General features: G+C 60.9%; 52 protein-coding genes (1 of these 52 running past the window's edge). 13 read left to right on the top strand and 39 right to left on the bottom strand.

The features are described from left to right. The 5 genes in view from leuS to IV109_RS07295 are tightly spaced (at most 43 nt apart) and all read right to left on the bottom strand, a layout consistent with a single transcriptional unit that may run on beyond the window. Positions 1-472: the beginning of a leucine--tRNA ligase gene (leuS, locus tag IV109_RS07315; RefSeq protein ID WP_296694433.1), read on the bottom strand. 2,195 nt of this gene lie to the left of the window's left edge; the window shows 472 of its 2,667 coding nt (coding positions 1-472); the start codon lies at positions 470-472; its stop codon lies beyond the left edge, outside the window. A 43-nt stretch (positions 473-515) separates the two neighbouring features. Further along, positions 516-956, bottom strand: coding sequence for a biopolymer transporter ExbD (locus tag IV109_RS07310; protein WP_296694432.1), 441 nt, complete (start codon positions 954-956; stop codon positions 516-518). A gap of 17 nt (positions 957-973) precedes the next feature. Then, complete coding sequence (locus IV109_RS07305) at positions 974-1,627, bottom strand: MotA/TolQ/ExbB proton channel family protein (RefSeq protein ID WP_296694430.1); 654 nt, start codon at positions 1,625-1,627, stop codon at positions 974-976. Next, positions 1,624-2,439, bottom strand: coding sequence for a 4-hydroxy-tetrahydrodipicolinate reductase (gene dapB, locus IV109_RS07300; protein ID WP_296694426.1), 816 nt, complete (start codon positions 2,437-2,439; stop codon positions 1,624-1,626). Before dapB ends, IV109_RS07305 begins: the two co-directional genes overlap by 4 nt. Positions 2,440-2,454: 15 nt before the next feature. Then, a complete protein-coding gene (locus IV109_RS07295; RefSeq protein ID WP_296694424.1) occupies positions 2,455-2,997 on the bottom strand; it encodes an outer membrane protein assembly factor BamE in 543 nt (180 codons plus the stop codon). A gap of 87 nt (positions 2,998-3,084) precedes the next feature. Here IV109_RS07295 and fur point away from each other — a divergent pair, with 87 nt between their 5' ends. Next, a complete protein-coding gene (fur, locus tag IV109_RS07290) occupies positions 3,085-3,531 on the top strand; it encodes a ferric iron uptake transcriptional regulator (protein ID WP_296694421.1) in 447 nt (148 codons plus the stop codon). A gap of 41 nt (positions 3,532-3,572) precedes the next feature. Here fur and hprK read toward each other — a convergent pair whose 3' ends face one another. From hprK to raiA, 3 genes are all read right to left on the bottom strand, one after another. After that, complete coding sequence (hprK, locus tag IV109_RS07285) at positions 3,573-4,520, bottom strand: HPr(Ser) kinase/phosphatase (RefSeq protein WP_296694419.1); 948 nt, start codon at positions 4,518-4,520, stop codon at positions 3,573-3,575. Positions 4,521-4,554: 34 nt separating this feature from the next. Continuing rightward, on the bottom strand, positions 4,555-5,022 hold the full coding sequence (locus IV109_RS07280) for a PTS sugar transporter subunit IIA (protein WP_296694416.1): 468 nt from the start codon (positions 5,020-5,022) through the stop codon (positions 4,555-4,557). A 94-nt stretch (positions 5,023-5,116) separates the two neighbouring features. After that, complete coding sequence (raiA, locus tag IV109_RS07275) at positions 5,117-5,446, bottom strand: ribosome-associated translation inhibitor RaiA (RefSeq protein ID WP_296694415.1); 330 nt, start codon at positions 5,444-5,446, stop codon at positions 5,117-5,119. Between the two features lie 363 nt (positions 5,447-5,809). Here raiA and corA point away from each other — a divergent pair, with 363 nt between their 5' ends. Then, positions 5,810-6,796, top strand: coding sequence for a magnesium/cobalt transporter CorA (gene corA, locus IV109_RS07270; protein ID WP_296694414.1), 987 nt, complete (start codon positions 5,810-5,812; stop codon positions 6,794-6,796). Positions 6,797-6,812: 16 nt separating this feature from the next. Here the strand turns inward: corA and IV109_RS07265 are convergent, their stop codons facing one another. The 4 genes from IV109_RS07265 to IV109_RS07250 all read right to left on the bottom strand — a co-directional run bounded on the left by IV109_RS07265 (position 6,813) and on the right by IV109_RS07250 (position 12,462). Next, positions 6,813-7,598 carry a 5'-methylthioadenosine/adenosylhomocysteine nucleosidase gene (locus IV109_RS07265; protein ID WP_296694412.1) on the bottom strand — a complete coding sequence of 262 codons (786 nt, stop codon included), beginning with the start codon at positions 7,596-7,598 and terminating at the stop codon, positions 6,813-6,815. Beyond that, positions 7,599-9,272, bottom strand: coding sequence for a long-chain-fatty-acid--CoA ligase (locus IV109_RS07260; RefSeq protein ID WP_296694411.1), 1,674 nt, complete (start codon positions 9,270-9,272; stop codon positions 7,599-7,601). A gap of 133 nt (positions 9,273-9,405) precedes the next feature. Continuing rightward, entirely contained in the window at positions 9,406-10,824 is a 1,419-nt protein-coding gene (pntB, locus tag IV109_RS07255) for a Re/Si-specific NAD(P)(+) transhydrogenase subunit beta (RefSeq protein ID WP_296694409.1), read from the bottom strand. Positions 10,825-10,842: 18 nt separating this feature from the next. Next, complete coding sequence (locus IV109_RS07250; protein ID WP_296694495.1) at positions 10,843-12,462, bottom strand: Re/Si-specific NAD(P)(+) transhydrogenase subunit alpha; 1,620 nt, start codon at positions 12,460-12,462, stop codon at positions 10,843-10,845. Between the two features lie 163 nt (positions 12,463-12,625). On the opposite strand from IV109_RS07250, the gene IV109_RS07245 reads away from it, so the two are divergent. Both IV109_RS07245 and mnmA read left to right on the top strand, forming a co-directional pair. Then, a complete protein-coding gene (locus IV109_RS07245; protein WP_296694407.1) occupies positions 12,626-13,135 on the top strand; it encodes an NUDIX hydrolase in 510 nt (169 codons plus the stop codon). Between the two features lie 10 nt (positions 13,136-13,145). Beyond that, positions 13,146-14,258: a tRNA 2-thiouridine(34) synthase MnmA gene (gene mnmA / locus IV109_RS07240; protein ID WP_296694405.1), complete on the top strand. Its 1,113-nt coding sequence runs from the start codon at positions 13,146-13,148 to the stop codon at positions 14,256-14,258. Here the strand turns inward: mnmA and IV109_RS07235 are convergent. The 9 genes from IV109_RS07235 to IV109_RS07195 all read right to left on the bottom strand — a co-directional run bounded on the left by IV109_RS07235 (position 14,255) and on the right by IV109_RS07195 (position 24,102). Further along, complete coding sequence (locus tag IV109_RS07235; protein ID WP_296694403.1) at positions 14,255-14,545, bottom strand: metal-sensing transcriptional repressor; 291 nt, start codon at positions 14,543-14,545, stop codon at positions 14,255-14,257. The genes mnmA and IV109_RS07235 overlap by 4 nt on opposite strands. Further along, entirely contained in the window at positions 14,542-15,702 is a 1,161-nt protein-coding gene (locus IV109_RS07230) for an FAD-dependent oxidoreductase (protein ID WP_296694400.1), read from the bottom strand. The genes IV109_RS07235 and IV109_RS07230 overlap by 4 nt, the downstream gene beginning before the upstream one ends. Positions 15,703-15,740: 38 nt before the next feature. After that, positions 15,741-16,187 carry an OsmC family protein gene (locus IV109_RS07225; RefSeq protein WP_296694399.1) on the bottom strand — a complete coding sequence of 149 codons (447 nt, stop codon included), beginning with the start codon at positions 16,185-16,187 and terminating at the stop codon, positions 15,741-15,743. A 45-nt stretch (positions 16,188-16,232) separates the two neighbouring features. Further along, on the bottom strand, positions 16,233-16,457 hold the full coding sequence (locus tag IV109_RS07220) for a DUF2892 domain-containing protein (RefSeq protein WP_296694398.1): 225 nt from the start codon (positions 16,455-16,457) through the stop codon (positions 16,233-16,235). Between the two features lie 52 nt (positions 16,458-16,509). Beyond that, positions 16,510-17,796 carry an FAD-dependent oxidoreductase gene (locus IV109_RS07215; protein WP_296694397.1) on the bottom strand — a complete coding sequence of 429 codons (1,287 nt, stop codon included), beginning with the start codon at positions 17,794-17,796 and terminating at the stop codon, positions 16,510-16,512. A gap of 12 nt (positions 17,797-17,808) precedes the next feature. Continuing rightward, a complete protein-coding gene (locus IV109_RS07210; RefSeq protein WP_296694394.1) occupies positions 17,809-21,147 on the bottom strand; it encodes an efflux RND transporter permease subunit in 3,339 nt (1,112 codons plus the stop codon). A 1-nt stretch (position 21,148) separates the two neighbouring features. Then, entirely contained in the window at positions 21,149-22,255 is a 1,107-nt protein-coding gene (locus tag IV109_RS07205; protein ID WP_296694393.1) for an efflux RND transporter periplasmic adaptor subunit, read from the bottom strand. 122 nt (positions 22,256-22,377) lie between these two features. Beyond that, positions 22,378-22,878, bottom strand: a complete 501-nt coding sequence (gene ssb, locus IV109_RS07200) for a single-stranded DNA-binding protein (protein WP_296694390.1) — start codon at positions 22,876-22,878, stop codon at positions 22,378-22,380. A 27-nt stretch (positions 22,879-22,905) separates the two neighbouring features. Continuing rightward, on the bottom strand, positions 22,906-24,102 hold the full coding sequence (locus IV109_RS07195) for an MFS transporter (protein WP_296694494.1): 1,197 nt from the start codon (positions 24,100-24,102) through the stop codon (positions 22,906-22,908). Between the two features lie 202 nt (positions 24,103-24,304). Between IV109_RS07195 and uvrA the strand changes: the two genes are divergently transcribed. Continuing rightward, entirely contained in the window at positions 24,305-27,328 is a 3,024-nt protein-coding gene (gene uvrA, locus IV109_RS07190) for an excinuclease ABC subunit UvrA (RefSeq protein WP_296694387.1), read from the top strand. Positions 27,329-27,361: 33 nt separating this feature from the next. Continuing rightward, positions 27,362-28,222, top strand: a complete 861-nt coding sequence (locus tag IV109_RS07185) for an ion transporter (protein WP_296694385.1) — start codon at positions 27,362-27,364, stop codon at positions 28,220-28,222. Here IV109_RS07185 and IV109_RS07180 read toward each other — a convergent pair. The 6 genes from IV109_RS07180 to pyrF form a co-directional block, all read right to left on the bottom strand. After that, the gene (locus tag IV109_RS07180) at positions 28,219-32,001 is read right to left on the bottom strand and encodes an EAL domain-containing protein (protein WP_296694383.1); all 3,783 of its coding nucleotides are present in this window, start codon (positions 31,999-32,001) and stop codon (positions 28,219-28,221) included. The genes IV109_RS07185 and IV109_RS07180 overlap by 4 nt on opposite strands. Before the next feature lie 121 nt (positions 32,002-32,122). After that, positions 32,123-33,019: an EamA family transporter gene (locus tag IV109_RS07175; RefSeq protein WP_296694380.1), complete on the bottom strand. Its 897-nt coding sequence runs from the start codon at positions 33,017-33,019 to the stop codon at positions 32,123-32,125. 18 nt (positions 33,020-33,037) lie between these two features. Next, positions 33,038-33,709 carry a TetR family transcriptional regulator gene (locus tag IV109_RS07170; protein ID WP_296694378.1) on the bottom strand — a complete coding sequence of 224 codons (672 nt, stop codon included), beginning with the start codon at positions 33,707-33,709 and terminating at the stop codon, positions 33,038-33,040. Then, entirely contained in the window at positions 33,706-35,973 is a 2,268-nt protein-coding gene (locus tag IV109_RS07165) for a molybdopterin cofactor-binding domain-containing protein (protein WP_296694377.1), read from the bottom strand. Before IV109_RS07165 ends, IV109_RS07170 begins: the two co-directional genes overlap by 4 nt. Further along, complete coding sequence (locus IV109_RS07160) at positions 35,970-36,422, bottom strand: (2Fe-2S)-binding protein (protein ID WP_296694375.1); 453 nt, start codon at positions 36,420-36,422, stop codon at positions 35,970-35,972. The genes IV109_RS07165 and IV109_RS07160 overlap by 4 nt, the downstream gene beginning before the upstream one ends. A 420-nt stretch (positions 36,423-36,842) precedes the next feature. After that, positions 36,843-37,688 (bottom strand): orotidine-5'-phosphate decarboxylase, encoded by an 846-nt coding sequence (gene pyrF, locus IV109_RS07155; RefSeq protein WP_296694373.1) that lies wholly within the window; start codon positions 37,686-37,688, stop codon positions 36,843-36,845. A gap of 48 nt (positions 37,689-37,736) precedes the next feature. On the opposite strand from pyrF, the gene IV109_RS07150 reads away from it, so the two are divergent. Next, positions 37,737-38,618 carry a DMT family transporter gene (locus IV109_RS07150; protein WP_296694371.1) on the top strand — a complete coding sequence of 294 codons (882 nt, stop codon included), beginning with the start codon at positions 37,737-37,739 and terminating at the stop codon, positions 38,616-38,618. Positions 38,619-38,633: 15 nt separating this feature from the next. Here the strand turns inward: IV109_RS07150 and IV109_RS07145 are convergent, their stop codons facing one another. Genes IV109_RS07145 through IV109_RS07130 form a run of 4 tightly spaced genes read right to left on the bottom strand, consistent with a single transcriptional unit; the run spans position 38,634 to position 41,691 of the window. After that, positions 38,634-39,476, bottom strand: coding sequence for a uracil-DNA glycosylase (locus IV109_RS07145; RefSeq protein ID WP_296694369.1), 843 nt, complete (start codon positions 39,474-39,476; stop codon positions 38,634-38,636). An 18-nt stretch (positions 39,477-39,494) separates the two neighbouring features. Beyond that, positions 39,495-39,962: a ribosomal protein S18-alanine N-acetyltransferase gene (gene rimI, locus IV109_RS07140; protein WP_296694367.1), complete on the bottom strand. Its 468-nt coding sequence runs from the start codon at positions 39,960-39,962 to the stop codon at positions 39,495-39,497. Further along, positions 39,959-40,672, bottom strand: coding sequence for a tRNA (adenosine(37)-N6)-threonylcarbamoyltransferase complex dimerization subunit type 1 TsaB (tsaB, locus tag IV109_RS07135; RefSeq protein ID WP_296694365.1), 714 nt, complete (start codon positions 40,670-40,672; stop codon positions 39,959-39,961). The genes rimI and tsaB overlap by 4 nt, the downstream gene beginning before the upstream one ends. Then, complete coding sequence (locus IV109_RS07130; protein ID WP_296694363.1) at positions 40,669-41,691, bottom strand: DMT family transporter; 1,023 nt, start codon at positions 41,689-41,691, stop codon at positions 40,669-40,671. Before IV109_RS07130 ends, tsaB begins: the two co-directional genes overlap by 4 nt. A 45-nt stretch (positions 41,692-41,736) precedes the next feature. On the opposite strand from IV109_RS07130, the gene dacB reads away from it, so the two are divergent. Both dacB and IV109_RS07120 read left to right on the top strand, forming a co-directional pair. Further along, on the top strand, positions 41,737-43,176 hold the full coding sequence (gene dacB / locus IV109_RS07125) for a D-alanyl-D-alanine carboxypeptidase/D-alanyl-D-alanine-endopeptidase (RefSeq protein WP_296694361.1): 1,440 nt from the start codon (positions 41,737-41,739) through the stop codon (positions 43,174-43,176). Between the two features lie 24 nt (positions 43,177-43,200). Then, positions 43,201-43,455 carry a SemiSWEET transporter gene (locus IV109_RS07120; protein WP_296694359.1) on the top strand — a complete coding sequence of 85 codons (255 nt, stop codon included), beginning with the start codon at positions 43,201-43,203 and terminating at the stop codon, positions 43,453-43,455. Positions 43,456-43,577: 122 nt separating this feature from the next. Here the strand turns inward: IV109_RS07120 and IV109_RS07115 are convergent, their stop codons facing one another. Further along, a complete protein-coding gene (locus IV109_RS07115; RefSeq protein ID WP_296694356.1) occupies positions 43,578-44,183 on the bottom strand; it encodes a trimeric intracellular cation channel family protein in 606 nt (201 codons plus the stop codon). 419 nt (positions 44,184-44,602) lie between these two features. On the opposite strand from IV109_RS07115, the gene IV109_RS07110 reads away from it, so the two are divergent. Then, complete coding sequence (locus IV109_RS07110; protein ID WP_296694355.1) at positions 44,603-44,995, top strand: universal stress protein; 393 nt, start codon at positions 44,603-44,605, stop codon at positions 44,993-44,995. Between the two features lie 52 nt (positions 44,996-45,047). On the opposite strand, the gene IV109_RS07105 is transcribed toward IV109_RS07110, so the two are convergent. From IV109_RS07105 to purE, 3 genes are read right to left on the bottom strand one after another with little or no spacing between them, the layout of a single operon-like run. Continuing rightward, positions 45,048-46,082, bottom strand: coding sequence for an L-threonylcarbamoyladenylate synthase (locus IV109_RS07105; RefSeq protein ID WP_296694491.1), 1,035 nt, complete (start codon positions 46,080-46,082; stop codon positions 45,048-45,050). A 14-nt stretch (positions 46,083-46,096) separates the two neighbouring features. Continuing rightward, the gene (locus tag IV109_RS07100; RefSeq protein WP_296694353.1) at positions 46,097-47,275 is read right to left on the bottom strand and encodes a 5-(carboxyamino)imidazole ribonucleotide synthase; all 1,179 of its coding nucleotides are present in this window, start codon (positions 47,273-47,275) and stop codon (positions 46,097-46,099) included. Beyond that, complete coding sequence (purE, locus tag IV109_RS07095; RefSeq protein ID WP_296694350.1) at positions 47,272-47,766, bottom strand: 5-(carboxyamino)imidazole ribonucleotide mutase; 495 nt, start codon at positions 47,764-47,766, stop codon at positions 47,272-47,274. The genes IV109_RS07100 and purE overlap by 4 nt, the downstream gene beginning before the upstream one ends. A 38-nt stretch (positions 47,767-47,804) precedes the next feature. Between purE and trxA the strand changes: the two genes are divergently transcribed. Further along, positions 47,805-48,713 carry a thioredoxin gene (gene trxA / locus IV109_RS07090; protein ID WP_296694348.1) on the top strand — a complete coding sequence of 303 codons (909 nt, stop codon included), beginning with the start codon at positions 47,805-47,807 and terminating at the stop codon, positions 48,711-48,713. Positions 48,714-48,802: 89 nt separating this feature from the next. Here trxA and IV109_RS07085 read toward each other — a convergent pair whose 3' ends face one another. Beyond that, a complete protein-coding gene (locus IV109_RS07085) occupies positions 48,803-50,326 on the bottom strand; it encodes a CoA-acylating methylmalonate-semialdehyde dehydrogenase (RefSeq protein WP_296694346.1) in 1,524 nt (507 codons plus the stop codon). Positions 50,327-50,450: 124 nt separating this feature from the next. On the opposite strand from IV109_RS07085, the gene IV109_RS07080 reads away from it, so the two are divergent. After that, the gene (locus IV109_RS07080) at positions 50,451-51,410 is read left to right on the top strand and encodes a LysR family transcriptional regulator (RefSeq protein WP_296694343.1); all 960 of its coding nucleotides are present in this window, start codon (positions 50,451-50,453) and stop codon (positions 51,408-51,410) included. Here the strand turns inward: IV109_RS07080 and IV109_RS07075 are convergent. The 3 genes from IV109_RS07075 to pyk all read right to left on the bottom strand — a co-directional run bounded on the left by IV109_RS07075 (position 51,407) and on the right by pyk (position 55,093). Continuing rightward, entirely contained in the window at positions 51,407-52,324 is a 918-nt protein-coding gene (locus tag IV109_RS07075; RefSeq protein WP_296694341.1) for a phosphoribosylaminoimidazolesuccinocarboxamide synthase, read from the bottom strand. The two genes, IV109_RS07080 and IV109_RS07075, sit on opposite strands and share 4 nt — an antisense overlap. A gap of 85 nt (positions 52,325-52,409) precedes the next feature. Then, on the bottom strand, positions 52,410-53,474 hold the full coding sequence (gene fba, locus IV109_RS07070; RefSeq protein WP_296694338.1) for a class II fructose-bisphosphate aldolase: 1,065 nt from the start codon (positions 53,472-53,474) through the stop codon (positions 52,410-52,412). A 185-nt stretch (positions 53,475-53,659) separates the two neighbouring features. Further along, positions 53,660-55,093 carry a pyruvate kinase gene (gene pyk / locus IV109_RS07065; protein ID WP_296694335.1) on the bottom strand — a complete coding sequence of 478 codons (1,434 nt, stop codon included), beginning with the start codon at positions 55,091-55,093 and terminating at the stop codon, positions 53,660-53,662. Between the two features lie 146 nt (positions 55,094-55,239). On the opposite strand from pyk, the gene IV109_RS07060 reads away from it, so the two are divergent. Further along, on the top strand, positions 55,240-57,671 hold a 2,432-nt coding region (locus IV109_RS07060), incomplete at its 3' end, for a CHASE domain-containing protein (protein WP_296694333.1).

Genomic DNA, 57,671 nt, shown 5'->3' with positions numbered 1-57,671 from the left:
AGTTGACAACCTGGGTCTTGCGGTAGGCAATGCCTTTTTCCAGCATTTTCAAAAACAGCCACTGATTCCACTTGTAGTAGCTGGGATCGCAGGTTGCCACTTCGCGCGACCAGTCGATGGCCAGTCCCATCGCCTGCATCTGCTTCTTCATGTAGGCGATGTTCTCGTAGGTCCATTTTGCCGGGGGCACGCCGTTCTTGAGTGCCGCATTCTCCGCTGGCAAACCAAAGGCGTCCCAACCCATGGGCATAAGCACGTTGTAGCCATTCATGCGCAAATAGCGCGTGAGCATGTCGTTGATCGTGTAATTGCGCACGTGCCCCATGTGCAGCTTGCCACTGGGGTAGGGCAGCATGGAACAGGCGTAGAACTTCTTCTTGGACGCGTCTTCGATCACGCGGTAGGCGTCTGCAGCCGTCCAGTGGCTGTGCGCGGCTTTTTCGACATCGAGGTGGTTGTATTTGTCTTGCATTTGGATTCACTCAGGCGATCAGGAAGATCGCAATCACCCGATTTTAGGGTTTGGCCTGGGGCATCACGCCGGGATTCGCATCCGCAACAAAACCGATGCGGTTCAAACCGGCTTTTTGTGCGGTCCCCATGACCTCCACGATTCGTCCGTAGGGGACAGCGGCATCGGCACGCAACTGCACCTCGGTCTGGGGGTTGTCTTTGGCAGTCTGCTCCAGTTGCCGGGCCAGCGCAAGCAGCTCTAACGGTTTGTCATTGAGATAGACCTGACCGGACTTGTCCACCACCACGGTCACAAACTTCGGCGCCTCACCGGGTTGGGCTGCGGCGGTCTTGGGCAAGTCGAGCTTGATGGAGCTTGCCAGCAAGGGGGCCGTGATGATGAAGATGACGACCAGCACCAGCATCACATCCACCAGTGGCGTCATGTTGATCTCGCTCATGGGTTGAGGACCCTGGGTGCGTTCGAGACGGCCAAAAGACATCCAATGCCCCGGTCAAGTCATGCAGGACGGACGGACTGGCCAGCCGCCAGTTCACGGAGGTCACGCGCAAACCCCTCCAGCTCAGCCTCAATACGGCCAATGGAGCGACCCAGCACGTTATAAGCCAGCACCGCAGGAATGGCCACCGCCAGACCCGCCGCAGTCATGATGAGTGCCTCACCCACGGGGCCGGAGATTTTGTCAATCGTCACCTGCCCGGCATTCGCAATGCCAATGAGCGCATGGTAGATGCCCCAGACCGTGCCCAACAGGCCCACAAAGGGCGCCGTGGAGCCCACTGTGGCCAGAAGCACCTGACCATACTGCAGCTTGGCCAGAGCGGCATGAAGGGCGTCGCGCAAGACCCGGGTCAATTGCAGAGACTTCTCACCAGCCGCCGCCAAAGTGCCATCTGCTTCCATTTTTGTAGCAACAATCAAAGGGATGATAAGGGCTTCCCGGTCAAATATTTTCAAACGCTGCATCGCCTCATCCACTGAGGTCGACTGCCAGAACGCAGCAATGCTGCGCAACACGTCGCCACTGGCACGGTGCAGCAACCAGGATTTCCAGAGAATGAGCACCCAGGTGGCCACTGACATGGCCATCAAGATCAATGCCACCAGCCTGGTGACGCCATCACCCTGCAGAAACAGCTGGAGCACGTTCATTTCAGGTTGAGCACATCGAACATATCGAACAAGCCGGTCTTTTTATGGGTCAAGAACCGGGCTGCACGCAGACTGCCCTGTGCATACGTGGCGCGACTGGAGGATTTGTGGGTGATCTCGATGCGCTCACCCGTGCCTGCGAAAAGCACGGTGTGGTCACCCACGATGTCGCCGCCCCGAATGGTGGCAAACCCGATGGAAGAAGGGTCGCGCTCGCCGGTCACGCCTTCACGGGCGTAAACGGCGCAATCTTTCAGGTTGCGCCCGAGCGCATCAGCAATCACCTCTCCCATCTTGAGTGCCGTGCCGGATGGGGCATCCACCTTGTGCCGGTGATGGGCCTCAATGATTTCGATGTCATAGCCTGTGGACAGTGCCCTGGCAGCCATCTCAAGCAATTTGAGTGTGACGTTCACCCCCACACTCATGTTGGGCGCCATCACAATGGCAATATCCCTGGCAGCGGCTGCAATCTCGGCCTTTTGCGCATCGCTGAATCCGGTGGTGCCAATCACCACATTCACACCGAGTTCACAGCAAGCGCGCAAATGGGCCAACGTTCCTTCCGGTCGGGTGAAGTCAATCAGGACGTGGGCGTTTTTCAGGCCCAGACCCAGGTCCGCCGTGATCGGCACACCACTGACCTGCCCGAGAAATGCTGTCGCATCCACGCCGATGGCCGGACTCGTCGTCAAATCCAGTGCCCCGCCAAGCTCACAATCATCGGCGGCACGGACGGCCTCAATCAGCATCTGCCCCATGCGGCCGGATGCGCCGGCAATGGCGATCCGATGGATCATGTTGTCAGTCATAGTGGTCGAAAATGGCTAGCGGCTGGAAGACTCAAGCGGGGGATAGCTGACAGGCAAGGGCGGGAGCGGCTTGCTCTCCGCAGCTTTGACCGGTGCCGGCAATTGTTTCAGCTCTTCCTCGCTCAGCTCCAGTACCGGGACCTTCCCTTGTTTACGGCCTGAATCCAGCAAGCTCACGAATTCGGTTTCGCTGGGCAGGGCATCGGCTTCCATGCGCTCCAGGGCATCACCTTTGAAAAACACGGTGACGCGGCGTGCTTGCGGCTCCACGCCCTGGCGCTTGAAAGTGAAAACATAATCCCAGCGATCAGCATGAAAGATGCTGGCCAACAGGGGGGTGCCCAAAATGTCCCGCACCTGTGTCCGGCTCATGCCAGGCTTCACGGCAGCGGCCTGCTCCTTGGACACAAAATTGCCCTGGACGATTTCCATTTTGTAGGGAGTCACCACACTGGCAATACTGTTGCCGGCACCGTTCAGGCTGCCACAGGCCACCAGGGTTGCGCAGGCAACCAGGAGCAGGCTCAAACAAACACGAGAACGTTGAAGATGAGGCATTACTTGAGGTGTGGCGATATGATCGGCCCATTGTAGCGGCTGCGCCTGCGGCGGCGGGCTGCCAGCGGGCAAGTGAAAGACCTCCCCATGACCAATATCGACGAACTCAAAAACACCGGCCTCAAAGCCACCCTGCCCCGGCTGAAAATACTGGAAATCTTCCAGAAGGGAACGCAGCGCCACATGACCGCTGAGGATGTGTTTCGCGTGCTGCTGCTGGAGCGTTCTGATGTCGGCCTGGCCACGGTGTACCGGGTGCTGGCACAGTTCGAACAAGCCGATATCCTGACCCGCAGCCATTTTGAAAGCGGCAAAGCGGTCTATGAACTCAATGAGGGGCAGCACCACGATCACCTGGTATGTCTGGACTGCGGCAAAGTGGAAGAGTTCTACGACGCGGAGATTGAAAAACGCCAGCAAGCGGTCGCCAAATCCAAGGGATTCGCCATCGCTGACCATGCGCTGAGCCTCTACGCCCACTGCACGCGGGAGAAGTGCCCGAACCGGCCTGCATCGCCACGCAGCCACGGCTGACCAGGGGAACGCAGCAACGAACTGCCGCATGTCCCGGGGCACTATTCCTGCTCCATGGCCTTTCGGTGGCGTTCGACAAATTCCTGGTAAGTATCAATGCCGCGCAACTGCAAAATGGTATTGCGTACCGCAGCCTCCACCAGCACGGCGATATTGCGACCCGCCACCACCTGAATCACGACCTTGCGCACAGGGACGCCCAGCACATCCTGGGTCAGGGGCTCATAAGGTATGCGCTCGTACTCGCGCTCCAGGGTTTCACGGCGCACGAGATGCACGATGAGCTTGAGGCGCATCTTGCGCCGAACCGCCGTTTCCCCAAAAATACAGCGAATATCCAGCAGACCGATGCCGCGTACTTCCAGCAGGTTTTGCAGCAATTCGGGGCATCGGCCTTCAATGGTGTTCTGATTGATCCGAAACAAATCCACTGCATCGTCGGCCACCAAACCATTGCCACGAGAGATCAGCTCCAGTCCCAATTCACTCTTGCCGAGCCCGGATTCGCCTGTGATCAACACGCCCAGACCAAGAATGTCCATGAACACACCGTGCATCGAGGTACGGTCGGCAAAATGCTTGGACAGGTAAGCCCGCAGCACATCAATCACAAACGCGGACGAGCCCTGCGTCGAGAACATGGGAATCTGCGCACGTTCGCACATGGACAGCAAGGCATCAGGCGCACTCTGCCCGTCGGCCAGAATCAGTACCGGCGGCTCCAGTGTGACGATACGGGATATCCGGCGCGCGCAGTCTTCCGGCGTGGCATTGGTGAGGTAGGCAATCTCACGTACACCCAGAATCTGGACGCGATAAGGATGAATGTAATTCAGGTACCCAACCAGATCGGCTCCGGAACGCGCGGCGCGTACGGCCACCTCATCAAAACGGCGTTCTGATGCACCCAAGCCCGCCAGCCACTCCCACTTCAGAATCCCCCTGAATTCTTCAAACAGGACATCGGCACTGACCACGTTAGGCTTCAAATCAGATCCGCTCGCAGTAGTTCATCCAACCGTATCAAGCCAGCTGCGCCGATTGCCAGGCTGCAATAAGGCCGTGCAATTCATCGGGTGTTTTGCTGACGGCAAGCTTTTCACGCAAAGCCGCGTCACTCAGCAACTCGGCAATCTCCGACAGAATTTCGAGATGCTTTTGCGTTGCCGCCTCAGGCACCAGCAAAAATATCAGCAAGTTAACGGCCTGTTCGTCCGGGGCGTCAAATCCAATGGGTTGTGCCAACTGAAAAACCGCCGCCATGGGTGCCTTGAGGCCCTTGATGCGTCCATGCGGAATGGCAACGCCATGCCCCAAGCCTGTTGAACCAAGGCGCTCCCGGGAAAACAAGCTGTCCGTGACCAGCGCGCGGCTGAGCCCATGGAGGTTTTCAAAAAGCAGGCCAGCTTCTTCAAAGGCCCTTTTCTTGCTGGTGGCATCAAGTTGCACAAGCACTTGTGCAAGGGGCAGGATGGATGCGAGACGATTCATGGTTGGGAAGCAGATTATGCACCCAAGCCATAGCGGGCGCAAAAAAAAGCCGCGCGACGGGCGGGCGGCTTGTTCGGGAATCCTGGTACGACCCTTACATCAGTCGCTTGGGCGCATCATGGTGGTGATTCTGCAATCGATCCTTGTGCCGAACAACCTGACGATCCAGTTTGTCCACCAATTCATCCACGGCAGCGTACAAATCAGCATGTGAACTCTCTGCAAACATGTCAGTGCCTTTGACATGAATATTGCACTCCGCTCGTTGCCGTCGTTCCTTTTCCTTCTGTTTTTCAACAGTGAGCAACACCTTGACATCTACCACCTGGTCAAAGTGTCGAATGATTCGATCTAGCTTGGTCGTTACGTAACTGCGCAGTGCTGGGGTGACTTCGAGATGATGACCGCTGATCGTCAAGTTCATATATGGCCTCCTGTGGCTCTCGGGGTTGAAAACGTTGCCTGCGAAATGCAGACAACTCACGAATCAAAACTGAAAATTACTGTCGACAAATTCACTATGCGCCCGATGGTCTGGAATTGCAATGGTTTTCCTTGACGCAATGCAACAAATATTTGAATATTTGTCCGCTCACTTCCGCCGAAAAATCGGCTTAACGGGAGTGAGCATCGACCCGCAATGCGATAATTCTTGCATATCGACTCCCGGAGAAGACTTCTTGGACACCTGCCCCAGTTGCTAGCTTCCAGCTCCTTGACTGCATCGGGGTTGGAAGCGAAAGCCCACACCCCCTGCCAGATGCAATCTATTTCAAGGGAATGAGCAATGCTCAATATTTTCACGCTTGCCAATGGTCGCCTCTTTCAGGAAGAGATCGAATCGCTGGAAGAACTGTCCCAATTCCAGCCCATCTGGGTTGATCTGGAATCGCCAACGCTTGAGGAAAAGCGCTGGGTCAAGCAGTATTACGGCCTGTCCATCCCGGAAGACGCGATGGACGAGGACATTGAAGAATCTGCGCGCTTTTATAAAGAAGACAATGGCGAGTTGCACATTCGCAGCGACTTTTTGATCGCTGACGATGATGAGCCTCGCACGGTACGGGTCGCGTTTATCCTGAACCAGGAAAATGATGAACTCAAGAGCAAGGGCGTTCTGTTTTCCATCCACGACGAAGATGTCCCGGTCTTCCGTCTGCTGCGTATGCGGGCACGCCGCGCGCCAGGCTTGATTGAGGACGCCAAGGAAGTGTTGCTCAAGCTGTTTGACGCCGATGCCGAGTATTCAGCCGACACCCTGGAAGGCATTTACGATGAGCTTGAAAAGGTCAGCAACAAAGTGCTGTCGGGCGATGTGACCGACGCGATGGCGAGCGAAGTACTTGGTGCCATTGCCCGCCACGAAGACATGAATGGGCGCATTCGCCGCAACGTGATGGACACCCGGCGTGCCGTGAGTTTCATGATGCGCAGCAAAATGCTCAACGGCGAGCAGTTTGAAGAGGCGCGGCAAATTTTGCGCGATATCGACTCACTGGATTCACACACCGCCTTCCTGTTCGACAAGATCAACTTCTTGATGGACGCGACCGTGGGTTTTATCAACATCAACCAGAACAAGATCATCAAGATCTTCTCGGTGGCCAGTGTGGCGCTGCTGCCGCCCACTCTGATTGCCAGCCTGTATGGCATGAATTTCAAGTACATGCCTGAACTGGACTGGTCCTTGGGCTATCCCTACGCCCTGGCACTGATGCTGGCCAGCGCACTGGTTCCCATGTGGTATTTCCGCAAGCGCGGCTGGCTGAAATAAGCCGTATCGACCTGTGTCAGAGGGCTGTCTGCCGTGCGGAGTGTGGCTGGGGCAGCATCGGCATCAGCGCCTGGATAATCTCCAGTGCGTAGCGACTGGCCACGTCGCTGACAAAGCGGGCAAAGTCAAGGTGCGCATCATCATCTGCCCGGTCCGAGATGGTGCGCACGGCGGCAAACGGCACGCCATAGTCAAAGCAGACTTGCGCCACGGCAGCCCCTTCCATTTCCACGGCCAGCGGCACAAAGCCGCCAGCCTTCAAGGCACTGTGCAAATCCCGTGATTCTGCGGTCGCAGATACGAACCGGTCGCCGCTGGCGATCAAGCCCGTATGGACCGCCATGCCCAGACCCCCAAAATCCTGATTGAATCGACTCCTGCCCTGGGCGACACCTGCCTTGGATGCTTCCAAAAGCATAGCGGTCAAAGTCACATCACAAGGGAACAGGGATCGGCCGTAGAGCGGAATCTGATAACGGGGAAACAGGGGCGAGGCATCCATGTCGTGCTGCACAAATTCAGAGGCAACCACCACATCGCCAACGTGAACACCATGTCCCATACCACCGGCCACGCCGGTGAACACGACACGACTGACACCAAAGGCTTCGATCAGCGCGGTGGCAGTCGTCGCCGCGGCCACCTTGCCCAGCCGCGACAGACCAAGCACCACCGGTCGCCCCTGCAATTCTCCGCGCCAAAACTCACGTCCAGCCCGCTCCACCCGAACCGGATGAGTCAATCGCTCGATCAGACCCTGCTGCTCTTCAGCCAGAGCACTGAGAATGGCGGTGGCTGACACTTACTTGTCGCGCAATTCCCGACGCAAAATTTTGCCCACGGGGGTTTTGGGCAACTCGGCGCGGAACTCAACGACCTTGGGCTGTTTGTAGCCGGTCAGGTTTTCCTTGCAGTAGGCACGTACCTGCGCTTCGGTCAGGTTGGGGTCTTTCTTGACAATCACCAACTTGACTGCCTCACCCGTTTTGGCATCAGGAACGCCCACACAGGCGCATTCCATCACGCCCTCCAGCTGGGCGACCACATCTTCCAATTCGGTCGGGAACACATTGAAGCCGCTGACCAGAACCATGTCTTTCTTGCGATCAACAATCTTGAAATAGCCCCGCTCGTCCATCACACCGATATCGCCGGTCTTGAAGTAACCGTCCGGGGTCATGACTTTGGCAGTCTCATCCGGGCGCTGCCAGTAGCCCGCCATCACCTGCGGGCCCTTGATGGCAATCTCGCCCGACTGTCCGGGGCCCACCTCATTGCCGTCGTCGTCCAGCAACTTCATCCAGGTGTTGGAGATGGGCACGCCAATGGAGCCGCTGTATTCCGTGGCGGTGGACGGATTGCCACTGGCCGTGGGTGAGGTTTCACTGAGACCATAGCCTTCCAGAATAGGAAGCCCTGTCTTTTCCTTCCACAGCTTGGCCACACCACTTTGCACTGCAGTACCGCCGCCGGTCGCCGCCTTGAGATGGCTCCAGTCAACCAGTTTGAAATCGGGATGGTTCGCCATGCCATTGAACAAGGTGTTCACGGCGGGCAGCACATGAATCTTGTGCTTGGACAACTCCTTCAGCATGCCAGGCATGTCGCGCGGATTGGCAATGAGGATCAGTTTGCCGCCCATGCGCATGGCCAGCATCATGCAGTAAGTGAACGCGAAGATATGGTACAGGGGCAGGGCGCAGACCTCGGTCATCTGCTCGTTGGCCGGTATCTGATTCAGAAGCGGCGCACCCCAGACTTCATTCTGCAAAACGTTGGCAATGAGGTTCTTGTGCAAGAGCACAGCACCCTTGGACACGCCGGTGGTCCCTCCGGTGTACTGCAGGACGGCAATATCGTCGGCCTTGAGCGTCACCTTCTTCAGGGTGCCCCTGCTGCCACTGGCAATCGCGGCGTTGAAACGCACCGCGCCTGGCAGGCTGTAGGCTGGAACCATCTTCTTGACATTGCGCACCATGTAGTTGACCAGGGAGCCTTTGAGCAGGCCCAACTGATCGCCCATGGCGCACAACACCACATGCTTGACTGCCGTTGCCGCAATGCATTTTTCCAGCGTCGAGGCAAAGTTTTCCAGAATGATGATTGCCTTGGACCCGGAGTCCTTCAGCTGGTGCTCCAGCTCGCGCGGCGTGTAAAGGGGATTGATATTGACCAGCACCAGTCCGGCGCGCAGGATGGCAGCCACCGCAACAGGGTATTGCGGCACATTGGGCATCATGATCGCAACCCGATCGCCCTTGGCCAGGCCCAGGCCCTGCAAATAGACCGCAAAAGCCTGACTCAGGCTGTCTGTCTGCCGGTAAGTGATTTCCTTACCCATGAAGCTGTAGGCACTTCGGCTGGCATACTTCTTGAAGCTCTCCTCCATCAGCGCCACGAGTGATGTGTATTGCCCCACATCGATGTCGGCGGGCACACCCTCGGGATAGCTCTTGAGCCAGATACGGTCAGTCATGCAAACGTCTCCAATTGACAAAAATATTGCCCGGATTATCAACGTGCGCGGCGTCGACAGTCCCTATGTTTTCCCTAGTGATTTCAAGAGTGGTGGCTCTAAAACCGAAGCCCAGGCGCCACCCAATGCCGAATCAGAGTTTCAGTGCGGTCAAAACCTCGTCGAGCATCTTCTTGGCATCGCCAAACAGCATGCGGTTGTTCTCTTTGTAGAACAGGGGATTGTCCACGCCCGCGTAACCCGAGGCCATGCTGCGCTTCATGACAATGGAAGTCTTGGCCTTCCAGACCTCCAGAACCGGCATGCCGGCAATCGGACTGGCCGGATCGTCCTGGGCGGCGGGGTTCACGATGTCATTGGCGCCAATCACCATGGTCACGTCGGTGCTGGGGAAGTCGTCGTTCAACTCGTCCATTTCAAACACGATGTCGTAAGGCACCTTGGCCTCAGCCAGCAGCACGTTCATGTGACCGGGCATGCGACCCGCCACCGGATGGATGCCAAAGCGCACGTTGACGCCTTTTTCCCGCAGGAACTTGGTAATTTCAAACACCGTGTGCTGCGCTTGCGCCACCGCCATGCCGTAGCCGGGAACGATGATCACGTTCTTGGCCTCGCGCAGCAGTTCTGCGGTCTCCGTCGCGTTCACGGGGGTGACTTCACCGGCAGGTTGGGCTGCGTCACCGGCGGACTTGGGGGCTGCTGCCGTGGTACCGAAACCGCCGGCAATCACGCTGATAAAACTGCGATTCATGGCGTTGCACATGATGTAGGACAGGATGGCGCCGCTGGAGCCCACCAGGGCACCGATCACAATCAGCAGATCGTTGGACAGCATGAAACCGGTCGCCGCAGCCGCCCAGCCAGAGTAGCTGTTGAGCATGGACACCACCACCGGCATGTCCGCCCCCCCAATGGCCATCACCATGTGGATACCAAACAGCAGGGCCACCACGGTCATCACAATGATGGGCACCATGGCTTCTTCGATCGAATGGGCGTTCAGGAATGCGCGCCCGAACCAGATCACAACCAACAGACCTGTGAGGTTCAGCCAGTGACGCGCGGGCAACAGCAACGGGCTGCCGCCAATGCGACCCGACAGCTTGCCAAACGCGATGATGGAGCCCGAGAAGGTGACCGCACCGATGAAGACGCCAATGTAAATTTCCATTTCATGGATGGCCTTGGCCGCGCCGGTGAAACCGGCAGAAGCCTGCGGATCGATGAAGGTGGCATAACCCACCAGCATGGCGGCCAGGCCGACCATGCTGTGCATCAGTGCCACCAACTCGGGCATCTGGGTCATCTGCACGGTACGCGCGGCATACAGGCCAATCGCGCCGCCCAGCACCATGGCGCCCACAATCCAGGCATAGCCTGCACTGCTGACTTGCGGACCAAACACTGTGGCCAGCACAGCAATGGCCATGCCAATCATGCCGTAAAGGTTGCCGCGGCGGGCGGTCTCCTGATTGGACAGGCCGCCCAAACTCAGGATGAAAAGAATCGTGGCGCCAATATAGGAAGCCGTTGCCAGACTGGTAGACATGGGTGTTCTTCTTTCTTCTTATTTGCGGAACATGGCCAGCATGCGCTGGGTCACGGCAAAGCCACCAAACATATTGATGGCGGTCAGCACAATGCCGGCGGCGGCCAAGCCACGGATCCAGCCCTCTGGGCGGTTCACGACCTCGGCAAAAGGCGGCGCGATTTGCACCAGCGCGCCAATGGCAATGATGCTGCTGATGGCATTGGTCACACTCATCAGCGGCGTGTGCAGGGCCGGTTTGACATTCCACACCACCATGTAGCCCACAAAACAGGCCAGCACAAACACCGTGAAGTGGGCCAGGAAGGCGGCCGGTGCGTTGGCACCCACGAACCAGAACAACGCTGCCGACACGCCGAACATGATGGCCAGCTTGTTGCCCGCCATGGGCTCGCTGGGTGCGCCATGGCCATGGGCTTTTTTGGCCACCGGTGCTGCAGTTGGTTTTGCCGCCGGAGGGGCCGCCGGCAACTTGGGCGCAGGAGCGGGCCAGGTGATGCTGCCGTCCTTGACGACCGTCAGGCCACGGATGGCATCGTCTTCCATGTTGACGTTGGCGACGCCGTCCTTGGCCTTGCACAGTTCCTCGGCGAGGCGAAACAGGTTGGTGGCGTACAGCGTCGACGATTGCTTGGACAGGCGCGAGGCCAGGTCGGTGTAGCCGACAATGGTCACGCCGTGTTTGACGACCGCCTGACCCGGTTCGGTCAGCTCGCAGTTGCCGCCCTGTTCGGCAGCCATGTCCACGATGACGCTGCCCGGCTTCATGGAGCGGACCATCTCGGCGGTGATCAGTTTGGGCGCAGGCTTGCCGGGAATCAGCGCAGTGGTGATGATGATGTCGACCTCTTTGGCCTGCTTGGCATACATCTCACGCTGGGCCTTCTGAAAGCCCTCGCTCATCACCTTGGCGTAGCCGCCACCACCACCGCCTTCTTCCTCGTACTCGACCTTCACAAATTCGCCACCCAGTGATGTGACCTGGTCAGCGACTTCGGCACGGGTGTCATTGGCGCGCACGATGGCACCCAGGCCTGCGGCGGTACCGATCGCTGCCAGGCCGGCAACGCCGGCACCGGCGATGAAGACCTTGGCGGGCGGAACCTTGCCCGCAGCCGTGATCTGGCCATTGAAGAAGCGGCCAAAGGCGTTGGCGGCCTCGATGACGGCGCGGTAACCGGTAACGCCCGCCATGGAAGTCAAGGCGTCCATCTTCTGGGCGCGGCTCAACATCCGTGGCAATGCGTCGATGGCCAGCACCGTCGCCTGCTTGGCGGCGAGCAGTTGCATCAATTCGGGGTTCTGTGCCGGCCAAATAAAGCTGATCAGGGCGCCGCCCTGGCGCATCAGACCGACTTCGTCGGCGCTTGGGCCGCGTACTTTGAACACGATGTCAGCCGTGGCCCACAACTGGGCGGCACTCTCGACCACATCCGCACCAGCGGCGCGGTAGGTGTCATCGCTGAAGTTGGCCAGTTCACCGGCACCCGATTCGACCGATACCGCAAAGCCCAGCTTGATGAGTTTCTCCACCACCTCGGGCACGGTCGCCACACGTTTTTCGCCAGGAAAAATCTCTCGCGGAACGCCAATGCGCTGCGCGGTTTGGGACCTCGCGCCGGAGGAAGAATTGACCATTTCGGTAGGTACGCCAGTCTGCATGGGGCGACTCCTGTTGTAGTTGAAAATGAACCTGTCCGCGAGCTTACATGAGTTTTGTCAAATTTTCCGGGCCCGGTCTGCCCGGAATGTCGCCTACTTGTCGCCTGCCTTCCGCACTGCGGTTTGCGCATAATTGGGCATGAACACACGATGGAAACCCAGCGTCACGGTCGCCGCAATCATTGAACGGGGAGGAAAGTTTCTCCTCGTTGAGGAACATACGCCGGAGGGTCTCAAACTCAACAACCCGGCCGGACACCTGGATCCGGGCGAAAGCCTGGTCGACGGCTGCGCCCGGGAAGCACTGGAAGAAACCACCCGAACCTTTCGACCCACTGAACTGGTCGGTATCTATATGTCCCGCTTTCAGCGCCCCGCACGTGAACAAACCGACGCCGAAGACATCACCTACCTGCGTTTTGCCTTTTGCGGCGAATTGGGCGAGGTGATGCAAGGCAGACAACTCGACACCGGCATTGTGCGAACCCTGTGGCTGACACCCGACGAAATCCGGGCCAGTGCGCAGCGCCACAGAAGTCCATTGGTGCTGCGCTGTATGGAAGACCATCTGGCGGGGCAACGCTTCCCGCTGGATTTTCTCTACACCGACCCCACCGTGATAGAGGGACAGAACCCGGCGCAGGGATAATTCGTCTTCTATGGACAAGCAACAAGGCAAACAAAGGGTGGTGGTGGGTTTGAGCGGGGGCGTCGACTCTGCGGTCACGGCCTGGCTGCTTAAACAGCAGGGCTACGAGGTGGTTGGCATCTTCATGAAGAACTGGGAGGACGATGACGACTCCGAATACTGCTCTTCCAACATCGACTTTGTGGACGCCGCGGCTGTAGCTGACGTGATCGGGATCGAAATTGAACACGTCAACTTCGCGGCCGAATACAAGGACCGGGTGTTTGCCGAGTTTCTGCGCGAGTACCAGGCCGGTCGCACTCCCAACCCCGATATCCTTTGCAACGCCGAGATCAAGTTCAAGGCCTTCCTGGACCATGCCCTGCGGCTGGGTGCCGAAAAAATTGCCACCGGTCATTACGCCCGGGTCCGACTGAACCCGGCCAGCGGCAGGCACGAACTGCTCAAAGGCCTTGACCCTGCCAAGGACCAAAGCTATTTTCTGCACCGACTCAATCAGGCGCAGTTGTCCAAGACACTTTTCCCGGTGGGTGAACTGCACAAGACCGAGGTGCGCCGCATCGCCGCGGAGATCAATCTGCCCAACGCCAAAAAGAAGGATTCCACGGGCATCTGCTTTATTGGCGAGCGCCCGTTCCGCGACTTTCTGAATCGCTACATTGCCCGGGAACCCGGCCCCATCAAGGACGAAAAGGGACGCACCATCGGACAACATGTGGGCTTGAGCTTTTACACGCTGGGCCAGCGCCAGGGACTGGGCATTGGCGGCATCAAGGCCAAGGGCGCTCAAAAGGGCGGCGGAGAGCACGCGCCGTGGTTTGTGGCCCGCAAGGATCTTGAGAAAAACATCCTGTGGGTGGTGCAGGGACACGATCACCCCTGGCTGCAGTCACACACACTGACGGCGCAGGACGCCAGCTGGGTGGCAGGCACGGCACCGGCCGGTGGTGAATTTGCGGCCAAGACCCGGTACCGCCAGGCCGACGCGCCTTGCACACTGGCGCCGGGCGCAGGCAACGCTTTCAGTCTGACGTTTCCTGAACCGCAATGGGCCGTCACGCCGGGGCAGTCTGCCGTCCTGTACGACGGCGAGGTGTGCCTGGGTGGCGGGGTGATTGTTTAGCCCATCCGGGCCAGCAGGTTTTCCATGTCCTTGAGCATGTGGTCCAGGCCTTCGCGTTGAGCGGGGTCCGGATGCATGCAGGCTTCGAGCTCCTGCTCCATGAAGCACATGGTCATCCGCAGGTAGGTGCTGTCCAGCGCTTTGCGCACAGCCGAGAATTGCTGCCCGATCTTGAGGCAACTCTCGCCTTCTTCGATCATGCGTTGGACGCCACGGATTTGGCCTTCAGCACGCTTGAGGCGGTTGAGGATGTCAGTCCGCGACGAAGCATCGGTCAGGACGGTCATTGGTATCTCCTTAAATACAGGCGCTCAAACCCGCGCTTGGCCCAGTGGAACAAGCGGGACGAGGGCAAAATAATGTTGCGTTGCGGCGTGCGCCAGACCAGCGTGCCTTGCTTGATGGCATCGATGATGCAAATCAGCTCGACTTTGAAGGTCGCGGTTGCGGCCTCCCCACGCAAGGCAGCCAGCAGGTTGCTCGCAGCCGCAGCCGCCTGCAGGTCGGCCATATGCGCCTGCTTGGGCATCCAGTCCGGCCCGGGGAAGCTGCCGGAGTCCCCGACCACGAACACCCGGTCAGAACCCTCCACGCGGCAGTTTGCATCGGCTTTGAGCAAGCCCCCCGGCGAGCGTGCAAGTTCGGTTTGGTCAAACCACAGATTGCCAGTCATGCCGGGCATGAACAGGATCAGGTCCGCAGCGAACGTGGCACCTTCGGTAATGATCTTGTCGGACTCAAAGCTCTTGAGCTTGTGCCCCAGGTAAGTACGGATGTTGCGCCGTGCCATTTCGTCAAGCAAATGCCGCACGGCCTTGGGTCCGAGCCGGTTGCCCGGTTCGGTCGAGGGATTGAAGAACACCAGCTCGAATTTGTCGCGCCGCCCCTCTCGTTTGAGCTGTTCGTCAATGCCGAACAGAAATTCAAACATGGGGCCACCCCGCACCGCACTGGGCTCATTGGGGTTGCCGGCAAAACCGCACGCAATGGTACCGCCCTGCATCTGCTGCAAGCGGTCGCGAATACGTTCGGCCGAGGCAATGCCTTCACACGGGGTGAGCGCGTGCTCGATGCCCGGCAACTTCTTGATGAACCGTCCGCCAGAGGCAATCACCAGCGCATCATTGCGCACTTCACTCGCGACGCCATCCACTGACACATCAACCACCCGTCCACCGTCACGCAGGCCGGCGACCTCCCCGCTGACATGCTTGACACCCATGCGCCGGAAAAAATTGGCCAGCGGCACCACCAGTTGCTCGCGCGTGCGCAAGCCACTTGGAATCCAGATGATGCCGGGCAGGTAGTGCAATTCGGCGCGCGGTGAAATCACCGTGATGTCCACTGCGGCGTCGCGCTTGCGCAATTCGCGCACCGTGGACAAAGCCCCAAAGCCAGCACCAATCACCGTCACGCGAGCTGGCGAGGAAACCGTCGTCTTCATAGGCAGACTCCCATTGTTGGCATGGTCCAACCTTTTGTTTATTTCAACCGGATGCCCTGCGCATCGATCACTTCGATGCTGACAGGAATTCCCTGGCCCACACTCTGCGTGACGGTGCAATAGGCCTCGAACTGACTCAGCACACGATCCAGATGCGCCAGGGAAGCAGCGGACACGCCCAGCTTCAAGACCGCCCTGATCGACAGCACGCGCAGACGTCCCTCCGCATTGCGTCCAACCTCGGCGTGAACATCGCATTCAATGGGGTCGGGCGCCTGCTTGAACTTGCGCAAGGCAAACAGCAGGGAATCCGATAAGCAGTTGCCCACGGCTCCCGCCAGCAACTGCACGGGCGATGGGCCTTTGCCCTCACCCATCGGCGCAGGTTCATCGCCCATCAACACGGGGATGCCGTCGCCAAAGTGGATATCAAATTGGTAGTCCTGCTTTTGAGTCAGCCGGACATGAACACCTGAATCACTCATTGAATCTCCTGAATCATGCAACTAGGGCCTGGCTTGGGGGCGATCTCAGTTTGCGCAGCCAATTTTCGACTCAGGTACGCCAAGCTTTTTCAGGATGATGCCGAGCGGACAAAAATTGGTAAACCCCGACTGGAACAGATTGGCACCGACAAATGCAGTGAAGGCCAGAGCCCATTTGCTGACGAAGAATGGACTTCCCTCGACGCCAAGCGCCAAAGAAATCATGATGAAGAGGCCTGCAAAAACAACGATATAACGCTGAACTGTCATGATGAAACTCCTAAGAAAAAAACAAAAATAACCACACAACTCACACCAAGATTTACTTGCTTAAACGCGCAATACCCAGCAGCTTGAGCACGTACTTTTCATACACCGGTTCTGAATTTCCAGCCTTGATTTTCCGGATGAAATACTTCTCAAACGCAATCTTGGCCAGATGCACCCACTTACCCTTTTTGAACCAGTTCACGTTGCGCGGAGGGATCTGCGGCAGTGCCACAAAGGCCGCGCCAGTGTCGCCCATGTCAGCCAGACAGATGGCGTTCCAGGTTCCCTGGGCCTGCACTGGTTTGCCCGCCAGCTCATCGGCGATGTTGTGTGCAATAGCACCCACCATGCTTTCAATCATGTAGCCGGTCTTGGGGGTCCCGGTTGGCACAGGGGTGACCTCCACCGGGGGAATGGCCACGCACACGCCGGCCGAGAAGATATTGCGGTACGCCTTGCTGCGCTGAAATTCGTCAATGAGCACAAAGCCGCGTGGGTTGCACAAGTTGGGCACGTTTGCGACGGCATCCACACCCTTGAACGCAGGCAGCATCATGGACAGCTTGAAGCCCACCTCATGCTCCTTGTACACATTGCCCAGATCATCCAGCTGCGTGACGAACATCTTGCCGCCCTCCACGCGCGTGGTCCTGGCATTCGTAATCCACTTCATGTCGCGGCTGCGCAGCTCGGACTCCAGCATCGACTTGCTGTCACCCACACCACCCAAGCCCAGATGTCCGATATAAGGCTCGCTCGTCACATAGGTGATGGGGACCTTGTTGCGTAATTTGCGTTTGCGCAGGTCCGTATCCAGAATAAAGGCAAACTCGTAGGCAGGACCAAAGCAGCTCGCGCCGGGCATTGCACCAATCACCACCGGCCCTGGATTCTCCAGAAACTTCTCATAGTCGGCAAAGAAGGCCTGTGCATGGTCGACCGTGCAGATGGAATGGGTGAAGCCGCCACCGCCGTTGGCCTGCGGCCCCGCACCCGGCACTTCGCTGAAAGACAGCTTGGGCCCGGTGGTGATCACGAGGTAGTCGTAGTCAAGGGTGGCGCCGCCGTCCAGCGTCAAACGATTGGCTGGCGCATCAATGCTGCTCACGGCCTTCGCAATGAAGTCAATGCCCTTGCGCGCCAGGTACGGTGCAATCGGCAGCGTGATCTGCTCGCGCTGCCGCCAGCCCACGGCAATCCAGGGATTGCTCGGCACAAACTGAAAGTAGTCGTTTGAGTTGACGACCGTGACGCGGTGCTCCTTGCCAAGCAACTCCTTGATCTCGTAAGCGGCGGGCATGCCGCCGATACCTGCACCCATGATGACGATGTGAGCCATGATTTGTCTCCTTCAGGTTTGAGTGGGGTCCGATGGGACCAGCGGTGAACTCGGCACATCGGCACGCGCTTCCATACGGCGCCGGTAAAGGGCGTAATAGAGAACCGGAATGACCACCAGCGTCAAAAGGGTCGACACCAGAATGCCAAAGATCAGGGACACCGCCAGACCATTGAAGATCGGATCGTCCAGAATGAAGAATGCACCAATCATGGCAGCCAAACCAGTCAAGGCGATGGGTTGAGCCCGCACCGCTGCCGACCGAATCACGGCATCCTTGAAGGCCAGGCCCTGGCTGACCTGCAACTCGATAAAGTCCACCAGCAAAATAGAGTTGCGCACAATGATGCCGGCCAACGCAATCATGCCAATCATGGAGGTAGCCGTGAATTGGGCTCCCATCAAGGCATGACCCGGCATCACCCCGATCATCGTGAGCGGGATGGGCGCCATGATGACCAGCGGCGTGAGGTAGCTACGAAATTGCGCCACGACCAGCAGATAAATCAGGATCAGCCCGACACCGTAGGCGGCACCCATGTCGCGGAAGGTCTCGTAGGTGATCTGCCATTCGCCATCCCATTTGATGCTGTACTGGCGATACGGATCAACCGGCTGGCGTATCCAGTACTCACCGAGTTCACCGGTCCCGGGCAAGGCGGCCTCCTTCAGCTTGCTGCGGATGGCAAACAGGCCATACAAGGGGGAGTCCAATTTGCCGGCCATGTCGCCATAAACATAGCTCACGCCGGCCAGGTCCTTGGTGAACAGCGGCTTGTCAATGATGCCTCGCTCCACCTGGACCAGTTCTGACAAGGGCACCATTTGCCCATTGGCCGCACGCAATGGAACGGCCAGCAAAAAGTCCAGACCCACCTGGGATTGCTGCGGCAACTGCAGGCGCACCGGCACCGGGTACTTGGACTGACCGTCGTGCAAATAGGCTGCATCGACGCCGCTCAGGGCCATGGCCGCGCTTTGAGCGACCACCGCCACAGGAATGCCCAGGGACTCAGCGCGCTGGCGACGCACACGCAAATAAGCGCGCGCTGCGTTTTCTTTGACCGAGGTATCAACGCCCACGATATCGGGGGTGGTGGCAAATGCCTTGGCAATGCGCAGTGCGGTTTCCTGACGCCCGGCTTCGTCCGGACCATAAACCTCCGCCACCAGGGGTGACATGACAGGCGGGCCGGGAGGCACCTCAACCACCTTGATACGCGCGTTGTGGCGCAGACCAATCTTCTCCAACTCCGGCCTGAGCCGCTGGGCAATCACATGACTCTTGTCACTGCGATGCTGCTTGTCCACCAGGTTGACCTGAAGGTCGCCCTGATCGGCGTCGCTGCGGAAATAGTATTGGCGCACCAGTCCGTTGAAGGTGATCGGCGACGCCGTCCCCGCATAGGCTTGCAGATTCAACACCTCCGGCTGACCCGACAGAAATGCACCCAACTCATGCAGCGTGGCGGCGGTGTTTTCCAGCGGTGTTCCCGCCGGCATTTCCACAACCACCTGAAACTCGCTCTTGTTGTCAAAGGGCAGCATCTTCAGCACGACCCATTGCACCAGAGTCAGGCCGACCGAGAGCAAGAGAGCCACCAGAATCCCCGCCAGCAACATCCAGCGTTTGCGGGCACTTTCCAGAAACGGCGTGAGCGCCCGGGCGAACACGACTTGCAGTTTCGGACCCAGGCCACTGGCGCCAGCCGCGTGACTGGACGCAGGCGCGTGCGGCTTCATCAATTTGAGCGCCAGCCATGGCGTGACGGTGAAGGCAATCGCCAGTGACAAGGCCATGCCGAGGCTGGAGTTGATCGGGATGGGGCTCATGTAAGGCCCCATCAAACCAGAGACAAAGGCCATCGGCAGCAAGGCTGCAATCACCGTCAGGGTCGCGAGGATGGTCGGCCCGCCGACTTCATCGACCGCACGCGGGATGATGTCCTTGAGCGCAGCATCGGGCGTCAGTTGCTGGTGACGATGGATATTTTCAACCACCACAATCGCGTCGTCCACCAGAATGCCGATGGAAAAAATGAGTGCGAAAAGGGACACGCGATTGAGCGTAAAGCCCCAGGCCCAGGAGGCAAACAAGGTAGCTGTCAGCGTGAGGATGACCGCTGCACCCACAATCACCGCTTCGCGCCGCCCCAGGGCAAAGCCGACCAGCAGAATCACCGACCCGGTGGCAAATGCCAGCTTCTGGATCAGCTTGTTGGCCTTTTCGGCGGCGGTCTCGCCGTAGTCACGCGTGATCGTGGTTTCGATGTTGCCGGGAATCACCGAATTGTTCAGCGCGGCCACGCGTGCGCGCACGGCCCGCGCGACATCAACCGCATTCTCACCCGGCTTCTTTGTGACGGTGATCGTCACGGCCGGGTACACACTGCCAGCGGCAACAGCCGCCTTGGCGGGGCTCGCCGCCGCGTGGTCGCCGGTCGATCCAGGTGCCTGCGGGTAAGCCGCACCCGGTGTAAACCACACATAACGCTGCGCAATCTGTGCGCCTGTCTCGATACGCGCAACTTCGCGCAGGTAGACCGGCAAGCCCTTGCTGACCCCCACCACCAGATCACCCACGTCTTGCGCCGAGCGCAGGAACTCGCCCGTCTCCACACTGAGCATCTGACCTGATTTTTCAGCCGTATCCAGTACCGCGCCCGAAGGCATGCCGTAGTTGGCAGCCGCGAGCGTCTGCTTCAAACCCTGTAAATCCACTGCGCGTTCGCGCAAACGGACCGGATCAAGCCACACATGCACGGCCCGGCCCGGCCCGCCAATGGTCTGGACTTCACGGGTGCCCGGTACCGCCTTGAGTTCAGTCTCAAGGGCATGCGCCACCCGCTCCAGCTCGAACGCAGGCAAGGCGTCGCGACTCCACAAGGTGATGCCAAGCACCGGGACATCGTCAATGCCCTTCGGTTTGACAATCGGCGTCAAGGTACCCAAGTCGCGCGGCAACCAGTCCTGATTGGCATTGAGCACGTCATACAGACGCACCAAGGCCTCAGTGCGCGGTACACCGACCTTGAATTGCACCATCAGCACGGCCAGACCTGGCCGTGCCAGCGAATAGGTGTGTTCAATCCCTGCAATCTGCCCCAGAACCTGCTCGGCGGGTCGTGCCACCATGTTCTGCACATCGGCGCTGCTGGCACCCGGAAACGGGATCAGCACATTGGCCATCGTGACGTTGATCTGCGGCTCTTCCTCGCGTGGCGTCACCAGCACCGCGAACAGCCCCAACAGCAAAGCCACCAGCGCCAGCAAAGGCGTCAGGGCATTGCTCTGAAACGCCGCCGCTATGCGACCGGAAATGCCCATGGGTGCTTGATCGTTCATAGCCATCTCACTTCGCCACGCTTGGCTTGGTTGCCGCCGGAGACAACGCCTGGGCACCGGCCAAGCCGGCCTTTACCGGCTCCAGTGCAACCAGATCGCCCTGCTGCAGGCCTGCCACCACCTCGACACCGTCAACGCCATGGTCCGTACCCAGGCGCACCGCCCGCAACACAAACGCCTTGCCCGAGACCACGTAGACCGCCGTCAGTTCACCGCGGCGCAACAAGGCCTGTGCCGGAACCACCATGCGCTCAGCCTGCCCACCGGTAAACCGGACCCGCACCTGTTGACCCGGCACCGTGCTTTGTACCGCCTCTGATGGCAGTTCAAGGCGCCACTCAATCGTCTGAGAAACCGGGTCCGCCGTGGGGACTGCATTCACGGAGATGGGGCGAACCCAGCGCGCACCGCCGGCACCCACATGCATCATCACTTCCACTGCGGCAGCGGCACGCGCTTGTACGCCACGCGATACCGGCACCTGCACCACGGCGCGAAGAGGCAGCGGGGCGTAAAAGGTAAGCAAAGGCTTTCCGGGTACCGCCAGGTCACCCGCTTCCACATGGGTCTGAAGAACCCAGCCGTCGTAAGGTGCCGTCACATGGGTGAAGCCTTGAGTCAACGCCGACTGCCGGGCGCCGGCCCCCGCCTGGTCCAGCCCGGCTTGCGCACTTTTGAGGTTAGATTCGGCGGTATCGAGCGCCGCAGCGCTGACGAAGCCCTTGCTCTGCAGGTCACGTGTACGCTCAAAATTTGCTTTGGCATTGCGCAGCTCCGCCTGGGCCTGGGCCACTTGGGCCTGACTCCGCTGCACACCGGTTTGAGCCTCACGGTCGTCAATGGTCGCCAGCAATTGACCGGCGCGCACCTTGTCACCGGCCTTGACCACCAGCGAGGCAATACGCCCACTGGCCTGCGCCGAGAGCGTGCTCTGCTTCACAGGCTGAACGACGCCATCCAGCTCAAACCCCATGGACACAGGCCGAACCTGTGCCGCCACGACAGGCACCTGGATGGCCCCTTGCGCCCAAGCCATGGGCGCAAAGGCCACTCCCAGCCACGGCAACACACGACGGGCGTATTGAAGAACATCGGCAAATGCAAGTGAATTCATGGGCTTACCTTTAAATACAGGGGGGAGTATATACAAATACCCCCTGCAGTACAAGAAGCCATCAAAAAAGCCCTCGCAGACTGGACGCTGCGAGGGCTCTGTTTGCTAGCCTGGGGGGCAAATCAGAACGGAATGTCGTCGTCCATATCGTCAAATCCGCTGGACGGCCGTGCCTGGGGCTGAGCCTGTGCGGGAGCCTGACGCGGTGCGGCGGCGGGCCGTGACGCAGGTGCCTGGCGGGAATACCCGCCACCCGAACCTTCGTCGTCACCCGAAGGCTCACCCATGCCTTCGCGGCCACCGAGCAACTGCATCTCGTTGGCAATGATGTCGGTGGCGTATTTCTCAACGCCATCCTTGTCGGTGTACTTGCGCGTCTTGATGCGGCCTTCCACGTAAACAGGACGGCCTTTTTTCAGATACTGACCGGCAATTTCGGCGAGCTTGCCAAAGAACGTGACGCGGTGCCACTCTGTTTCCTCAACCATCTCGCCCGTTTTGCTCTTGTATTTGCTGCTGGTGGCGATCGTGATATTGGCCACGGGGTCACCACTGGGCAGGTAGCGGACTTCGGGGTCACGCCCCAGGTTGCCCACGAGAATGACTTTGTTAACAGATGCCATGGTTTCTTTCTCCAGAATTTAAGACGATTATCCCGCGTTTGGCGCCAGGCCCGGCGCATTGACCGAGGGAGCGCGCATCGGCCAGGCCACCACCAGCCACAGCAGCATGGCCGCGCCACAGCTGGCAAACAGCCCCTGCGCTCCCACATGTTTCATCAACCAGCCACCCAGTACGCCGCCGGCAAAAAAGCCCAGAGACTGCAAGGTGTTGTAGACCCCCATGGCCGCACCGCGCGCATGGGCCGGGGCCACGCGCGAGGCCATGCTCGGCTGGCTGGCTTCGAGCACATTGAAACCACAGAAGAACACAAACAGCAAGGCGGCCAGCGAGCCCAGCTCTGGCGTGCCGGAAGCCACCCACAGCAGACCCACCTGGACCACTGCGACCAGACCCACCGCAACCAAAAAGACAGCCCTCAAGTAACCGCGACGCTCCAACGGGAACAGACTGCCGCCCATGACCACAAACGAGGCCAGCACCGCAGGCAGGTAAACCCACCAGTGATGTTCACGCGGCAGGCCGGCCTGCACCAGAAGCGCGGGTAAAGCCATCCACATGGCCAGTTGCACCGCGTGCAACACAAATACGCCAAAGTTCAAGCGCAGCAGGGCGGGAATTCGCAAAACGTCCTGCAGACGTCCACGCGGCATGTTCTTGTGCAGCAAAGGTTCGGCCGGCACCCACCAGATCACAACCACGACCCCCCCCAAAGCCAGGCAGCAGGTCAGGACAAACAGGCCGGACAGTCCGATATGCGTGACCAGCAAAGGGGCCAGGACCAATGACAGGGCAAACATCAACCCGATGCTGGCGCCCACCAGCGCCATCGATTTGGTGCGCACCTCGTCGCGCGTCTGGTCAGCCAGCAAAGCGGTCACAGCCGCCGACACCGCACCCGCACCTTGCACCGCGCGCCCAATGGCCAACCAGGTGAGGCTGGGTGCCACCGCCGCCACAAAGCTGCCCGCCGCGAACAGCAGCAAGCCGAAAATAATGACGCGCTTTCGCCCCAGCCGGTCTGAGGCCATACCAAAAGGCAGTTGCAGCACACCCTGGGTGAGGCCATAAATCCCCATGGCCAGACCCACCAGAGACGGATCGTCCCCGCCCGGGTATCTGCCAGCCTCGATGGCGAACACCGGCAAGATCAGGAACAGGCCCAGCATGCGCAGCGCAAAAATAGTCGCCAGAGAAAAGCTGGCGCGCCGCTCGGTAGGCGTCATCGCAACCGAGACTGCAGCGCTTTCCCCCGCTGGCGGGGCATCAACATTAGGCAAAACAGAAATCTCCAACACACCAAGCCGCGAACCGTCGCGACCACCAAAGCCTTCAATTGTCCCTGATCCGGCTAGTTCCCAGTCACCGGAGCGTGCCAAAGTCGCCATCTTTAACTATCATGGTGGGTTTTCCCGAGCACATTCCACCTTGAACACCCCCACCGACGGCACCCCCCTCGCAGTTGCCTTGCGACAGCAGACCATCAGCATCCGCGGTGCGCGTACGCACAATCTCAAGAATATTGACCTGGATATTCCGCGCAACCAGTTGGTGGTGATCACCGGTCTGAGCGGTTCGGGCAAGTCCAGCCTGGCGTTTGACACCCTGTATGCGGAAGGCCAGCGCCGCTATGTGGAAAGCCTCTCGACTTACGCGCGCCAGTTCCTGCAATTGATGGACAAGCCCGACGTGGACGTGATCGAAGGACTGAGCCCTGCCATCTCGATCGAGCAGAAGGCCACTTCGCACAACCCGCGCTCCACCGTCGGCACGGTCACCGAGATCCACGACTACCTGCGCCTGCTCTATGCCCGCGCCGGCACGCCGTTCTGCCCCGACCACGACCTGCCCCTGCAGGCCCAGACGGTGAGCCAGATGGTGGACGCGGTGCTGGCCCTGCCGCTGGACACCCGGCTGATGATCCTGGCTCCTTTGGCGCGCGAGAAAAAGGGTGAGTTTCTTGACGTGTTTGCCGACATGCAGGCCCAGGGTTACGTGCGCTTTCGGGTCGACGGGCAGGCCTATGAGTTCGACCAGCTGCCGCAACTGAAAAAAACCGAGAAGCACGACATTGACGTCGTGATTGACCGCATCAAGGTCCGCCCTGATTTGAAGCAACGCCTGGCCGAGAGCTTTGAAGCCGCCCTGCGCCTGGCCAACGGGCGCGCCATTGCCGTCGAAATTGATAGCAAAGAATCGAATAACGACGAGGGCCAGAGGCAAAAAGAGCACTTGTTTAACGCCAAGTTCTCGTGCCCTGTGTGCAGCTACTCCATCAGCGAGTTGGAGCCGCGGCTTTTCTCCTTCAACTCGCCCGTGGGCGCTTGCCCCGGCTGCGACGGCTTGGGCGCCCAGGAATTTTTCGACCCGGCGCGGGTCGTGGCCTTCCCGACCCTGAGTCTGGCCAGTGGCGCCATCAAGGGCTGGGACCGGCGCAACGGCTATTACTTTGCCATTCTTGAAAGTCTGGCCAAGCACTACAAATTTGACATCGAACAGGCTTTTGACTCCTTGCCAGCCGAAGTGCAGCATGCGGTACTGCACGGCTCCGGCGAGGAGGAAATCAAGTTCAGCTACGTCATGGACTCGGGCGCGTCCGAGGGCAAGAAGGTCAGCAAGAAGCATCCGTTTGAAGGCATCCTGACCAACATGGCCCGCCGTTACCGCGAGACCGACTCTGTCATGGTGCGTGAAGACCTGGCGCGCTACCGCAGCACACAAGCCTGCCCGGAGTGCGGCGGCAGCCGCCTGCGACGCGAGGCCCGCCACGTAAAAATTGGCGAGGGCAGCCAGGCCCGCGCCATCTTCGAAGTCAGCCACCTCACGCTGCGCGAATGCCTCGAATACTTCACCACCCTGCACATGACGGGAGCCAAAGGCGAGATCGCCGACAAGGTGGTGCGTGAAATCGGCCTGCGACTGAAGTTCTTGAACGACGTGGGCCTGAACTACCTGAGCCTGGACCGCACCGCCGAGACGCTGAGCGGCGGCGAGTCACAACGCATTCGCCTGGCGTCGCAGATCGGCTCCGGCCTGACCGGGGTGATGTATGTGCTGGACGAACCCAGCATTGGCCTGCATCAGCGCGATAACGACCGCCTGATTGATACGCTGAAACACCTGCGTGACATCGGCAACAGCGTACTGGTGGTCGAGCATGACGAAGACATGATGCGCGCCGCCGACCATGTGATTGACATGGGCCTGGGTGCCGGCGTTCACGGCGGGCGAGTGATTGCACAGGGCACGTTTGAGGATGTCAAGGCCAACCCCGACTCCCTGACTGGCAAGTACCTGGCTCACACCCTGGAAATCGCCGTGCCCCAACAGCGCACCGCCTGGCTGCCCACGGTCGTGAAGAGCGCCGCCGACAAGAAAGCAGCCGCCAAATTTCCTCCCAGCAAAGCCGCCCTGGCCTGGGCTGAGCGCAACGCGGCCCATGTCGCTACACAGGGCGAGCTGCAGGCCATTCGTGTCATCAACGCTTCAGGTCACAACCTGCGCGGGGTGAGCGTCGAATTTCCCGTCGGTCTGTTCACTTGCGTCACCGGTGTATCGGGCTCGGGCAAATCAACGCTGGTCAACGACACCCTGTATGCGGCAGTCGCTCGCCAGCTGTATCGCGCACACGACGAGCCAGCCGCCCACGAGGCCATCGAAGGGATTGAGCACTTCGACAAGGTGATCAACGTCGACCAGTCTCCCATTGGCCGCACGCCGCGCTCCAACCCGGCCACCTACACCGGTCTGTTCACCCCCATCCGCGAGTTGATGGCCGAGGTACCCACTGCGCGGGAACGCGGCTATGGACCGGGGCGCTTCAGCTTCAACGTGGCAGGAGGGCGCTGCGAGGCCTGCCAGGGCGACGGCATGGTGAAAGTGGAGATGCACTTCTTGCCCGATGTCTACGTGCCCTGCGATGTGTGCGTCGGGCAGCGCTACAACCGCGAAACGCTGGAAATTCTGTACAAGGGCAAGAACATTGCGCAGATTCTGGACCTCACCGTCGAAGCCGCACATGACTTCCTCAAGGCGGTGCCGACCATTGCCCGAAAACTGCAAACCCTGCTGGACGTGGGCCTGAGCTACATCAAGCTCGGTCAGGCGGCCACCACACTGTCCGGTGGCGAAGCCCAACGTGTCAAGCTGGCGCTGGAGCTCAGCAAACGCGACACCGGGCGCACGCTTTACATTCTGGATGAACCCACCACCGGTCTGCACTTTGCCGATATCGATTTGCTGCTCAAAGTGCTGCATCAACTGCGTGATGCGGGCAACACCATCGTGGTGATCGAACACAACCTGGACGTCATCAAAACCGCCGACTGGCTGATCGACATGGGCCCCGAAGGCGGCGCTGGTGGCGGCCAGGTCGTGGGCATCGGTACGCCCGAAGACATCGCCGCCAATCCAGACAGTCATACCGGCCGCTACCTGCAGCGGCTGTTATGAGACACGCCATGATCTGACCTGAAAAGACCACCCATGACTGAATCAGCACACGACACACTCGGCAAACCCCTGACGGGCTGGCGGCTCAAGGCCTACACCATCATCTTCGAAGCCGATACCCGCGCAGGGCGGCTGTTTGACCAATGGCTGATTGCCATCATTCTGGCCAGCGTGGCCCTGGTCGTGTTCAGCAGCGTGGATTCCATCGGCCAGAAATACGACTCGCTGTTCAATGGGCTGGAGTGGCTGTTCACGATTGCATTCACGCTGGAGTATGTTGCACGGCTGGCCTGCGTGCGCCACCCCCTGCGCTATGCCTTGAGCTTTTACGGCGTGATCGACCTGCTGGCCCTGCTCCCCACCTACCTGGCACTGCTGGTGCCCGAGATACACGCCCTGATTGACGTGCGCGTACTGCGTCTGCTTCGGGTGTTCCGGGTCTTCAAGCTCACGGCCTATGTAACCGAGTACCAGTCATTGGGGCGCGCCTTGAAGGGCAGTCGCCGCAAGATCATGGTCTTTCTGTCTGCGGTATTGATGATCGTGCTGGTGATGGGCACCGTCATGTATGTGGTGGAAGGGCCTGCCAACGGGTTCTCCAGTGTGCCAACCTCGGTGTACTGGGCTATCACCACCATGACCACGGTGGGCTTTGGCGATATCACGCCAAAAACCGACCTCGGCCGCTTCATTGCCTCGCTGATGATGTTGCTGGGATGGGGAACCCTGGCTGTGCCGACCGGCATCGTCACCGCAGAGATGACGATGCGCCGGGTCGAGGAGCCCACAACCACCCGGACGTGTCACGAGTGCCTGACCGAGGGCCATCAATCCGAGGCCAACTATTGCCTGCACTGCGGCGCGATGTTGCCGGCTTACCAGCGGGACACCTAGACACGCTGCCGGACAAACGCTTCAAAGTGATCGGGTGTCAAGGGCTTGCTGTAGATGTAGCCTTGCACCTCATCGCACCCCTGCGCACGCAAAAACGCCAATTGCCCTTCGGTCTCCACGCCTTCGGCAATGGTCTGGAAACCGAGGCTTCGCGCCAGGCCAATGATGGCGGTGACAATGGCCCGGTCATCCGGGTCATCGGCAATATCGCGCACAAAAGACTGGTCAATCTTGAGCTTGTAGACATGAAAGCGCTTGAGGTAGTTCAGCGACGAATAGCCGGTGCCGAAATCGTCAATCGACATGCGCACCCCGCGCTGATGCAGGTTGTTCATGACTTCGATGGCGCCCAGCGGATTGTCCATCGCCACCCCCTCGGTCAGCTCCAGTTCAAGACATTGCGCTGGCAAGCCCACCTCAGCCAGGACCTGTTCCACCAGATCGGGCAGATTGGGATGGCGAAACTGCACGGCCGACAGGTTGACCGCCATCTGTTCCAGCGGCAAGCCCGCGCCACGCCAAGTGCGCAACTGCTGGACTGCGGTGCGCAACACCCATTCACCAATGGGCAGAATCAGCCCGCTGTCTTCGGCTACTGGAATGAACTCTGCCGGCGATACCGTGCCCAGCGTGGGATGTTGCCAGCGCAGCAAAGCCTCCATGCCAACGACCCGGCCGTCATGCAGCGACACCTGCGGCTGGTACACAAGGTACATCTGCTGCAACTCAAGTGCCCGACGCAGTGCATTTTCCAGTTGCAGTATGCGGGACGACTGAGCCTGCATTTCGGCGGTAAAGAAGCGAAAGGCGTTGCGGCCATCCTGCTTGGCGCGGTACATGGCCGTGTCGGCACTCATCGAAAGCGCCTCAAACGTAGCGCCATCCGCCGGATACAGGGCGATGCCGATGGAGAAGGTGATGGCCAGTTCCTGCTGGATGACCATGTAGCGCTGCAAGGTACTTTCCAGCAGTTTGGTCGCCACATGGGCAGCACCTGCCGCGTCGGTGCCCGGACACAGCAGCACAAACTCGTCACCGCCCACACGGCACACCGTATCTTCTTCTCGCAAACCTGATTTGAGGCGCTGGGCGACCTGGATCAGCAGCTCGTCGCCCATGTGATGCCCCAACGAATCGTTCACATTCTTGAAGCGATCCAGATCGAGGAACATCAATGCCAGCGGTTCATGGTGGCGCTGCGCATGGCTCAGGGCGGTATCGATCCGGTCCTGCAACAAACGCCGGTTGGGCAGGCCGGTCAAGGGATCGAAATCAGCCAGCCGCTGGATGTTCTCCTCGTCCTTCTTGCGCTGACTCACGTCGGTGGCGATGGAGACGTAGTTGGTCACAGTGCCGCTGCTGTCGCGCAGCAGGCAAATGGCGATCCACTCCGGGTACACCGTGCCATCCTTGCGACGATTCCATAGCTCACCCTTCCACTCGCCGTGATCAAGAATCGACGCCCACATGGCCTGGTAAAAACTCCGGTCCTGCCGCCCCGAGGAGAGCATGCTCGGGTTGCGCCCCAGTGCCTCGGCCTCGCTGTAGCCGGTAATTCGGCTGAAGGCCTTGTTAACCCGCAGAATGTCGCCCCGCTGATCCGTGATGATGATGGCTTCGCTGCCCTGCTCGAACACCTTGGCCACCAGTTGCAGTTCCTTCTCTGCCCGCTTGCGCTCAATGGCAATGGCGCTCAGGTGCGCGGCCATTTCAAGCAGCTCACGCTCATGAGCTTGCAACGCAGCTGGCAGGGGTTGATGGATCGTCACCGAGCCAAGCACTTTGGCGCTACCTGACCTGATTGGCTCGGACCAGCAGACCACCCCTGCGGGTGGCGCAGCACTGGTCTGCTCATCAAACAATGAAATGCTGCACCTGGTCCCGGGCAGAGCATCCTCGATTTTGAGCGCGAAATCCTTCAAAACCTGCTCCAACGACAAGTCACTGGTGAGGCGCTCCAGCATGAAGCTTCGCATGGCGTTCATTTGCTGGGCCCGCACCCGTTCAGTCAGGTCCATGTTGGTACCCGATACGCGCATGGCATGGCCCTGTTCATCACGCGTGACAAAGCCACGCACCAGCGCTGGAATGAAGTGACCGTCGCGGTGCTTCAGGCGGCATTCGGTGGAAAAACTCTCGCCCTGGCTGGCCAGGAAATCGCGCAGCAACTGCTCGACCCCCGGCAAGTCCTGTGGGTGCATCATGCTGCGCCAGAGTTGTGCATCCACCGGCAGCGCATCAGGCTCATAGCCCAACATCTGCCACCAGCGTGGGGAGTAATAAAGCCGGTGATGCTTCAGATCCCAATCCCAAAGGGCATCGTGCGAGCCCTTGAGCGCCAGCATCAGGCGGGTTTCCGACTCCAGCGTGCGCGCTTCCGCCTGCACACGCGCCGCCTCGCGGTCAAAATTCCTGAGTGCATAGTCCATGTCCGATGCCATTTCCAGCAGCAGATTGCGGACTTTGTCGTCAAACGCATTGACTTCGCCCGCATACACATTGAGAAGACCAACGACCCGTCCATCACGATGCAGGGGCAACGCTGCCGAGGCCGCCCAACCAAGCTCTTTCCCCAGCGCATGCCAGCTCGCCGTGATGGCCTCGCCCTGGTAATCCTGACACCAAAACGGCTGGTCTTCGCGAGCCGCAATCCCGCTCGGGCCCCGGCCTGTGGGCTGATCGGAATCCACCACGATGTGTATGTCACCCAGATGCTGGGTCCCCACACCGTAGGAGGCGACCGGTCTGATCACATGACTCTGCCAATCCACCGATCCAATCCATGCGGTGCGCATACCGCCTTGCTCGACCGCCGCACGGCAGATGCTGTCAAAAAGGTCCTGATCGTTGGTGCAACGCACTACCGCTTGATTGCACTCGCTGAGTGCCGCGTAAAGTTGAGTCAGACGCCTGAGCTTGGCATCCGAAGCAGAGCGTGCATGTTCCATTTCATTGAGCTGGCGTTGCGTCTGGGCCAACCAGCCCAGAACACTGTCGTGCATGCCCGGTGCAACATGAATGGCATCGCCAAAATTGCCTTTTCCAATGCGGGCAATATCCGAGTGCAGCTGGTCCAACGGACCTCCCAGTGTGGCATCCAGATTTTTGAAAATTCGCCGGAGGGACCATAGCAAGCCCAGTCCCAGCAGCACGAACATGGCGCGCAACAGAACCGCGTTTCTTTCGGCCTGGTGCACGGCCTGCAGGGTGCGCTGGTTGGTCAGTTCATAGAACTCGCCGATCGGCAGCATGATGTCCATCTTGCTCTGGTGGTACTCCAGGCTGTGCAGCATCTCGCTGGCCCGTACACGCGCCGCCTGGGGGTTGGCGCCCGCTGAATCGACCAGCGCGATGGCGGCCAGTTCGATCTTGGCGAGCTTGTCCGAATTGGCTTTGGCCTGCGCCAGCTTGGTCAATTCGTCGCTCCTCAAGTCGGCCTGGCGCAACTGGTCCATCAGCGCCATCTTGTGACTGCTGTCCGCCCGCGGCACCTTGCCGTCCGGCGTCAGCAAGTCCCAATAAACGCCTTCGTAGTTGACCGGCCGCGCCTTCTTGCCTTCCCGAATGGCCAGGATGTCGTGATAGCTTTGTTTGTAGACCGGGTTGCCAGTGAGCACATAAGTCCGCACCATGCGCGTGAGGTCGTCAGAAGACTGACGCAATTCATCGGCCAAGAGACGGGTCAGAAAGCGCCTCTCGTTGGCATGGTCAATCTGTTTTTCCGCATAGACGTAGAGAGAAAAGACAGCAATCAGCGCCAGTGTCATTCCTGCAGCCATGCGCAAGCTCCGCGCAAAGGGCGACATCAGCGCGTAAGACATCATGAAATGGAGGCACTCAAAGTGATCACCAAAACATTATGCATGGCCCTGCCGGAGGGAACAATCCGGGGCAATACGCCTACGGTTGCCGCCGAATGGCCCATTGACGCCACAAGGGCCAAAGCAGATTCAGAGCCAGTCCGCCCATCACCAGCGCGGCGGCACTGAGTTTCCAGGCAGGCAGCCCTTCCCCCAGCCACAGGGCCGCCGCACCCATCCCAAACAGGGGAATCATCAATGCCATGGGCGTGATCGTTGCGGCAGGATAGCGCGCCAGCAACCAGCCCCAGGCCGCATAGCCAAACAAGGAGTTACCCCACGCCTGCCAGGCCACCGCCACCCAGGCCGACGCGTCCGCCCCACGCACACCACCCAGCACGGCGTCCCACCCTTCCACCCCGATCGAGAGGGCCAACAAAGGAGGCACCGCAAATGCGCTGGACCACACCACATAAGCCACCATGTTGACTTGCCCGGCCTGGCGCGCCACGATGTTGCCGCCGGCCCAGGACAGCGCCGCCAACAGAATCAGGCCCAGGCCCAGGAGGGTGGTGCTGCCGTCGGTATGCATCACGATGATGCCCAGACCGGCGGCGGCCAGCACCAGGGCAAACCACTGCATGTTTTGCAGCCGCTCACCCGACAGGTACATGGACAGACCGATGGTGAAAAAAACCTGGATCTGGATCACCAGGGAGGCCAGGCCCGGGGAAATATGGCCATTCATCGCGACGAACAAAAGCCCGAACTGTCCCACGCCAATCAGCAAACCGTAAGCAGCCAGATTGCGCCAAGGCACTTTGGGGCGTGGCAGAAAAAAGATCACCGGCACCACCGCAACGGCGAAACGAAGGGTCGCAAACAGCAGGGGGGGCATATGCCCCAGGACCAGCTTGATCACGACAAAGTTGGTGCCCCAGACGGCCACCACGGCCAGCGCCAGGAAGAAGTGTCTCAGGGAGAGCTTGCTGTTCATCCCCCGATTGTCAGGCACTCAGGGTTTGCCGAGCGTTCCCCGCACCAGGGTGCTCAGCGCCTGCGTCAGGAAGGGCTCAAAGTCGATGCGCATGGATCGCAGCTTCGGGTCTTGCTCCATGACCCGCACGATCACCGAACGGGGGTTCGAAAGCTGGGTGATGCCGATCACCAGCGCGTGTGTCTGCAGCATGAATGTCTCGGCCTCTTCAACCCGCAGGCCCGGTATCCTGGCCGCAATGGCCCCGCTGGCCTGCGTCAGCAAACTGCGCATGAACAGCTTGAATTCGCGCGCCGAGGGCTCATCCAGATTGGGCTCAATCACCGTATGCAACAACACCAGCAGTCGACACATCAGCGGCCTTTGCGCCGTGATGCGCGCGATCGTCATGGGCACGGCACTTTCCGGCTGCCTGGCGCGTAGCCGCTTGAGCTTCAAGGTCAGGGCATCCAGCCACAGCGTCAATTCGGCGCGCACCAATTCCAGAAACAAGGCCTCCTTGCTGGCAAAGTAGATGTAGGCCGTTCCCTTGGCCACGCCTGCCATCCTGGCTACACGCTCAATGGTGACGGCCTCAAAATCCGCATCGGCAAACAGACGGGTGGCCGCCTCGATCAAGTGCGTGCGCCGCAGGTCCTTGTCCTCAGGACTGCGGGCGCGTTGCTGACTCAGGGTCTTGCGAGGTGTCACGTCAACAGGGGCAAGGCGCGCTGGCGTTTCCTGGTCAGTGCAAACATCGCACCGGCCAGCGCCGGGGCCAGGGGTGGCACGCCCGGCTCGCCGACACCGCCAGGCGTGCGGCTGCTGGGCACAATCCAGGTTTCCACCACCGGAGCATCAGCCAGCTTCACCATCGGATAACTGGGGAAGTTGGTCTGCTGCACCACGCCATCCTTGATGTCGATCTTGCCGTACAAGGCGGCGCTCAGGCCAAAGATCACGGCGCTTTCCATCTGCTGCGCCACCGTATCGGGATTGACCACGGTACCGCAATCGATGGCACAGACCACGCGGTGAACACGGGGCTTGCCGTCCTGCATTGAAACTTCGACCACTTCGGCCACGATCGAGCCAAACGACTCATGCAGGGCCACGCCCTGTGCATGGCCAGCCGGCAGTGGGTTGCCCCACTTGGCCTTTTCAGCGGCCAGGTTCAACACCGCCAGATAGCGCGGCGCATCCTTGAGCAGGGCGCGGCGAAACGCCACAGGGTCTTGTCTGGTTTCCACAGCCAGCTCATCAATGAAACCTTCCGAGAAAAAGGCATTGTGCGAGTGCCCCACGGAGCGCCAGAAGCCAACCGGCACATCCATGCGGGTGGCCACGTGCGACATGTGCTGATGGGCAAAGCCATAGGGCAGATCGAACAAACCTTCGGAGGCGGTTTTATCCGGCATGTCCAGCGGGCCGGAGAGCACGGGAATGGCGCGGGCAAACCAGCGCGGCGAGATCGCGTCTCCTGCCGATTTGATGCGCAGGCTGTTCACCGCGCCCTGCGCATCCAACGTGGCGCGAAGACTCGCTACATGCATGGGGCGGTAAAAGTCGTGGGTGGTGTCCTCTTCGCGGGACCAGGCCAGTTGCACCGGGCGTCCGCCACAGTCCATCGCCACGCGCACCGCCTGGGCCACAAAATCGACCTCCAGTCGACGGCCAAAGCCACTGCCCAGCAGGGTCACATGCAGGACCACATTCTCGATATCGACACCAGCCACCTTGGCTGCTATCGCGCGCGCCATTTGCGGCACCTGGGTCGGGGCCCAGACCTCCACCTCGCCATCCTTGACCTGCGCTGTGCAGTTCATCGGCTCCATGGTGGCGTGCGCCAGATAAGGTGCGCGGTAAGTGGCCTCAATGACCCGCGCTGCCTTGGACTCCGCGTCATCAATAGCGCCTTTGTCGTAAAAGGCAAAACCCTTCTCGGATTTGAGTGCTGCAAGAAGTCCGTCCTCAATCTTTTGCGAATCAAGCGCACCTTGTGCGCGCTGCTGCCATTTGACGTCCACAGCATGCGCACCCTGACGGGCATGCCAGGTGGTCTTGCCCACCACGGCAAAGCCGGCCGTTGAGCCACCCATGGCGTCCAGCGACACGACGCGCTCCACACCTGGCAGGGCCAGTGCAGCCTTGGCATCCAGGGCTGCGGGCGTGCCGCCAAGCATGGGTGACATGCGCACGGCCGCGAACACCATGCCCGGCAGGCGAACATCCAGACCAAACTGGGCAGAACCGTTGACCTTGGCCGGAATGTCGGTACGGGGTGCTTTTTTCCCAATCAGCTTCCAGTCCTTGCGCTCCTTGACTGCGATGGCACCCGGTGCCGTGCCGGCCGCAAGCTTGGCCAGATCGCCGTAGTGCGCCGACTTTCCACTGGCATGCGACACCACGCCGTCTTTGACGGAGAGCTCCGCCAGCGGCAGCTTCCATTGCGCAGCAGCTGCCCCCAACAGGCTGGCGCGGGCCGTCGCAGCCGCCATGCGCAACGGGCCCCAGGCATCGGAAATGGTGGAAGACCCCCCCGTGGCGTTCAACCCGAGTTCGCGTGCGATCTTGCCAACCACCCACTCACCAACCTTGACCTTGGTCGCCTTGTGCTCGCCCTCTGACTCCAGTGGATGAAAGGGCAGGCTGCCCACCAGCATCGCCACATTGCCATAGATCTTGTCCGAGCCCGCCTGCTCCAGACGCACCCGGCCCAGAGGCACATCCAGCTCTTCCGCCACCAGCATGGCCAGAGAGGTGTGCACGCCCTGGCCCATTTCGCTGCGCGGCATGGCCATCACGACCGCACCATCGGCGGCAATCTTGATCCAGCCATTGAGCGCGATATCACCCTGCGTGGGCAACATCAACTCCGGCGAGCCCAGCCGTGACCGCGCCGGCATGACGCCCCAGCCCACCACCAGAGCGCCGGTCGCGCCCAGGGCGCTCAGTATCCAGGTGCGGCGCTTCATGCTGCGGCTCCTGCGGCACGGTGGATCGCAGCGCGTACGCGCTGGTAGGTGCCACAACGGCAGATGTTGGTCATCGCCTCGTCAATGTCCGCATCGGTCGGCTTGGGCTTTTTCTCCAGCAAGGCCGCAGCCGCCATCAGCATGCCGCTTTGGCAGTAGCCGCACTGGGGCACCTGCTCGGCGATCCAGGCCGCCTGCAACGCATGGGGCTTGTCCGCCGTGCCCAGAGACTCTATGGTCTGGATCTGCTTGCCAGCCACACCGGCCAGCGGCATCACACAGGAGCGCACCGCCTGGCCATCAACCCGCACCGTGCAAGCGCCGCACGCCGCCACACCGCAGCCAAATTTGGTACCGGTCATGTTGAGCACGTCACGCAACACCCACAGCAAGGGCATGTTGGGATCGACATCGGCTTGCACCGTTTTGCCGTTGATATTCAATTCCATGGGTTCTCCTGCGAGTTTCTAAGTGACTTCGAACCGCATAATAGCTGAACGACAGTCATTTAAAATGCACGTTTTCCCTTGGTGGAACTGGCGTGGTGTGCCTGTCCGGGCACAGGGTGGTGCTGCGTCAGGCCAGGAAACTGGGGGCCCGAGATTAAGCGGGCACATTCGCATTTGCCAGCGCTCTTGCACTCTGCTACCCGTGAGTTGCAACGAACTGCAAATCCAGGCACGCAAAAAAAAGCCACCCGAAGGTGGCTTTGTAAAAGTCCCCGAAAGGACGTCGTTGGAATTTCTTGGTTGACACTGTGACAGCAGTGGGGACAACTTTAGCGTCCAAACCACCCTGACATCGCCCCCTGGCCGGGGGTTAATGGCACCATTTTCTGTGACATATTCACATGAATTCCGGCAACTTCGTCAAGCCTGCTGCCGGGCCGCCTGCAGGGCATCGCGCGTCTTGATGGCCTCGCGGCGTGCGGCGTGCGCGAAGTCCTCGCCCGACGAGGCGTAGAGGATGGCACGCGAAGAATTCACGATGATGGGCGCGGCCGTTTCGCCGTCCACACCACGCCAGCCCGCCTTGACGGTGGCCACGGCATCGCCACCCTGAGCACCCACTCCGGGGATGAGCAGGGGCACAGTGGGAGCGACAGCCCGCACGCGCTCGATTTCCACCGGGTAAGTGGCGCCCACCACCAGACCGAGCTGCCCGTTGAGATTCCAGGGGCCTTGCGCCAGCCGGGCAATGTGCTCGTAGAGCAGGGGCTCACCCGGCACGGACGACAGGCGCTGGTTTTGCAGGTCATCGCCACCCGGGTTGGAGGTGCGGCACAGCAAAAAAGCGCCCTTGCCCTGGTACTTCAAATACGGCTGCACCGAATCAAAGCCCATGAAGGGCGAGAGCGTGACCGCATCCGCACCGTAGCGCTCGAACGCCTCCTTGGCATACTGCTCGGCGGTGCTGCCAATATCGCCACGCTTGGCGTCCAGAATGATGGGCACCTGGGGCGCGACACGGCGCATGTGCCCCATCAGACGCTCCAGCTGGTCTTCGGCACGGTGCGCGGCAAAGTAGGCAATCTGCGGTTTGAAGGCAATCACCAAGTCGGCCGTGGCGTCCACGATGGCGGCGCAGAAATCGTAAATCTTGCTGGGGTCGCCGCGCATCCCTGCGGGAAACTTGGCGGGCTCGGGGTCCAGCCCCACGCACAGCATGGAGCCGTTTTGGCGCTCGGCAGCGCGCAGCATGTCTAGGAATGTCATGCCCCTATTGTAAGAAGCCGGGGCCCAAAAGGCGCTGACAATAGACGCATGCAAACCCTTTCGCGCCAACAACTGATCGGCCTGGTGCTCCTGACCCTGGTGTGGGGCATCAACTGGCCGATCATGAAGCTAGGGGTCTCCGACTACCCGCCGCTGACCTTTCGCATGCTGTCAATGTGGCTGGGTCTGCCGGTTCTGGCCCTGGGTCTGATGGTGCTCAAAGTGCCATTTCGCATTCCCCGTGCCCACTGGCGCGAGTTGTTCTGGCTGGCACTGACCAACATGTTTGTCTGGCACGCGCTGATCATTCTGGCGGTCAAGTCACTGACCAGCGGACGTGCCGCCATCCTGGGCTACAGCATGCCGATTTTTTCGGCCCTGCTGGGCGTCTTCATTTTTGGCAACAAACTGATCCCCCGTGCCTGGCTGGGTGTGGCGGCGGCGGCGCTGGGCGTGGTGCTGTTGCTGTGGCACGAACTCACCAACCTGGCAGGCAAGCCGCTGGGTGTCATGTACGCCCTGCTGGCGGCCTTGACCTGGGCCCTGGGCACCCACCTGCTGCGCCGCACCAAGCTCACCGTCCCCACACTGAGCATTTCGTTCTGGATGACGGCCATGACCACGATCGTGATGACCCTGTTGTCGGTCATCTTCGAACACGACCAATGGAAAACACCCTCGGTGTCCACCTGGGGCGCCATCGGCTACAACGCGGTGCTGATTTTCGGCTTTGCGCACGCGGTGTGGTTTTACCTGGCGCGCAACCTGCCGCCGGTGGCCTCATCGCTCAGCGTGATGCTGATACCGATTCTGGGTGTCTTCAGTGGCGCCTGGTGGCTCGGTGAATTGCTGCACTGGCAGGACTGGACCGCCGTGGCCTTGATGGTGCTGGCGATTGGTTCGGTGCTGCTGCCAGCCCACAAGCCCTGAACCCTCTGCGTCGGCTCAAGAACCGATCGTCGCCTGCGCCAGGCACAAATCGACCCAGGCGCGGGCCTTGTCCTGCTGGGTACGCAACAGATACGCCGGGTGGTAGCTCACCACCACTGGAATGCCCTGGTAGCGATAAACCTGCCCGCGCAGCTTGCCCAGGGGAATGCCGGCCACATCCGGCAGGCTTTCGCGCAGCAGGGACTGGGCGGCAAAACGCCCCAGCGCCAGAATGATTTTGGGTTGTACCAGCGCCACTTCACGGCGCAAATAGTTTTCGCAGGCGGCCAGCTCTTGTGGCTCGGGGTTGCGCACCACGGCAGGGCGGCACTTGACCACGTTGCTCACATAGACGATCTTGCGCGGGTCTGCGCCACCCGCTGTGCGGCTCACGCCCAAGGCTTTGAGCATGTTGTCCAGCAGCTGGCCGGCCTGCTCTGCAAACGGCGTTCCAGCGCGCTCTTCAGCCTCGTCCGGCGGCTCGCCCAGCACCAGCCAGTCAGCCCGGGCAGGCGCTGTGGCACCGCCAAATACCGGTGCACGGCGCCCGACGCACAGCTTGCAGGCCTGGCATGCCGCCACACTTTGCGCCAGCTGCGGCCAGTCCATCCCGGCGATCCCTTCCACCAAGCCAGTTTCCGTATGATTTTGGACTGTACCCCTCGTGTTGATTGCTTCAATAGCTATATTTTCAATAGCAACCGTGGATGCTTTACGAACCTCCTCGCGGGGCACCTGCACGGCAGCGGGAGCAGCCTGTACCTTGTGCGGCTCGGGCACTTGCGCTGCGGGCAGCCACACGTGCACACCCATCTCCTGCAACATGGCGCGCTGTCGTTCATCCAGGTCAAGACTCATGGGCACATTCTCACAGACTCACAGGCGCAGGTTCATGACGATGGCGTCTTCGCGCTGGCCCTGAACGGCGGGATAGTAGTTTTTGCGCAGCCCCACGCGGCGAAAGCCCTGACTCTCATAGACCTCCATGGCGCGCAGATTGCCCACCCGCACTTCCAGCCAGAGCCAGGCCGCGCCTTGCCCTTTGGCCCAGATCGCCAGCGCATCGAGCATCACGCGGGCCCAACCCTGGCGCTGGTAGTCGGGCGCCACCGTGATGTTGAGCAGGTGCACCTCGTCCACGCCCTTCATGGCGACAAAGTAGCCCAGCAAGGTGTCACCGGCCATGAGCAACTGCGCCTCATAGCCGGAAGCCAGCGTGTCGATGAAATTGCCGTGCGACCAGGGATGAGCATAGGCCTGCTGCTCCACGCGCATCACCGCATCCAGGTGTTGGGCCGTCAAGGGCTCAAAGCGGGCTTCCATGGCTTTGAGAACTGCACTCATGCAGCCGCCTTTTCCGCGGCCCGCTCCAGCGTGGTTTTCGCGACCTTGTCGCGGATGTAGAGCGGCAGGGCCTGGTCGGCGGGCAGCGCCGCGCCAGCCGCCAGCAGGGCCGGCGCCAGACGCAACATGGCGCTGGCCGTGGGCAGAACTTCCACCCGGGGCGCGTCGGCACAGGGCAAACGGGCACCGTAGTTGACGAACACATTGCCGGCCAGCGTCCAGCTCGCATCGCCGTCCAGATTTTCAGGACGAATCAGCCTGTGGCCCCCGGTTTGCGACCACAAACCGCTACTAAAAACATAGCGTGCTGCGTACATCTCGTCCATCCGGGCATCTAGCAGGGCCTGCACCTGAAAGTGCGCCAATTCTGGTGCTTGCTGGTTGCGCGCCTCCTCGGCCACGGCCAGCAGGGTGTCCATCGGCAGTACTTTGACGTTCGCCCCCAAAGCCAGCCCCTGCGCCACCGAGCAAGCCGTGCGCAGACCCGTGAACGAGCCCGGACCGCTGCCAAACACAATGGCATCGAGCTGCGAGAAAGCCAGCCCGGCTTGCGCCATCAGGCTTTGGATAGCGGGAATCAAGTGGGCCGAGGTCTGCGCACCACCTTCAGCGCTGTGCTGCCAAAGCTCCGACGTGTGGCCACCAGAGTCCGAGCGCTGCACCGCGAGGGACATTTTTTCGGTACTGGTGTCCAGGGCGAGCAGGTTCATGGCCGCACCCCGGCGCGAACAGCTTCTTTTGCAATGGCCACCGGCGCGGCCGCACGAACCCCAAACAGAATGCCCAGGGTCACCAGCGCAAGACCTGCAGACAGGTTCCAAAACAAGGGTTCACCCAGGAACACCACCGCGCCCAGGGCCGACAAACCCGGCACCAGCGCCGTGATCATGGTGGAGCGCACCGGGCCGAAGTGCTGGATCATCTTGGTGAAGGTGATGCCGGAGATCACCACCGAACCCCAGCCCTGGAACAGCGCCTGGAACAGCACCTCGCGCCACGGCGCTGTGAATACATGGCCGGGTGCCACCTGCCCCAGCACCAGTGCCAGGTAAATCGGCACATAAATCACAAAGGCAAAGGCGGTGATGGCGATGGTGGCGCGCACTGCATCCAGCGCATGGCGGCGCGCCAGCACGCTGTAGGTAGACCAGCACAGGGCCGCCACCATGAACAGCAGGTCGCCCTTCCAGACCTCGCCGCCGTCAAAGGCATGCAACAGACTGGCGCCGCCCACCAGCAGATCGCCCAGCACGATCAGGCCCAAACCCAGGGCACGCAGCGGTGTGATGCGGTCACGCAAGACCAGCACCGCCAGCAGCGCGGTCCACAGCGGCAGGCTGCCGGGCATCAGCACCGAGGCGTGCGCCGCCGGGGCAAACACAAAGCCGCTATAGGCCAGCACGGCATACAGCAAGCCGCCAAACAGTCCCACGGTGGCGGTCACGCGCAAGGACAAGGGTGAGAGTCCGAACAGCGAAGAATGCCCGGTGCCCGCCATCCGGTCGCGGCGCACCAGCCACCAGCCCCAGGGCAGCAGAATCAGGCTGGCGCCCACGATGCGGCAGAAGGCAATGTCAAAGGGCGTGAGGGTGCCGCCCCGCGCGGGATCCGCCGAGGCGCGGGCAATGACGATAAAGGCGGTCCAGATCAGCACCGTGACCAAGGCGGCGGCAAGGCCAATCGTGCGGGGTGAAAACCCCCTTGAAGAATGGCTTTGGGATGAATGCATGCCTCCATTATCCGTGGCCCCCACAGGACTCGGGATAATCAGGGCATGTCTTTACCGCAACGCCTGCTGCTGTGTCTGTCTGCCCTGCTGTGCAGCCAGGCGTTCGCTCAAATCCTGCCCCCTGAAGTGGATGCGGCCCTGGCCCGCGCCAAGGTCCCGCGCGATGCCGTCACGCTGCTGGTGGTCGACGCCGAGGGCAAGTCGCCCCCGCGCCTGAGTCACCGCGCCGGTGTGGCGGTGAATCCCGCCTCCGTCATGAAGTTGGTGACCACTTATGCAGCGCTCGATCTGCTGGGCCCCGCCTTCACCTGGAGCACGCCGGTGTTTGTGGAAGGCGCGGTGCGCGACGGCACCTTGTTTGGCAACCTCTACATCAAGGGCCAGGGCGACCCCAAGCTGGTGCTGGAGCGCCTGTGGCTGCTGCTGCGCCGGGTACAGGGCCTGGGTATCAACAAAATTGCCGGCGACATCGTGCTGGACCGCAGTGCCTTTGAGACCATCGAGCTTGACCCGGCCAGCTTTGACGGCGAACCACTGCGCCCCTACAACGCCGCGCCCGATGCGCTGCTGCTCAACTTCAAATCGGTGGTCATGACCTTTGTGCCAGACCCCACCGTCAAGACCGCGCAGGTGCATTACGAGCCACCGTTGGCGGGGGTGCAGATGCAGACCAGCGTGCCCTTGTCCAATGCTGAATGTGGCGACTACCGCGGCGCCCTCAAGGCCGACTTTGCCGACCCCACGCGCATCCGCTTTGGCGGTGCCTACCCGGCCAGTTGCGCCGAAAAGGTCTGGCCCGTGGCCTACGCCGACCCCAAGAGCTACAACGTGCGCGCCGTGGAAGGGCTGTGGCACGAGATGGGCGGCAAGCTCACCGGCACAGTGCGCGAAGGGCGCGTGCCAACGCCTGCTGGCGTGACTCTGAAACCCACGCTGGAACAGACTTCGCCCGTGCTCGCCGAGGTGATCCGCGACATCAACAAGTTCAGCAACAACGTGATGGCACAGCAACTGTTCCTCACGCTCAGCCTGGCACCGCGAGGCCAGAACGGCAGCCCGACCAGCGGCGCCGCCACGCAAACGGCCTCGCGTGAAGTGCTGCGCCGCTGGTGGAAGGAGCGCATGGGCTCGGACGATGCACCGGTCATGGACAACGGCTCCGGCCTGTCGCGCAGCGAGCGCATCAGCGCTCAGGCTCTGGCGCGTTTGCTGCAACATGCCTACCGCTCACCCTGGATGTCCGAACTCATGTCCTCCCTGCCCATCACCGGAGTGGATGGCACGCTCAAACGCAGCCGTGCCAAGTCTGTGGGCAGCGCCCACCTGAAGACCGGCAGCCTGCGCGACGTAAGCGCCGTGGCGGGCTATGTGGACGGCGCCAGCGGCAAGCGCTACGTGCTGGTGGCCATCGTCAACCACGCCGCAGCCCTGGCCGCCCGACCCGCCATTGAAGCCCTGCTGGACTGGACCAGCAACGATAACTGAGCGCGCCCCCCCGCAATCTCTACCATGCCCCTGTCTGAAATTCTTGGTTACATCGCCGCCGTCCTGACCACCGCCAGCTTTGTGCCGCAAGCCTGGCACACCTTTCGCACCCGCGATGTGCGCGGCATCTCGCTGGGCATGTACAGCGTGTTCACGGTGGGGGTGGCCTGCTGGCTGGGATATGGCGTCTTGCTGCAGGCCTGGCCCATCGTGATTGCCAACGTGATCACGCTCGGCCTGGCGGCAGGCATTCTGGTGATGAAGCTGCGGTTTCGGTAGCTGACCTTCGCCGCGCTGCGAAGTGAAGTGAAGTGAAGTGAAGTGAAGTGATGCTACGTCATAGCGGGCCACCGCAAATTGGGGGTGCCGAGCGCTTTGGCGAGTTTAGCTAGCTCGACCCGCTACGGCAGCACAAACGTAGGAAGCCGAAGGTCGAAGGCTATCGCCGCCAGCCGCGTGCCCGCCACGGTGACGAAGCCCACGGCCAGGGCGAACGCAGCGGGCGCCTTGGTTGCTCGCATGAGCAAGTAGATTGCGACCCCAGCGATGGCTGCCGATGCATAGATGTCTTGGCGAAGGATCAATGGGACCCTCGCCGACAGCAAATCGCGGACCACCCCGCCGCCAGCGCCCGTGAGCGTGCCCATGAGAATGACCACAAGTGTGCGACACCCGGTGCTTTCGGCGATCCGGGCGCCTGACATCGCAAACAATGCCAGACCGAGTGCATCGGCGATAAGCAACGCACTCCTTGGGACCGGAAACAGGTGAACCCAGAGCAGCGTCAGCGCGGTGGCACAGACGATGGAGAAGAGAGGCCAGGGGTCCTCAATCCAGAAGATAGGGTGTCGACTCAAGAGTAAGTCGCGAATCGTGCCGCCTCCAACCGCGGTGACGGATGCAAGCACGAGGATGCCCAGTAGATCGAGTTGCGCAGCTATGCCGGCGAGCGCGCCGCTGATGGCGAAGACGGCCACACCAAAGAGATCGAGGAGACGCAAGAGCACGGCGCGGGTCTGGTGTGATGTCTAACGATTCGCGTTTATCCGCCGCGCTGCAATGTTCGTAGAAACCAAGACCACCTCCCGCGGCTGATAAACCATGTTGGACTGAACCGCCTGCACAGGCAGTCGCGATGGGGTTTAAAGCTTCACCCCATTTGAATGATCAGATTATGGCCGAGCGTGGCGTGTTGGGAACTCCATGACACGGCCATCCCCCGCCTCTGATGCTGTCATGCCAAGCTTTGCAAACGTTTGCTACCCTGGTTATTGGGACGCAACACCTTGGACAAGGCCTGTACCGAAAACAGGGTGTCGATCAGCCAACGCGGGTACTGAATCCTCAAAGCATAATCACGTGACCAAGCGTCATGCCTCACAGAGAGCGTGATGCTCCACATAACCACTGAATTCAGGAGAATTTCATGACAATCGTCGTAGCCTACGCGCCCCGCCCCGAAGGGCAAGTCGCGCTGGAGAAGGGCATCGAAATCGCAAAGCGTCGCAATGAGCATCTGCTTGTAGTCAACGCGACCCCCGGTAACGCCGATGACGACGCCATGGCCGCTGCCCAGGACGTCGAACGCATTGAGGCGCTATTGGCTCAAACCGGTTTGAACGCAGAATTCAAACAATACGGACGCGGCAAGAGCGCCGTTGAGGAAATTGAAACCCTGGTGGCAACCCTGCCTGTTTCCCTGCTCGTCATTGGAATACGCAAGCGCTCTCCCGTCGGAAAACTCATTATGGGCAGTGTTGCACAAGAACTGCTCCTGTCCGTTGACTGTCCAGTCCTGGCGGTGAAGGCCACAAGCTGATCCAGCTTGGAGCGAGCAGCCGTGCTGAACAGCCCTGGTCGCTGGTGCTGTGTCAGCCAGCCGACGCTCTTTGCAGTCGGTCGCGCACACCGTCCCACTCGGGTGCTTCGGGCGGTGTCTCGATCCAGATCAGTTTGACGCCCTGGGCGTCGAACTCGCGCAACACGGCAAACAGTTGTTGCGCGGTGGTAGCGGCGTCATCGGGCATGCGCCTTCTGAGCACTTTGCTGGAGCGGCTTTGCAGGATGACGCGCGAATAGGTGGCGATGACGGGGCCATCGGCTTTGCCGCCATCGATGTCCCCACCCAGCAGGTCCAGCGCCGTCTGCAAGGCCTTGGCATCCATCAGCCGCACCTTGGCATGGGGGGCGTAGTGTGATTCGAGCGTGCCGGAAGCACGGGGGGCGGGGGCCTCCAGCTCGTCCTTGGACAGCACTTTGTGGCCGCACACGGCCTGCACCTGCTGCGGCGTGACAGCGCCGGGGCGCAATAGCACCGGTGCCCCGCGCGTGCAGTCGATGATGGTGGATTCAATGCCCACGGCACACGGGCCACCGTCCAGAATCAGCAGATCGCCGCCAAACTCGCTTTGAACATGCGCGGCAGTGGTCGGGCTGACGCGCCCGAACTTGTTGGCACTGGGTGCGGCAATACCCCACACCGCGGGCTGTGCCTGGGGGTCCGCACCCGGCGTCAGACAAGCCTTGAGCAGCGCCTGCGCCACCGGATGCGAGGGGCAGCGCAGACCGATTGAATCCTGTCCGCCCGCCGCCGTTGCCGCAACGCCCGCGCGGCGCGGCAGAATCAGGGTCAGCGGGCCGGGCCAGAAAGCTTGCATCAGCTTGTGCGCAAAATCCGGCACCTCGCGCGCATAGTGCGCCACGGCAACCGCATCGTGCACATGAACAATCAGGGGGTGATCAGAAGGCCGGCCTTTGGCGGCAAAGATTTTGGCAATCGCCGCATCATCGTCCGCGTTGGCGGCCAGGCCGTACACGGTTTCGGTCGGCAGGCCCAGCAGCTCACCGGCGCGCAAGGCTTGAACGGCCAGGGCGATCGATTTATCGGCAGCACCGTCCAGAATCATGGAGAAGCCAAGTGTCAAAAGGCTTCGATGCCCAGGATCGCCGCCGCCGCCAGCGCATGGGTGCGGACCGCGTCCACACTTGGCCCGGTGATCGTCAGATGACCCATCTTGCGGCCCGGACTGGCCTTGAGCTTGCCATACAGATGCAGGTGGACGCCCGGCAAGGCCAGCACCTGATCCCAGGGCGGCGTGACCTGGCCATCGCCCTGCCACAAGTCACCCAGCAAATTGAGCATGATGCTGGGGCTGTGCTGGCGCGGCTGCTGCAGCGGCAGGCCCGCCAGAGTGCGCACCTGCAAGTCAAACTGCGACACATCGCAGGCATCGACCGAGTAGTGGCCGCTGTTGTGCGGACGGGGCGCTATTTCGTTGACGATCAGCGTGTTGTCTGCCAGCACGAAAAACTCAACGCACAGCACGCCCACGTAGTGCAGACCTTCTGCTATTGATTTAGTAGCTTCAACCGCTTGCTCTGCGAGGGCCACCGGTATATTTCCCTCATAAACCTCGGTCACGGCCAGAATCCCCTCGCGGTGCAGGTTGAGCTGCACCGGCAGGTTCACGCAGGCGCCGTCCCAGCCGCGCGCCACGATCACCGAACACTCGGCCTTAAGCGGCAGCATTTTCTCCAGCACGCAGGGCACGCCCTTGAGTCCGGTCCAGGCGGCGGCCAGTTCGTCACGGGTTTTGACACGCACCTGGCCTTTGCCGTCATAGCCCATGCGCGCCGTCTTGAGAATGCCGGGCAGCAAGTCATCGCTGACCGCGTTCAACTGCGTAGCGGACTCAATCACGGCGTAGGGCGCGCAGGGCACGCCACAGCGCACGAAATGCGCTTTTTCCCTGGCGCGGTCCTGGGCAATACCCACGGCTTCAGCCCCAGGCGCCACGGGCCGGTGCGCACCCAGCGTCATGAGAGCCGGAGCGGGCACATTCTCAAACTCGGTGGTGATGGCGGCGCAGCGCTGCATCAGCTGTGCCAGGCCCTGTTCGTCCAGGTAATCGGTCTGGATGTGAAAGTGGCTCACCAGCCCGGCCGGGCTGCTCACATCGGGGTCGAGCACCGCCGTGAAATAACCCATGGCCTGCGCGGCCTGCACAAACATGCGACCCAACTGGCCACCGCCCATCACACCCAGTGTGGTCTGTTGCCCGCCCGCCGTAGTGCCGGGCAAAATGGTTTGACGGCTCATAGCACGGGCGGCAGCGTCATGCCACGGGCAACTTCGGTTTGTTCGGCGCGAAAGGCGTCCAGCTTGGCACGCAGGGCCTCGTCTTGCGTGGCCAGCATGGCCACCGCAAACAGGGCCGCATTGGCAGCACCGGCAGCGCCGATGGCAAAAGTGGCCACCGGGATGCCCTTGGGCATTTGCACAATGCTGTGCAAAGAATCGACCCCGGACAGGTGTTTGGACGCCACCGGCACACCCAGCACCGGCACCGTGGTCTTGGCTGCCAGCATGCCCGGCAGGTGAGCTGCGCCCCCGGCGCCCGCGATGATGGCGCGCAGGCCACGCCCACTGGCGGCTTCGGCGTAAGCAAACATATCATCCGGCATCCGGTGGGCAGAGACCACGCGCGCTTCGTGCGAGATTCCAAACTGTTGGAGAATATGGACTGCCTGTTGCATGGTGTCCCAGTCAGAGCTGGAGCCCATGACGACGCCGATTTGAATGTGTTTCATAGTGTTGAATTTTACTAACTTACCCCGAGCTGCCCAGAATGATGAACGTTACTGTTGAAAACTTCGATGCCGAGGTGGTTGCCGCTTCCATGCAAATCCCGGTGCTGGTCGACTTCTGGGCGCCGTGGTGCGGCCCCTGCAAAGTGATCGGCCCGCTGCTGGAAAAGATCGAAACCGACTACGCGGGACGCTTCAAGCTGGTCAAGATCGACTCCGATCAGGAGCAGGAACTCAGCCAGGCTTTTGGTATTCGCAGCATTCCCACCTGCGTGCTGATGATCGACGGCAAGCCGGTGGACGGCTTCATGGGCGCCGTGCCCGAAAGCCAGATCAAGGCCTTTCTGGACAAGCATGTGCCTGCGGGCGATGTGCTGGAAGCCGAAGTCACTGGCGTGGCCATTTCAGATGCACCTGACGCCAACGACCCCGCCGCCATCCGCGAGGCGCTGCACCAGGCGGTACTGAAGAATCCGGACGATGAAGACGCCCGCTTTGACTACATCAAGCTGCTATTGAATGCAGGTGAGGTCGACGACGCCAAGGTGGCGTTTGCCCCGGTGATCGCCAAGACCGCACTGGTGCGGCGCTTTGACTCGCTGCAGCGCTGGATGAATGCTATTGATTTTGCAATGGACAATCCAGATTCGACGGGGGCGATAGCCACATTTGAAGCCAAAATTGCAGCCAACAAGCGCGACTTTGAGGCGCGTTTTGGCAAGGCACAGACCCTGATGGCGGCCAGGGAGTGGACCGCCGCCATGGACGAGCTGCTGGAAATCCTGATGCGCGACAAGACTTGGGCCGAAGACCGGGCACGCAAGACCTTCATTGCCATTCTGGACATCATCGAGCCGCCCAAGATCAAGGTGGCCGACGGACAGATTCCACCTGTCGACCCGACGGTAGCCACCTACCGCCGGCGGCTCAGCAGCGTGGTGCTGAGCTAAGTCAGCCGTGCGCCGCGCCGGGCCGCCCCAAGCAAGCACAGCCCCCTCGGGGGGCAGCGCAGTACACGAAGTGACAAGCGTGGGGGCCGTTATTTTGCGGTAGGCATCACGAACTCGGCACCTTTGGGGGTGCTCTCGGGCCAGCGCTGCATGATGGACTTCTGCTTGGTGTAGAAACGCACACCTTCTTCGCCGTAGGCGTGCATGTCGCCAAACAGCGAGCGCTTCCAGCCGCCAAAGCCGTGCCAGGCCATGGGCACCGGGATCGGCACGTTGATGCCGACCATGCCCACCTGGATGCGCCGGCTGAATTCACGCGCCACATTGCCATCACGGGTGAAGCAGGCCACACCGTTGCCAAATTCGTGGTCGTTGACCAGCTTGACGGCAGTGCCGAAGTCCGGCACCCGCACACAGGCCAGCACCGGGCCAAAGATTTCTTCCTTGTAGATGCGCATCTCGGGCGTGACATTGTCAAACAGCGTGCCGCCCATCCAGAAGCCCTGCTCGCAACCTTCGCCCGCGCCGGCACCGGTGAACGTGCGGCCATCCACCAGCAGTTGGGCACCTTCCTTGACGCCCTGCTCGATGTAACCGGTGATGCGCGCATGCGCAGCCGGCGTCACGATCGGGCCCATTTCAGCGGCCAGGTTGGTGCCGTTGAGCACCTTGAGTGATTTGGTGCGCTCGATCAGCTTGGGCATCACCTTGTCGGCCACATCCCCCACTAACACCGCGACCGAGATCGCCATGCAACGCTCGCCGGCCGAGCCGTAGCCCGCACCAATCAAGGCATCCACCACCTGGTCGATATCCGCATCGGGCATCACCACCATGTGGTTCTTGGCACCGCCCAGGGCCTGCACGCGCTTGCCGTGGTGGGCGCCGGTTTCGTAGATGTAGTTGGCAATCGGGGTGGAGCCGACAAAGCTCACCGCCTTGACGTCCGGGTGCACCAGCAGCGCATCCACGGCCTCCTTGTCGCCCTGCACCACGTTGAACACGCCGTCGGGCAGACCGGCCTGTTTGAGCAAATCTGCCATGAACAGGCTGGCGCTGGGGTCGATCGGGCTGGGTTTGAGGATGAAGGTATTGCCCGCGGCAATCGCCACCGGGAACATCCACATCGGCACCATCACGGGAAAGTTGAACGGCGTGATGCCGGCCACCACGCCCAGAGGCTGGCGCAGCGTCCAGTTATCGATGCCGGTTGACACCTGGTCGGTGAAGTCGCCTTTGAGCAACTGGGGAATGCCGCAGGCAAATTCGACGATGTCGATGCCACGGGCCACTTCGCCCTGCGCATCGGTGAAGACCTTGCCGTGTTCGGCGGTGATGATGCGGGCCAGTTCGTCCTTGCGCTGGTTGAGCAACTCCAGAAATTTGAACATCACGCGGGCGCGGCGAATCGGCGGCGTGTCGGACCAGGCCGGGAACGCGGCTTGCGCGGCGGCCACGGCGGTGTTCACATCGTCCACATTGCCCAGGCGCACCTGGCAAGCTACCGCGCCGGTGGCGGGGTTGTAGACGGCTTGGGTGCGCGTGCCGGTGCCGGCGGTGCGCGCACCCTTGATGTACTGGGCGACTTCAGTGCTGGTGGTAGCTTGTTGCATGGCGTGTCTCGTTGTTAAAAGGTTCAAGGCTGGGCCGGTTCGAGGCTGAAGTTTAGGGACCTCGCCTGACTGCGACAAGTCCGAAAAACTGAATTTATTGTTCAAAATAGTGAACAATAGGGCCATGAATGAGCAAAAAATCAACGAACTCTGGGGTCATCTATACTGGCTCAGCGTGCTGGCTCAGCAGGGCAGCTACACCGCTGCCGCTGCCCGGCTGGGCGTGAGCAAGGCCGCCATGAGCCAGCGCATGGCCGATCTGGAGCGCACCGCCGGGGTTGAATTGGTGCAGCGCACCACGCGCAGTGTGCGTCTGACCGAAGCCGGGCAGCGCCTGGTAGATGACACGCGTGCCCAGTTCGAGCAGATTGCGCAGAGCTTTGCCCAGGTGCGCGATCTGGCCGGTGCGCCGCGTGGCCTGCTGCGGGTCACCGCGCCGGTAGCCTTTGCGCGCCAGCAACTGGTGCCCCGGCTGGCCGACTTTCTGCGCGACTACCCCGAAGTACGGCTGGAACTGGATTTGTCGGACCGACTCTCCTCACTGGCCACCGAGGGTTTTGACCTGGCCATCCGCCACACCTCCACGCCACCCGATACCCATGTGGCCTGGACCCTGTGCACCACCCACTCGGTGCTGGTGGCCAGCCGCAGCTACCTGCGCCGCCATGGCGTGCCGGCCACACCGCATGATCTGGTGCAACATAACTGCCTGCATTACCCGCGGGCCCAGGACACACCGGCCTGGACCTTCGAGCCGCTCGTTCCAGGGGGCGCAGCAGCGCAAGCCGGAGAACGCGTGACGGTACCGGTTACGGGGTCTTTGTCAGCCAACAACAGCGAGGCCCTGCGAGACGCCGCGCTGACCAACCTGGGCATCGCGCTGCTGCCCGACTTCAGCGCCCAGGCCAGCCTGCAGGCAGGCAAGCTGGTGCAGGTGCTGCCGCAATGGAAACCGGTGGGTGCGTTCGCCGAACAGCTGTATGCCATCCGGCCCTATTCACACCATGTGCCGCGTGCCGTGACCGCGTTTGTGAGCTACCTGCGCGACGCCCTGGCCTCGGGGTTTGGCGAAACGGCCTCTTAGCCGGGCTGGCCCATGAGGCGCTGCATGGCTTCCTGGTATTTGGCCGCCGTCCTGGCAATCACCTCATTGGGGACACGCGGGGCCGGTGGGGTCTTGCTCCAGGGCTTGCCATCCACCTGAGCCTGCTCCAGCCAGTCGCGCACGAACTGCTTGTCAAAGCTGGGGGGATTGATGCCTTCCTGGTAGCTCTCGGCCGGCCAGAAGCGCGAGGAATCCGGGGTCAGCACCTCATCCATCAGGGTCAGCGTGCCCTGGGCGTCCAGACCGAACTCAAACTTGGTGTCGGCAATGATGATGCCCTTTTTGGCAGCAATCTCGCTGGCGGCCTTGTAGAGCTGGATACTGATGTCGCGGATGCGGGTGGCCAGGTCCAGGCCGATCATGTCCACCGTCTGCTCGAACGTGATGTTCTCGTCGTGGTCACCCACTGCCGCCTTGGCTGCGGGCGTGTAAATGGGCTCGGGCAGTTTGCTGGCGTTCTTCAGCCCGGCAGGCAGCTTGACGCCGCACACCGCCTGGTTCTCCTGGTATTCCTTCCAGCCGCTTCCGGCCAGGTAGCCGCGCACCACCGCCTCGACCGGCAAAGGCTTGAGGCGTTTCACCAGCATCGAGCGACCCACCACCTGTGGCACCTCGGCAGGCGTCACCACGCTTTCGGGCGCTTCGCCGGTGAGGTGGATCGGGCAAATGTTCAAACCCTTGGGGCCAAGCTGGTCGAACCAGAACAGCGCCATCTGCGTCAGCAGCGCACCCTTGCCGGGAATCGGTTCGCCCATGATCACGTCAAACGCACTCAGGCGGTCGCTGGCCACCATCAGGATGCGGTCATCGCCCACAGCATAGTTGTCGCGCACCTTGCCACGGGCAAGCAAGGGCAGGGAGGTCAGCATGGAGGTGTGCAGGGCAGCAGTCATATCGTGGCAATCAAAAACAAAGAAAGCAAAAAGGCCCGGTGCGGTGCTTTCACCGACAACGGGCCCCGATTATCGCAAGGACAGGTCAGCGGACGACTTGCACCAGTTCGCCACGGGCATATTGACCCGCCACCACCGACAGGCTGTGGCCCTTGATCTTGCCAGCCTGGCCTTCGCAGCCAAACTGCATGTAGCGCTGTTTGCAGATCTGTTTGGCGGCTTCACGCGCCGGCTTGAGCCATTCACGGGCGTCAAATTTGTCAGGGTTCTCGGCCAGGAACTTGCGCACCGCAGCGGTCATCGCCAGACGGATGTCGGTGTCGATATTGATCTTGCGCACGCCAAACTTGATGGCCTTTTGAATTTCTTCCACCGGCACGCCGTAGGTCTCCTTCATCTTGCCGCCATACTGGTTGATGATGGCCAGCAGGTCCTGCGGCACGCTGCTGGAACCGTGCATCACCAAGTGGGTGTTGGGCAGGCGCTTGTTGATGGCCATCACGCGGTCGATCGCCAGGATGTCGCCGGTGGGCTTGCGGGTGAACTTGTAGGCGCCGTGGCTGGTGCCAATGGCGATGGCCAAGGCGTCGAGCTGGGTGCGTTTGACAAAATCGGCGGCCTGTTCGGGGTCGGTCAGCAACTGTTCGCGTGTCATGGTGTCGTCGGTGCCGTGGCCGTCTTCCTTATCGCCTTTCATGGTCTCCAGCGAGCCCAGGCAGCCCAGTTCGCCTTCCACCGTCACGCCGGTGGCGTGGGCCATGTCCACCACCTTGCGGGTGACTTCCACGTTGTACTCGTAGCTGGCAATCGTCTTGCCATCGGCCATCAGCGAGCCGTCCATCATCACCGAGCTGAAGCCCAGGTCGATCGCGCCCTGGCACACGTCCGGGTTCTGCCCGTGGTCCTGGTGCATGACCAGCGGGATATGCGGGTAAGCTTCAACCGCGGCCTGGATCAGGTGCTTGATGAAGGATTCCCCCGCGTACTTGCGGGCACCCGCGCTGGCCTGCAGGATGACCGGCGCACCGACCTCATCCGCCGCCTGCATGACGGCCTGAACCTGCTCCAGATTGTTGACGTTGAAAGCTGGAATGCCGTAGCCGTTGACCGCTGCATGATCCAGCAGCTCGCGCATCGAAACGAGTGCCATTTTTATCCCCAGGGAAGTTGAAAACCTGTTGAGCTACCTCTTGGTAACCGCTTGGTAACTATTTACCGATGGAAGAGATTTTAGCGCCCGCAACAAAGACAAGGGTTTTGCCGCCGGGCCGCCCCAAGGCAAAATGCGCCCCCTCGGGGGGCAGGGACCACACACAGTGAGGGAGCGTGGGGGCCTCAGGACACCCGACAGATCTTCAGCATGTTGGTGCCCCCCGGCGCACCCATGGGCTCGCCGCAGGTGATGGCATACACATCACCCGTCTGGACGATGCCCCGGCTCTTCAGATGGTTTTCGGCCTCGTTCAGCGCCGTATCACGGTCCGCGCTGGTGTCGATGAACAGAGGACGCACATTGCGGTAAAGCGCCATTTTTCGTTGCGTTGCCACTTTGGAGGTCAGCGCGTAGATCGGCACCTGGATCAGGTGGCGGCTCATCCACAGCGCGGTCGATCCACTGTCGGTCATGGCCACTATGGCCTTGGCGCCCAGATGGTGCGCGGTGAACAGCGCACCCATCGCAATGGACTGATCGATGCGGTTGAAGATCTTGCCGGTGAAATCAGCTTCCAGCTTGAAGTCTTCATGCCCCTCTGCGGCATGGCAAATCTTGGCCATTTCCTGAACCGTTTCCAGCGGGTACTTGCCAGCGGCCGTTTCGGCTGACAGCATCACGGCATCGGTACCATCGAGCACCGCGTTGGCCACGTCACTGACCTCGGCACGGGTGGGCACCGGGTTGGTGATCATGGACTCCATCATCTGCGTGGCGGTGATCACCACCTTGTCATGCTCGCGCGCCAGCTTGATCATGCGTTTTTGCAGGGCCGGCACAGCAGCATTGCCCACCTCTACCGCCAAGTCGCCGCGCGCCACCATGATGCCGTCGCTGGCCAGCAGAATCTCCTCCAGGCGGGGAATCGCCTCGGCCCGCTCGATCTTGGCAATCATGCCGGGTTTGTGGTTGTATTCGGCAGCGGCCACGTTGCACAGTTGGCGCGCCATTTCCATGTCGATGGCGCTTTTCGGAAAGCTCACGGCCACGTAGTCGGCCTGGAAACTCATGGCCGTGCGAATATCGTCCATGTCCTTGGCGGTAAGGGCCGGTGCGGTCAGCCCGCCACCCTGCTTGTTGATGCCCTTGTTGTTGGACAACTCGCCACCCAACTTGACCGTGGTGTGCACCTGCTCGCCCTTGACGTCATCGACCGTGATCACGATCAGACCGTCGTTGAGCAGGAGCACATCGCCTGACTTGACCTCGCGCGGCAAGGCCTTGTAGTCCAGTCCCACGGCGTCGATATCACCCAGTTCGATGCGCGCCGCGTCCAGTATGAATTTCTGGCCCGGCTCCAGCATCACCTTGCCCTCGGCGAACTTGCCAACCCGGATTTTCGGCCCCTGCAGGTCGGCCATGATGGCGACCTCGCGACCCGCGCGGTGCGCCACCTCCCGCACCAGACGGGCGCGGTCAATGTGGTCCTGCGCCTTGCCGTGGCTGAAGTTCAGACGCACCACGTTGACCCCTGCACGAATCATCTGCTCCAGCAACGCAGGGTCACTGGAGGCGGGGCCAAGGGTGGCAACGATCTTGGTAGCGCGACGGGGCATGGGGCTGACTCCTGGTATGTAATTGAGTTTCGATTTTTACATGGAAGTGGTTACATACGAGCGTCAGCTTGCGCTGCTGTTCCACCACCGACCGTTCCCATCCATAATGCGCCATTGAGATCGAAGGCAGAACAACTGCTCACCCTATGCGTCCACACTTCACCTGGAATCCGCTTCGGTACGGCTGGAAGCCTGTGTTAGCCGCCCTGGCCCTGCTGGTCATCGGACTCCCCCTGACGGCCTACAGCGTGCACGCCATTCGCCAGAGCATTCGCGACAAGGCCCTGCTGGAGTTCAACCAGTACGTGAGTCGCATCGAGGACTCCATCAACGATCAGTTCCAGCGCCCGCTCTACGGCATTCTCGGCGCCGTCGGCGCGCATGCCGGCATTGGCGTCAATGGCGTGATGCGCCGGGCCAATTTCCAGGCCTACGTAACGGCGCGTGACATGCTCAAGGAATTCCCCGGCGTGCGCGGCTTTGGCTATATCGAACGGGTGGCACGCGCTGACCTGGCCAGCTTCGAGGCAGCCGAGAAAGCCGACGGTGCGCCCGACTTCAATGTCAAAACCAAAGGCGACGCAGCCACTTTGTACATTATCAAGTACCTGGAGCCAGAAGCAAACAACCGTGTCGCCATAGGTTTGGATTTAGGCAGCGAGCCGGTTCGCCGTGAAGCGGTTGAGCGCGCCATTGACACCGGACTGCCCAGCCTCTCCGGCATCATCACGCTGGTTCAGGATGGACGCAAAGGCCCCGGTTTTTTGCTGCTGAACGCGATCTACAAAAATGGGAAACCGCCCGATACGATCGAAGCTCGGCGCGCCCAGCTTGTCGGACTTTTCTACTCGCCGCTGGCGGCCAGTGAATTGCTGCAAAGCGTGGTTCCCATCACCCATGGTGACGTCGACTTTGAACTGGCTGATGGCGCAAACGCATCGCCCCAAACCATGGTATTTTCTTCCCGACAGGATGTCCTGGCACAACCGGAGTCGTTGATACCGACCAACTTCAAAGCAGCGCGTTTGTTTCACGAAGTTCGCAGTCTGGTCGTTGGTGGCCGCCTGCTGACACTTCGCGCGGGTAGCAGCGCCCATCTTGAATCCGAGCTGGACCGCGCCACCCCCCTGCTGGTCGGCGCTGGCGGCACGGGGCTGAGTTTGCTGCTGGCAGCCATTGCCTGGCTTTTGCTGGTGGGTCGAGCGCGCGCAGAAGCGCTGGCGAGCGACATGACGGCGGATCTGGCGCGCCTGGTCAGCGAACAGAAGGAGAGCAACACACAGCTCGGTCATGCGCTGCGGGAATCCCGGACCCTGATGGATGCCATCGACCAGCACTCCCTGCTGTCCATCTCCGATCTGGCTGGCAACATCACCTACGTCAACGAACTGTTTTGCCAGATCAGCGGCTACAGCCAGAGCGAGCTGCTGGGGCAGAACCATCGCATCGTCAAGTCCGATGTCCAGTCCGACGAATTCTGGGCCCATATGTGGAAGACCATCTCCGGTGGTCACGTCTGGCACGATGTCATATGCAACCGTGCCAAGGATGGCAGCCTCTACTGGGTGGACACCCTCATCTCGCCGTTCATAGGCGACGGCGGCATTGAAAAGTATGTCTCCATTCGCACCGACGTGACGACGGTGAAGGTCACGCAACAAGCACTGGCCAATGAGCGCGAGCACCTGAACAACATCATTCTGGGCACCCATGCGGGCACCTGGGAGATGAATGTCCAGACCGGCGAAGCGATCCTGAACGAGCGCTGGGCCGATATCATGGGCTACGCCCTGCCGGAGCTTCAGCCCTGGAATGTACAGTCCTGGGCGGCCCACTGCCACCCCGACGATCTGGGGCGTGTCATGCGCCTCATGGCAGAGCACCTGAATGGCAGTCTGGGTTACTACGAATGCGAGTTCCGCATGCGCCACCGGGATGGGTATTGGGTGTGGGTTCAGGACCGCGGGAAAATCTCATCCTGGACTGCAGACGGCAAGCCCGAGTGGGTGTCAGGCACCCACCTGGACATCTCGGACCGCAAACGCGCCGAAACCGAACTGGTTCGCACCAGCACCATGCTGCAGTCCGTGCTGGATGCGGCCTCCGAGGTGGCCGTCATCACCACCGGGCTGGACCGGATCATCACCTTGTTCAATACAGGCGCGCAGAGGATGTTCGGCTTCGATCCTGAAGAAATCGTCGGACAAAAAACCAGTTCCATCTTTTTTGACCCCGCCGAAGTGAACGCACGGGCAACAGAGCTGAGCCTTGAAACGGGTCGTTCAGTCACGGGCTTCGCCGTCCTGGTGGACGAATCAACACTGGGAAAGAAATCGGAGTGGACGAATATCCGCAAGGATGGAACACGTTTCATGGTGTCGCTGGTGGTCACACCCCTGTTCGACGCGCAGGGCCAGCGCTGCGGCTACCTCGGCATCAGCCACGACATCAGCACCGAAAAAGCCTATGAAGGCTGGCTGCGCGGCTCCATGGAAGAAGCGGAAGCCGCCACCATCGCCAAGAGCCAGTTCCTTGCCAACATGAGCCACGAGATCCGCACGCCCATGAACGCCATCCT

Source organism: Rhodoferax sp. (assembly GCF_018780565.1).
Taxonomy (GTDB): domain Bacteria; phylum Pseudomonadota; class Gammaproteobacteria; order Burkholderiales; family Burkholderiaceae_C; genus Rhodoferax.
The sequence above is the reverse complement of the archived record's forward strand: the minus strand, read 5'-3'. Positions and strand labels throughout refer to the sequence as shown.

Bases quoted from the DNA above. Each gene is read 5' to 3' on its own strand.
- IV109_RS07310 (WP_296694432.1), bottom strand. From the start codon at position 956: ATGTCTTTTGGCCGTCTCGAACGCACCCAGGGTCCTCAACCCATGAGC.
- IV109_RS07305 (WP_296694430.1), bottom strand. From the start codon at position 1,627: ATGAACGTGCTCCAGCTGTTTCTGCAGGGTGATGGCGTCACCAGGCTG.
- dapB (WP_296694426.1), bottom strand. From the start codon at position 2,439: ATGACTGACAACATGATCCATCGGATCGCCATTGCCGGCGCATCCGGC.
- IV109_RS07295 (WP_296694424.1), bottom strand. From the start codon at position 2,997: ATGCCTCATCTTCAACGTTCTCGTGTTTGTTTGAGCCTGCTCCTGGTT.
- fur (WP_296694421.1), top strand. From the start codon at position 3,085: ATGACCAATATCGACGAACTCAAAAACACCGGCCTCAAAGCCACCCTG.
- IV109_RS07280 (WP_296694416.1), bottom strand. From the start codon at position 5,022: ATGAATCGTCTCGCATCCATCCTGCCCCTTGCACAAGTGCTTGTGCAA.
- raiA (WP_296694415.1), bottom strand. From the start codon at position 5,446: ATGAACTTGACGATCAGCGGTCATCATCTCGAAGTCACCCCAGCACTG.
- corA (WP_296694414.1), top strand. From the start codon at position 5,810: ATGCTCAATATTTTCACGCTTGCCAATGGTCGCCTCTTTCAGGAAGAG.
- IV109_RS07260 (WP_296694411.1), bottom strand. From the start codon at position 9,272: ATGACTGACCGTATCTGGCTCAAGAGCTATCCCGAGGGTGTGCCCGCC.
- pntB (WP_296694409.1), bottom strand. From the start codon at position 10,824: ATGTCTACCAGTCTGGCAACGGCTTCCTATATTGGCGCCACGATTCTT.
- IV109_RS07250 (WP_296694495.1), bottom strand. From the start codon at position 12,462: ATGGTCAATTCTTCCTCCGGCGCGAGGTCCCAAACCGCGCAGCGCATT.
- IV109_RS07245 (WP_296694407.1), top strand. From the start codon at position 12,626: ATGAACACACGATGGAAACCCAGCGTCACGGTCGCCGCAATCATTGAA.
- mnmA (WP_296694405.1), top strand. From the start codon at position 13,146: ATGGACAAGCAACAAGGCAAACAAAGGGTGGTGGTGGGTTTGAGCGGG.
- IV109_RS07235 (WP_296694403.1), bottom strand. From the start codon at position 14,545: ATGACCGTCCTGACCGATGCTTCGTCGCGGACTGACATCCTCAACCGC.
- IV109_RS07230 (WP_296694400.1), bottom strand. From the start codon at position 15,702: ATGAAGACGACGGTTTCCTCGCCAGCTCGCGTGACGGTGATTGGTGCT.
- IV109_RS07225 (WP_296694399.1), bottom strand. From the start codon at position 16,187: ATGAGTGATTCAGGTGTTCATGTCCGGCTGACTCAAAAGCAGGACTAC.
- IV109_RS07220 (WP_296694398.1), bottom strand. From the start codon at position 16,457: ATGACAGTTCAGCGTTATATCGTTGTTTTTGCAGGCCTCTTCATCATG.
- IV109_RS07215 (WP_296694397.1), bottom strand. From the start codon at position 17,796: ATGGCTCACATCGTCATCATGGGTGCAGGTATCGGCGGCATGCCCGCC.
- IV109_RS07210 (WP_296694394.1), bottom strand. From the start codon at position 21,147: ATGGCTATGAACGATCAAGCACCCATGGGCATTTCCGGTCGCATAGCG.
- IV109_RS07205 (WP_296694393.1), bottom strand. From the start codon at position 22,255: ATGAATTCACTTGCATTTGCCGATGTTCTTCAATACGCCCGTCGTGTG.
- ssb (WP_296694390.1), bottom strand. From the start codon at position 22,878: ATGGCATCTGTTAACAAAGTCATTCTCGTGGGCAACCTGGGGCGTGAC.
- IV109_RS07195 (WP_296694494.1), bottom strand. From the start codon at position 24,102: ATGACGCCTACCGAGCGGCGCGCCAGCTTTTCTCTGGCGACTATTTTT.
- IV109_RS07185 (WP_296694385.1), top strand. From the start codon at position 27,362: ATGACTGAATCAGCACACGACACACTCGGCAAACCCCTGACGGGCTGG.
- IV109_RS07180 (WP_296694383.1), bottom strand. From the start codon at position 32,001: ATGGCTGCAGGAATGACACTGGCGCTGATTGCTGTCTTTTCTCTCTAC.
- IV109_RS07175 (WP_296694380.1), bottom strand. From the start codon at position 33,019: ATGAACAGCAAGCTCTCCCTGAGACACTTCTTCCTGGCGCTGGCCGTG.
- IV109_RS07165 (WP_296694377.1), bottom strand. From the start codon at position 35,973: ATGAAGCGCCGCACCTGGATACTGAGCGCCCTGGGCGCGACCGGCGCT.
- IV109_RS07160 (WP_296694375.1), bottom strand. From the start codon at position 36,422: ATGGAATTGAATATCAACGGCAAAACGGTGCAAGCCGATGTCGATCCC.
- pyrF (WP_296694373.1), bottom strand. From the start codon at position 37,688: ATGACATTCCTAGACATGCTGCGCGCTGCCGAGCGCCAAAACGGCTCC.
- IV109_RS07150 (WP_296694371.1), top strand. From the start codon at position 37,737: ATGCAAACCCTTTCGCGCCAACAACTGATCGGCCTGGTGCTCCTGACC.
- IV109_RS07145 (WP_296694369.1), bottom strand. From the start codon at position 39,476: ATGAGTCTTGACCTGGATGAACGACAGCGCGCCATGTTGCAGGAGATG.
- rimI (WP_296694367.1), bottom strand. From the start codon at position 39,962: ATGAGTGCAGTTCTCAAAGCCATGGAAGCCCGCTTTGAGCCCTTGACG.
- tsaB (WP_296694365.1), bottom strand. From the start codon at position 40,672: ATGAACCTGCTCGCCCTGGACACCAGTACCGAAAAAATGTCCCTCGCG.
- IV109_RS07130 (WP_296694363.1), bottom strand. From the start codon at position 41,691: ATGCATTCATCCCAAAGCCATTCTTCAAGGGGGTTTTCACCCCGCACG.
- dacB (WP_296694361.1), top strand. From the start codon at position 41,737: ATGTCTTTACCGCAACGCCTGCTGCTGTGTCTGTCTGCCCTGCTGTGC.
- IV109_RS07120 (WP_296694359.1), top strand. From the start codon at position 43,201: ATGCCCCTGTCTGAAATTCTTGGTTACATCGCCGCCGTCCTGACCACC.
- IV109_RS07110 (WP_296694355.1), top strand. From the start codon at position 44,603: ATGACAATCGTCGTAGCCTACGCGCCCCGCCCCGAAGGGCAAGTCGCG.
- IV109_RS07105 (WP_296694491.1), bottom strand. From the start codon at position 46,082: ATGATTCTGGACGGTGCTGCCGATAAATCGATCGCCCTGGCCGTTCAA.
- IV109_RS07100 (WP_296694353.1), bottom strand. From the start codon at position 47,275: ATGAGCCGTCAAACCATTTTGCCCGGCACTACGGCGGGCGGGCAACAG.
- purE (WP_296694350.1), bottom strand. From the start codon at position 47,766: ATGAAACACATTCAAATCGGCGTCGTCATGGGCTCCAGCTCTGACTGG.
- trxA (WP_296694348.1), top strand. From the start codon at position 47,805: ATGATGAACGTTACTGTTGAAAACTTCGATGCCGAGGTGGTTGCCGCT.
- IV109_RS07085 (WP_296694346.1), bottom strand. From the start codon at position 50,326: ATGCAACAAGCTACCACCAGCACTGAAGTCGCCCAGTACATCAAGGGT.
- IV109_RS07080 (WP_296694343.1), top strand. From the start codon at position 50,451: ATGAATGAGCAAAAAATCAACGAACTCTGGGGTCATCTATACTGGCTC.
- IV109_RS07075 (WP_296694341.1), bottom strand. From the start codon at position 52,324: ATGACTGCTGCCCTGCACACCTCCATGCTGACCTCCCTGCCCTTGCTT.
- fba (WP_296694338.1), bottom strand. From the start codon at position 53,474: ATGGCACTCGTTTCGATGCGCGAGCTGCTGGATCATGCAGCGGTCAAC.
- pyk (WP_296694335.1), bottom strand. From the start codon at position 55,093: ATGCCCCGTCGCGCTACCAAGATCGTTGCCACCCTTGGCCCCGCCTCC.